At 54.9% G+C, this 55498-nt stretch carries 56 protein-coding genes and 1 tRNA gene (2 of these 57 only partly in view); 30 read left to right on the top strand and 27 right to left on the bottom strand.

All coding sequences use genetic code 11. The features are described from left to right. Positions 1 to 815, bottom strand: partial view of a ketol-acid reductoisomerase gene (gene ilvC / locus ACR0EO_RS05505; protein WP_480688239.1) — the 5' portion only. Its footprint begins 310 nt before the window's first position; only the first 815 of its 1125 coding nucleotides appear in the window; it begins with the start codon at positions 813 to 815; the stop codon falls past the left edge of the window. Positions 816 to 844: 29 nt separating this feature from the next. On the opposite strand from ilvC, the gene ACR0EO_RS05500 reads away from it, so the two are divergent. Further along, positions 845 to 1300 carry an Lrp/AsnC family transcriptional regulator gene (locus tag ACR0EO_RS05500; RefSeq protein WP_480687777.1) on the top strand — a complete coding sequence of 152 codons (456 nt, stop codon included), beginning with the start codon at positions 845 to 847 and terminating at the stop codon, positions 1298 to 1300. Continuing rightward, positions 1297 to 1755, top strand: a complete 459-nt coding sequence (locus tag ACR0EO_RS05495) for an Lrp/AsnC family transcriptional regulator (RefSeq protein WP_480687775.1) — start codon at positions 1297 to 1299, stop codon at positions 1753 to 1755. Before ACR0EO_RS05500 ends, ACR0EO_RS05495 begins: the two co-directional genes overlap by 4 nt. Positions 1756 to 1762: 7 nt before the next feature. On the opposite strand, the gene ACR0EO_RS05490 is transcribed toward ACR0EO_RS05495, so the two are convergent. After that, positions 1763 to 2464, bottom strand: a complete 702-nt coding sequence (locus ACR0EO_RS05490; protein ID WP_480687773.1) for a GntR family transcriptional regulator — start codon at positions 2462 to 2464, stop codon at positions 1763 to 1765. 233 nt (positions 2465 to 2697) lie between these two features. Between ACR0EO_RS05490 and ACR0EO_RS05485 the strand changes: the two genes are divergently transcribed. Continuing rightward, positions 2698 to 3825 (top strand): aminotransferase class V-fold PLP-dependent enzyme, encoded by a 1128-nt coding sequence (locus tag ACR0EO_RS05485; RefSeq protein WP_480688237.1) that lies wholly within the window; start codon positions 2698 to 2700, stop codon positions 3823 to 3825. A 12-nt stretch (positions 3826 to 3837) separates the two neighbouring features. Here the strand turns inward: ACR0EO_RS05485 and ACR0EO_RS05480 are convergent, their stop codons facing one another. From ACR0EO_RS05480 to ACR0EO_RS05470, 3 genes are all read right to left on the bottom strand, one after another. Further along, entirely contained in the window at positions 3838 to 5034 is a 1197-nt protein-coding gene (locus tag ACR0EO_RS05480; RefSeq protein ID WP_480687771.1) for a UbiH/UbiF family hydroxylase, read from the bottom strand. Between the two features lie 76 nt (positions 5035 to 5110). Then, the gene (locus tag ACR0EO_RS05475) at positions 5111 to 5359 is read right to left on the bottom strand and encodes a hypothetical protein (RefSeq protein ID WP_480687769.1); all 249 of its coding nucleotides are present in this window, start codon (positions 5357 to 5359) and stop codon (positions 5111 to 5113) included. 87 nt (positions 5360 to 5446) lie between these two features. Then, positions 5447 to 6091 carry a pyrimidine 5'-nucleotidase gene (locus ACR0EO_RS05470; RefSeq protein ID WP_480687767.1) on the bottom strand — a complete coding sequence of 215 codons (645 nt, stop codon included), beginning with the start codon at positions 6089 to 6091 and terminating at the stop codon, positions 5447 to 5449. 100 nt (positions 6092 to 6191) lie between these two features. Here ACR0EO_RS05470 and ACR0EO_RS05465 point away from each other — a divergent pair, with 100 nt between their 5' ends. Then, entirely contained in the window at positions 6192 to 6839 is a 648-nt protein-coding gene (locus tag ACR0EO_RS05465; RefSeq protein ID WP_480687765.1) for a GntR family transcriptional regulator, read from the top strand. A 3-nt stretch (positions 6840 to 6842) separates the two neighbouring features. Here ACR0EO_RS05465 and ACR0EO_RS05460 read toward each other — a convergent pair whose 3' ends face one another. Both ACR0EO_RS05460 and carA read right to left on the bottom strand, forming a co-directional pair. Then, entirely contained in the window at positions 6843 to 8717 is a 1875-nt protein-coding gene (locus tag ACR0EO_RS05460) for a glycosyltransferase (RefSeq protein WP_480687763.1), read from the bottom strand. Positions 8718 to 8799: 82 nt separating this feature from the next. After that, positions 8800 to 9966 carry a glutamine-hydrolyzing carbamoyl-phosphate synthase small subunit gene (gene carA / locus ACR0EO_RS05455; protein ID WP_480687762.1) on the bottom strand — a complete coding sequence of 389 codons (1167 nt, stop codon included), beginning with the start codon at positions 9964 to 9966 and terminating at the stop codon, positions 8800 to 8802. A 183-nt stretch (positions 9967 to 10149) separates the two neighbouring features. Here carA and ACR0EO_RS05450 point away from each other — a divergent pair, with 183 nt between their 5' ends. Next, positions 10150 to 10632, top strand: coding sequence for a GatB/YqeY domain-containing protein (locus ACR0EO_RS05450; RefSeq protein WP_480687760.1), 483 nt, complete (start codon positions 10150 to 10152; stop codon positions 10630 to 10632). A 25-nt stretch (positions 10633 to 10657) separates the two neighbouring features. Here ACR0EO_RS05450 and ACR0EO_RS05445 read toward each other — a convergent pair whose 3' ends face one another. From ACR0EO_RS05445 to ctaD, 4 genes are all read right to left on the bottom strand, one after another. Then, positions 10658 to 11149, bottom strand: coding sequence for a DUF2244 domain-containing protein (locus ACR0EO_RS05445; protein WP_480687758.1), 492 nt, complete (start codon positions 11147 to 11149; stop codon positions 10658 to 10660). 41 nt (positions 11150 to 11190) lie between these two features. Next, positions 11191 to 11790, bottom strand: coding sequence for a DsbA family protein (locus ACR0EO_RS05440; protein ID WP_480687756.1), 600 nt, complete (start codon positions 11788 to 11790; stop codon positions 11191 to 11193). 100 nt (positions 11791 to 11890) lie between these two features. Beyond that, entirely contained in the window at positions 11891 to 12919 is a 1029-nt protein-coding gene (locus tag ACR0EO_RS05435; protein ID WP_480687754.1) for a bestrophin family protein, read from the bottom strand. Positions 12920 to 13084: 165 nt separating this feature from the next. After that, positions 13085 to 14743 carry a cytochrome c oxidase subunit I gene (gene ctaD / locus ACR0EO_RS05430; RefSeq protein ID WP_480687752.1) on the bottom strand — a complete coding sequence of 553 codons (1659 nt, stop codon included), beginning with the start codon at positions 14741 to 14743 and terminating at the stop codon, positions 13085 to 13087. A 290-nt stretch (positions 14744 to 15033) separates the two neighbouring features. On the opposite strand from ctaD, the gene ACR0EO_RS05425 reads away from it, so the two are divergent. After that, complete coding sequence (locus tag ACR0EO_RS05425) at positions 15034 to 15453, top strand: HIT family protein (RefSeq protein ID WP_480687750.1); 420 nt, start codon at positions 15034 to 15036, stop codon at positions 15451 to 15453. Here the strand turns inward: ACR0EO_RS05425 and ACR0EO_RS05420 are convergent, their stop codons facing one another. Next, positions 15454 to 15879 (bottom strand): MerR family transcriptional regulator, encoded by a 426-nt coding sequence (locus tag ACR0EO_RS05420; protein ID WP_480687748.1) that lies wholly within the window; start codon positions 15877 to 15879, stop codon positions 15454 to 15456. 80 nt (positions 15880 to 15959) lie between these two features. Between ACR0EO_RS05420 and ACR0EO_RS05415 the strand changes: the two genes are divergently transcribed. After that, on the top strand, positions 15960 to 16904 hold the full coding sequence (locus ACR0EO_RS05415) for a cation diffusion facilitator family transporter (protein ID WP_480687746.1): 945 nt from the start codon (positions 15960 to 15962) through the stop codon (positions 16902 to 16904). Between the two features lie 302 nt (positions 16905 to 17206). Here the strand turns inward: ACR0EO_RS05415 and lipB are convergent, their stop codons facing one another. After that, positions 17207 to 17863: a lipoyl(octanoyl) transferase LipB gene (gene lipB / locus ACR0EO_RS05410; RefSeq protein ID WP_480687744.1), complete on the bottom strand. Its 657-nt coding sequence runs from the start codon at positions 17861 to 17863 to the stop codon at positions 17207 to 17209. 39 nt (positions 17864 to 17902) lie between these two features. Beyond that, positions 17903 to 18562, bottom strand: coding sequence for a DsbA family oxidoreductase (locus ACR0EO_RS05405; RefSeq protein WP_480687742.1), 660 nt, complete (start codon positions 18560 to 18562; stop codon positions 17903 to 17905). 45 nt (positions 18563 to 18607) lie between these two features. On the opposite strand from ACR0EO_RS05405, the gene ACR0EO_RS05400 reads away from it, so the two are divergent. From ACR0EO_RS05400 to ACR0EO_RS05370, 7 genes are all read left to right on the top strand, one after another. Next, complete coding sequence (locus tag ACR0EO_RS05400) at positions 18608 to 18739, top strand: hypothetical protein (RefSeq protein WP_480687740.1); 132 nt, start codon at positions 18608 to 18610, stop codon at positions 18737 to 18739. Further along, positions 18704 to 18790 (top strand) — tRNA-Leu (locus ACR0EO_RS05395). The genes ACR0EO_RS05400 and ACR0EO_RS05395 overlap by 36 nt, the downstream gene beginning before the upstream one ends. Before the next feature lie 148 nt (positions 18791 to 18938). Beyond that, a complete protein-coding gene (locus ACR0EO_RS05390; RefSeq protein ID WP_480687739.1) occupies positions 18939 to 19922 on the top strand; it encodes a glycosyltransferase family 2 protein in 984 nt (327 codons plus the stop codon). A gap of 5 nt (positions 19923 to 19927) precedes the next feature. After that, complete coding sequence (locus ACR0EO_RS05385) at positions 19928 to 20869, top strand: hypothetical protein (protein ID WP_480687737.1); 942 nt, start codon at positions 19928 to 19930, stop codon at positions 20867 to 20869. Next, complete coding sequence (locus ACR0EO_RS05380; RefSeq protein ID WP_480687735.1) at positions 20866 to 22860, top strand: tetratricopeptide repeat protein; 1995 nt, start codon at positions 20866 to 20868, stop codon at positions 22858 to 22860. Before ACR0EO_RS05385 ends, ACR0EO_RS05380 begins: the two co-directional genes overlap by 4 nt. 133 nt (positions 22861 to 22993) lie before the next feature. Next, a complete protein-coding gene (locus ACR0EO_RS05375; RefSeq protein WP_480687733.1) occupies positions 22994 to 23992 on the top strand; it encodes a glycosyltransferase family 2 protein in 999 nt (332 codons plus the stop codon). A 31-nt stretch (positions 23993 to 24023) separates the two neighbouring features. After that, positions 24024 to 25007, top strand: coding sequence for a hypothetical protein (locus ACR0EO_RS05370; protein WP_480687731.1), 984 nt, complete (start codon positions 24024 to 24026; stop codon positions 25005 to 25007). A gap of 3 nt (positions 25008 to 25010) precedes the next feature. Here ACR0EO_RS05370 and ACR0EO_RS05365 read toward each other — a convergent pair whose 3' ends face one another. After that, positions 25011 to 25316, bottom strand: coding sequence for a DUF6476 family protein (locus tag ACR0EO_RS05365; protein WP_480687729.1), 306 nt, complete (start codon positions 25314 to 25316; stop codon positions 25011 to 25013). On the opposite strand from ACR0EO_RS05365, the gene ACR0EO_RS05360 reads away from it, so the two are divergent. Both ACR0EO_RS05360 and rpoH read left to right on the top strand, forming a co-directional pair. Beyond that, positions 25315 to 26349 (top strand): RluA family pseudouridine synthase, encoded by a 1035-nt coding sequence (locus ACR0EO_RS05360; protein ID WP_480687727.1) that lies wholly within the window; start codon positions 25315 to 25317, stop codon positions 26347 to 26349. The two genes, ACR0EO_RS05365 and ACR0EO_RS05360, sit on opposite strands and share 2 nt — an antisense overlap. A 146-nt stretch (positions 26350 to 26495) precedes the next feature. Beyond that, positions 26496 to 27392, top strand: coding sequence for an RNA polymerase sigma factor RpoH (gene rpoH, locus ACR0EO_RS05355; RefSeq protein ID WP_480687725.1), 897 nt, complete (start codon positions 26496 to 26498; stop codon positions 27390 to 27392). Positions 27393 to 27443: 51 nt separating this feature from the next. On the opposite strand, the gene ACR0EO_RS05350 is transcribed toward rpoH, so the two are convergent. Further along, on the bottom strand, positions 27444 to 28523 hold the full coding sequence (locus ACR0EO_RS05350) for a fasciclin domain-containing protein (protein ID WP_480687723.1): 1080 nt from the start codon (positions 28521 to 28523) through the stop codon (positions 27444 to 27446). A gap of 206 nt (positions 28524 to 28729) precedes the next feature. Next, complete coding sequence (locus tag ACR0EO_RS05345) at positions 28730 to 29908, bottom strand: dipeptidase (protein WP_480687721.1); 1179 nt, start codon at positions 29906 to 29908, stop codon at positions 28730 to 28732. 152 nt (positions 29909 to 30060) lie between these two features. Between ACR0EO_RS05345 and ACR0EO_RS05340 the strand changes: the two genes are divergently transcribed. Genes ACR0EO_RS05340 through ACR0EO_RS05330 form a run of 3 tightly spaced genes read left to right on the top strand, consistent with a single transcriptional unit; the run spans position 30061 to position 32252 of the window. Beyond that, positions 30061 to 31035 (top strand): Gfo/Idh/MocA family protein, encoded by a 975-nt coding sequence (locus tag ACR0EO_RS05340; protein WP_480687719.1) that lies wholly within the window; start codon positions 30061 to 30063, stop codon positions 31033 to 31035. A gap of 59 nt (positions 31036 to 31094) precedes the next feature. Further along, positions 31095 to 31364, top strand: a complete 270-nt coding sequence (locus ACR0EO_RS05335) for a DksA/TraR family C4-type zinc finger protein (RefSeq protein WP_480687717.1) — start codon at positions 31095 to 31097, stop codon at positions 31362 to 31364. A 12-nt stretch (positions 31365 to 31376) separates the two neighbouring features. Then, a complete protein-coding gene (locus ACR0EO_RS05330) occupies positions 31377 to 32252 on the top strand; it encodes a DMT family transporter (protein WP_480687715.1) in 876 nt (291 codons plus the stop codon). Here ACR0EO_RS05330 and ACR0EO_RS05325 read toward each other — a convergent pair whose 3' ends face one another. From ACR0EO_RS05325 to ACR0EO_RS05315, 3 genes are all read right to left on the bottom strand, one after another. After that, positions 32253 to 34073 (bottom strand): M3 family oligoendopeptidase, encoded by a 1821-nt coding sequence (locus ACR0EO_RS05325; protein WP_480687713.1) that lies wholly within the window; start codon positions 34071 to 34073, stop codon positions 32253 to 32255. It abuts the gene before it with no gap. A 74-nt stretch (positions 34074 to 34147) separates the two neighbouring features. Then, the gene (locus tag ACR0EO_RS05320) at positions 34148 to 35125 is read right to left on the bottom strand and encodes an alpha/beta fold hydrolase (protein WP_480687711.1); all 978 of its coding nucleotides are present in this window, start codon (positions 35123 to 35125) and stop codon (positions 34148 to 34150) included. After that, positions 35125 to 35415: an SCP2 sterol-binding domain-containing protein gene (locus tag ACR0EO_RS05315; RefSeq protein ID WP_480687709.1), complete on the bottom strand. Its 291-nt coding sequence runs from the start codon at positions 35413 to 35415 to the stop codon at positions 35125 to 35127. Before ACR0EO_RS05315 ends, ACR0EO_RS05320 begins: the two co-directional genes overlap by 1 nt. 31 nt (positions 35416 to 35446) lie before the next feature. Between ACR0EO_RS05315 and ACR0EO_RS05310 the strand changes: the two genes are divergently transcribed. The 6 genes from ACR0EO_RS05310 (at position 35447) to ACR0EO_RS05285 (ending at position 41337) form a co-directional block, all read left to right on the top strand. Continuing rightward, positions 35447 to 36055, top strand: a complete 609-nt coding sequence (locus ACR0EO_RS05310) for a tetratricopeptide repeat protein (RefSeq protein WP_480687707.1) — start codon at positions 35447 to 35449, stop codon at positions 36053 to 36055. 22 nt (positions 36056 to 36077) lie between these two features. Beyond that, the gene (locus ACR0EO_RS05305) at positions 36078 to 38885 is read left to right on the top strand and encodes a helicase-related protein (RefSeq protein ID WP_480687705.1); all 2808 of its coding nucleotides are present in this window, start codon (positions 36078 to 36080) and stop codon (positions 38883 to 38885) included. A gap of 6 nt (positions 38886 to 38891) precedes the next feature. Beyond that, on the top strand, positions 38892 to 39257 hold the full coding sequence (locus tag ACR0EO_RS05300; protein ID WP_480687703.1) for an RNA-binding S4 domain-containing protein: 366 nt from the start codon (positions 38892 to 38894) through the stop codon (positions 39255 to 39257). A 66-nt stretch (positions 39258 to 39323) separates the two neighbouring features. Continuing rightward, positions 39324 to 39662 carry a ferredoxin FdxA gene (gene fdxA, locus ACR0EO_RS05295; RefSeq protein ID WP_480687701.1) on the top strand — a complete coding sequence of 113 codons (339 nt, stop codon included), beginning with the start codon at positions 39324 to 39326 and terminating at the stop codon, positions 39660 to 39662. 283 nt (positions 39663 to 39945) lie between these two features. Beyond that, the gene (locus tag ACR0EO_RS05290; RefSeq protein WP_170487060.1) at positions 39946 to 40455 is read left to right on the top strand and encodes a CarD family transcriptional regulator; all 510 of its coding nucleotides are present in this window, start codon (positions 39946 to 39948) and stop codon (positions 40453 to 40455) included. 111 nt (positions 40456 to 40566) lie between these two features. Next, a complete protein-coding gene (locus tag ACR0EO_RS05285; protein ID WP_480687699.1) occupies positions 40567 to 41337 on the top strand; it encodes a potassium channel family protein in 771 nt (256 codons plus the stop codon). Here ACR0EO_RS05285 and cobS read toward each other — a convergent pair. Continuing rightward, complete coding sequence (cobS, locus tag ACR0EO_RS05280; protein ID WP_480687697.1) at positions 41334 to 42098, bottom strand: adenosylcobinamide-GDP ribazoletransferase; 765 nt, start codon at positions 42096 to 42098, stop codon at positions 41334 to 41336. The genes ACR0EO_RS05285 and cobS overlap by 4 nt on opposite strands. Positions 42099 to 42177: 79 nt before the next feature. Here cobS and cobT point away from each other — a divergent pair, with 79 nt between their 5' ends. Further along, the gene (cobT, locus tag ACR0EO_RS05275; RefSeq protein WP_480687695.1) at positions 42178 to 43191 is read left to right on the top strand and encodes a nicotinate-nucleotide--dimethylbenzimidazole phosphoribosyltransferase; all 1014 of its coding nucleotides are present in this window, start codon (positions 42178 to 42180) and stop codon (positions 43189 to 43191) included. Positions 43192 to 43221: 30 nt separating this feature from the next. Here cobT and ACR0EO_RS05270 read toward each other — a convergent pair whose 3' ends face one another. Then, positions 43222 to 45102: a monovalent cation:proton antiporter-2 (CPA2) family protein gene (locus tag ACR0EO_RS05270; protein WP_480687693.1), complete on the bottom strand. Its 1881-nt coding sequence runs from the start codon at positions 45100 to 45102 to the stop codon at positions 43222 to 43224. A 19-nt stretch (positions 45103 to 45121) separates the two neighbouring features. Beyond that, positions 45122 to 45577 (bottom strand): Lrp/AsnC family transcriptional regulator, encoded by a 456-nt coding sequence (locus tag ACR0EO_RS05265; RefSeq protein WP_480687691.1) that lies wholly within the window; start codon positions 45575 to 45577, stop codon positions 45122 to 45124. A 145-nt stretch (positions 45578 to 45722) separates the two neighbouring features. Here ACR0EO_RS05265 and hppD point away from each other — a divergent pair, with 145 nt between their 5' ends. Continuing rightward, a complete protein-coding gene (gene hppD / locus ACR0EO_RS05260) occupies positions 45723 to 46820 on the top strand; it encodes a 4-hydroxyphenylpyruvate dioxygenase (protein ID WP_480687689.1) in 1098 nt (365 codons plus the stop codon). 52 nt (positions 46821 to 46872) lie between these two features. Here hppD and ACR0EO_RS05255 read toward each other — a convergent pair whose 3' ends face one another. Next, positions 46873 to 48756: a hypothetical protein gene (locus ACR0EO_RS05255; protein WP_480687687.1), complete on the bottom strand. Its 1884-nt coding sequence runs from the start codon at positions 48754 to 48756 to the stop codon at positions 46873 to 46875. A 164-nt stretch (positions 48757 to 48920) separates the two neighbouring features. Here ACR0EO_RS05255 and ACR0EO_RS05250 point away from each other — a divergent pair, with 164 nt between their 5' ends. Further along, a complete protein-coding gene (locus ACR0EO_RS05250) occupies positions 48921 to 49616 on the top strand; it encodes an SIMPL domain-containing protein (protein ID WP_480687685.1) in 696 nt (231 codons plus the stop codon). Here the strand turns inward: ACR0EO_RS05250 and ACR0EO_RS05245 are convergent. The 3 genes from ACR0EO_RS05245 to ACR0EO_RS05235 all read right to left on the bottom strand — a co-directional run bounded on the left by ACR0EO_RS05245 (position 49572) and on the right by ACR0EO_RS05235 (position 52688). Further along, the gene (locus ACR0EO_RS05245) at positions 49572 to 50324 is read right to left on the bottom strand and encodes a GNAT family N-acetyltransferase (protein ID WP_480687683.1); all 753 of its coding nucleotides are present in this window, start codon (positions 50322 to 50324) and stop codon (positions 49572 to 49574) included. The two genes, ACR0EO_RS05250 and ACR0EO_RS05245, sit on opposite strands and share 45 nt — an antisense overlap. Positions 50325 to 50327: 3 nt before the next feature. After that, positions 50328 to 51620 (bottom strand): O-acetylhomoserine aminocarboxypropyltransferase/cysteine synthase family protein, encoded by a 1293-nt coding sequence (locus tag ACR0EO_RS05240; RefSeq protein ID WP_480687681.1) that lies wholly within the window; start codon positions 51618 to 51620, stop codon positions 50328 to 50330. A gap of 72 nt (positions 51621 to 51692) precedes the next feature. After that, entirely contained in the window at positions 51693 to 52688 is a 996-nt protein-coding gene (locus tag ACR0EO_RS05235; RefSeq protein WP_480687679.1) for a hypothetical protein, read from the bottom strand. A gap of 332 nt (positions 52689 to 53020) precedes the next feature. Here ACR0EO_RS05235 and ACR0EO_RS05230 point away from each other — a divergent pair, with 332 nt between their 5' ends. Both ACR0EO_RS05230 and preA read left to right on the top strand, forming a co-directional pair. Then, positions 53021 to 54355, top strand: coding sequence for an NAD(P)-dependent oxidoreductase (locus ACR0EO_RS05230; protein WP_480687677.1), 1335 nt, complete (start codon positions 53021 to 53023; stop codon positions 54353 to 54355). Positions 54356 to 54400: 45 nt separating this feature from the next. Continuing rightward, on the top strand, positions 54401 to 55498 hold the 5' portion of the coding sequence (gene preA, locus ACR0EO_RS05225; protein ID WP_480687675.1) for an NAD-dependent dihydropyrimidine dehydrogenase subunit PreA. 207 nt of this gene lie beyond the right edge of the window; only the first 1098 of its 1305 coding nucleotides appear in the window; it begins with the start codon at positions 54401 to 54403; the stop codon falls past the right edge of the window.

The raw sequence follows: 55498 nt of genomic DNA, 5'->3' as shown, positions 1-55498 counted from the left end.
AGGTCTACGATCAGCTTCACTTCGTGCAGACACTCGAAATATGCCATCTCAGGCGCGTAGCCAGCTTCGACCAGAGTTTCGAAACCGCAACGGATCAGTTCAACCAAGCCGCCGCAAAGAACAGCTTGTTCGCCGAACAGGTCGGTTTCGCATTCTTCACGGAAGTTGGTTTCGATAATGCCCGAACGACCGCCACCGATGGCTGAGCAGTAGGACAGACCGATTTCCAGCGCTTTGCCGGTTGCGTCGTTGTGTACGGCTACCAGGCAAGGTACGCCGCCGCCTTTGACGTATTCGCCACGAACGGTGTGGCCGGGGCCTTTGGGTGCCATCATGATGACGTCGACGCCTTCTTTCGGCTCGATCAGGCCAAAGTGGACGTTCAGGCCGTGGGCGAACGCAATGGCCGAGCCCGGCTTGATGTTGTCATGCACGTATTTCTTGTAGGTCTCAGCCTGCAGTTCGTCGGGCATGGTGAACATGATGACGTCGCACCATGCAGCTGCCTCGGCGATGCCCATGACCTGTAGACCTTCGCCTTCGGCTTTCTTTGCCGACGGGGAACCTTCGCGCAGAGCGATGACAAGGTTCTTGGCGCCAGAGTCACGCAGGTTTAGTGCGTGGGCGTGACCTTGCGAGCCATAGCCCAGGATCGCTACTTTCTTGTCTTTGATCAGGTTGATGTCGCAGTCGCGATCGTAATAGACGCGCATGTCGCTGGTCCTTTCTGTTTCGATTGCGAGGTTTCTACTGAGAGAACTTTGGGAAGGCGATGGCTTTCGCCTTGAATTTTTGTGTACTTGGCGAGTATTTATTCGTCAAAACGCTAATTGGTGAAAAAATCATGCTTGATGATGTGGACCGACGAATCCTGCGCCATTTTCAAGCCGAACCCAGCCTTTCTACGGCTGAGTTGGCTGAACGCTGTCGTATCAGTGCAAGCGTCTGCTGGCGTCGTATCGAGAAAATGGAAGAAGCTGGCATAATCCTTGGGCAGGAAGCCGTCATCGACTGGGCGGCCCTTGGTTATGCGGTTGAGGTTTCTCTACGGGTGACCTTGGACAAGACCCAACCTCGTGCGTTTGACGAGTTTACTGCTGAGGCCCGACAAGTCCCCGAAGTAATCGAGTTGCAGACTTTTCTGGGGCGGGTTGACGTTCGCCTTTCTGTGCTGGCCAGAGATATGGGGCACTACCAGCAACTATACCGCGATCGTATTCTGACCTTGCCGCATATCGCGGACATCGAAGCTCTGATGCATATCGCTCGAGTCAAAAGCGATGAGGTGCTTCCGGTATGACTGAGTTGGACGAAATTGACCGGAAGATCCTACATGCCTTGGCGCTGGACGCTGCTCAAAGCGCTGGTGCGCTGGGTCGCAAGTTGGGCCTATCGCAGCCTGCCACGTGGCGAAGAATCCGCCGCTTAGAGACGGCAGGGGTCATCAAGGGGCGGCGCTTGCGCTTGAACGCTGAAGCACTCGGGTTCGGCGTGACCGTGTTTCTAGGCGTCAAACTTGCCCGTAAGGGGCAGATCAGCCTGGAAGACTTTGAACGCGCTGTCAGTGCCATACCCGAAGTACAGACAGTCGAGCACGTTCTGGGCCTTTACGATTATCGACTCCGCGTCGTCGCACGCGACCTGTCGGACTTTGAGCGTGTCTTGCGCCGCCGCATCATGACCTTGCCCGGTGCAGGCGATGTCGAGGCCAACGTGCTGTTGAGCGAAGAGCGGTTGCCCGGCCCGATTGGTTAGAGGCAAATCAGTACGTCGTGCGAATGCAATATCCTGGGTGATGCGTCATTCGCGCAAATGTCATTGGTTTGCCGTCTTTCCATGTCGTCCGTTCAAGCTGAATCATCGAGGTGCCAGCTGTGGTGCCCATGAACTCTGCCAGTCTGCCGTCGGCAGAGATCGCACAGAACGCCACTTCGGCCTCGGTGAACGGGGCAGCGTTTAGCAGCCACTCGTGTGGGCCGTGCTCGTTCAGATTGGCGTGCTCGACTTCGGGCACTGTGTCGATGTTGATCCAACGCTCTTCCAGCTGGAACGGGCGGTTGTCGGCATAATGCATGCAAATGATATGTAGGACGCGCGCGTCTTGTGAAACGCTCAACTGCGAGGCCAGCCATCCGGGGCTGGGGACAACGCTGCGCTCGACAAGAGCGTACCTGTAGGTAGAGTTCTGATTTTCGACCGTCTGTCGTGTCAATGAGAACTCAAGCTTCGCGTGTTTGCTGGGTTCTTTCTTAACCCGCGTTCCACTTTTGCGCTTTCGTTCGACAAATCCTTGCTCTGCAAGTTCCCGCAGAGCGCGATTTACGGTTGCGCGTGCACAATTGAACTCTTCGGCGAGTTGCGTTTCCGTCGGTAGCAATGAGCCTTGAGGCCAGATTCGAGTTTCAATCCGTCTTTTAACTTCGTCGCGTACAACTTGGAAACTGATACGCTTTTGGGCAGTCACGAGGAAAAATACCTTTCTTCTGTAAAGTGAATGTATCTGTTCAGAAACACGTCATGGTGTAAAGGGGTGGTGACTCTCTTTGGCGTCAAGTAGTAGGCAATTTGATGTATCCGAGGGTTAATTTTAGCTTGGAAAATTGCATTCCGTGGCGTCAATTGGCGCCAAGGAAAATGGTCGTTACCGATTCCGAGGAAGAAAACAGAAATCCAGAACACACTTGGAAAGGATACATCATGCCGGCGTTATTGGAGACGGTAGACCCGAATGGGCTCGAGGAGTTTTCAGTTGTATTTACGGATCGGTCCCTGAACCACATGTCCACGCAGTTCCAGCAGGTCATGCGGGACATCTCGGACATGTTGCGCGACGTTTATCAAGCCGAGGGCGTCGCGGTCATCCCCGGTGGCGGGACTTACGGTATGGAGGCCGTCGCAAGGCAGTTTGCCCGGAACGCTAACGTACTGGTTGTTCGGAACGGGTGGTTTTCCTATCGCTGGAGCCAAATTATTGAATCCGCCGATCTGACCGCCTCGGTCACTGTTATGAAGGCACGGCAGACTGGTAACACAAGCCCATCTCCATTTGCTCCTGCTCCGATCGAAGAGGTGGTTGCCACGATCCGAGAGCAGAGGCCGGATGTTGTATTCGCCCCGCATGTCGAGACATCGGCAGGCCTGATCCTGCCAGATGATTATGTGACTGCAATGGCAGAGGCCGCACATGAGGTCGGAGCCCTGATGGTTCTGGATTGCATCGCGTCTGGTTGTGCGTGGATCGATATGAAAGCCACAGGTGTGGATGTTCTGATCTCGGCCCCCCAAAAAGGTTGGAGTGCGTCCCCTTGCGCCGGTCTGGTTATGCTATCCGAGCGCGGAGAAGCGCGGTTGGCAGAAACGACTTCAGATAGCTTTGCCGTCGATCTTAAGAAGTGGTGCCAGATCATGCAGGCTTATGAGGGCGGCGGACACGCCTATCACGCGACCATGCCGACTGACGCGCTAAAGGCATTTCGCGACACGATGGTCGAAACCCGCGAATATGGGTTTGACAAACTGCGTGACGCACAGTGGGCATTGGGTGACGGTGTACGTGCCATGCTAAAGGACAAAGGAATTGTCTCTGTCGCTGCCGATGGTTTTGGCGCGCCCGGAGTCGTGGTCAGCTATACCTCGGACCCTGAAGTTCAGAACGGTAAGAAGTTCGCTGCGTTGGGAATGCAGATCGCAGCCGGTGTGCCCCTACAATGTGATGAGCCGGAAGGTTTCAGCACTTTCCGCTTGGGTCTGTTTGGGTTGGACAAGCTTTATGATGTGGACGGCACAATTGCACGACTGAAACGCGTGCTTGATCAGGTTCTGTAAGCCTGCAGGGCCTCAGCGCACGCCGAGGCCCATCTGCATCAGTGTTTTCCGTACGGGCGGCAACGAATAAAGCGCATTGAGCCCCATCGCCCGCGCATCGCGCAAAGGCCGTACTTCGATCATCGAGGCGCGGTTCAACAGATCGATCCCTTTGACGCGCATCTCTATCTCAGTATGGCGGGCCTTGTGATAGGCATCCAACATCTGCGCGTCGCCCAGAGCTTCGGGCCTGGCCTGGGCAAGATCCAGCAGGCTGCGAAGATCACCCAGTGACATGTTCAAACCCTGAGCTCCTATCGGAGGCACAACATGCGCTGCTTCGGCCATCAGCGCGACCCGCTCACCTGACAGGCGTTCTGCCGATTGACTGATGATCGGCCAGATGGTCCGTCGTGAGGCCAGCTTTAGCGGCCCAAACAAACCGCAGGATCGTTCAGTCATCAATGCTTCAAAGGCTTCAGGTTCAGTATTCAGAAGTTCAACAGCGCGGGGTCCGCGCTCCATCCATACGATCGCGGAAGATGGCTGTCCTTGCCAGTCGGGTAAGGGAACCAGAGTGAACGGTCCGCCCGAACGGTGGATCTCAGTTGAAACGTTCTCGTGAGGGATTGGGTGCGTGACAGCGAAAGCCAGCGCTTTCTGTCCGTAGCGCGTGGTGTGGACGTTAATGCCCGACGCCTCTCGCATGGGCGAACTGCGCCCGTCGGCGGCGACCACAAGCTTACACCTCACACGGCTACCGTCGCTCAGCCCGACACGAGCCTCGGCTGTTCGGGTGAACAGGCTGACGGTGCCTGTGCCTGGACGAAAGTCCACGTTTGGTAATTCGGAAAGACGGGCCACCATCTCGCGCCGAAGCAGCCAGTTGGGTAGATTCCAGCCAAAGGGTTGATCCGAAATGTCAGCGGCGTTGAAATCCCGCACAACGCGGGGTTCAGGTACATCGCCACCGGCATCCACAATGCGCATGATTTGCAATGGGGCAGCAAACTCATCCAAGCGTCGCCACAACCCACACTGCTCCAAGAGCCCATGAGCCGGCTGCAAGAATGCCGTGGTCCGCAGGTCAGATCCGTCGACATCTCGCTCGGTTATAGGGGGGGTAGGGTCGACGCAGATTACGTCGAACCCGGCAGTTCCAAAGGCCGCCGCAGCGGTTAGGCCGGCGATTCCTCCGCCGGAAATGAGGATGTCACAGCTATCAGTCATGGCCTTGGTCTCCGAGTCTTGGTCAGAACCTAGTTCGGTTGCAAGGCGGGTGCCAAGTGACATCCTGTCCCGTGTATCAGCCGCGTGAGATCAGGATGAGGAGGATGAACATCATCGGCACCATCATGACGGCCGGGATGTAAAGGCCTGGCAGGCCAAACAGCAGGGCCGAGCACCCCCACATGCTGAAAATTGCCGCGGCTGTGTAGTACCAATCCTCAGCCTCGCCGTTGGCTGCATCCTTGGCCAGCCAGCCGAAAACAGGGATTGCAAACAACAAGCGCTGCCAAATGGGCAGACGCCGAGGCATCTCGATCGCGGTCATGGGGGTCTCCAGTTCTGTTCGTCGCTGAGGCGCATATAGGAGCGATGCTGCACCTGCAAAATGTGCAGATCGTCGCAGTGTGACAGCCTATCGCAGACGGGCCAGAAACGCGGTCAAATCGTCAGTGTGATGGTGAATATGGTCCGCTTCGTGCGGCTCAGGGGCGACGTGCACTGTGCGCATTCCCATCTCGTGCGGTGCAGCCAAATTGCGAGGGTCATCCTCGAACATCGCGGCTTTGGTGGTATCAATTCTGTCCTGCGCGAAGATCGCCTCGAACGCAGCTTTTTCGGGCTTTGGTTTGTAGCCCGCGTGTTCAACGCCATAGATCGCATCGAACAGACCGCTGAGACCACGCGCCTCAAGTACGCGCTCGGCATAGGGTGCGCTGCCGTTGGTGTAGACAATGCGACGCCCGGGCAAGGATCGTATGTGGTCAGCGAGTTCTGCATCAGGATCCATATGACTCATGTCCACCTGATGAACTGCGTGCAGATAAGGATCCGGGTCCAAATCATGCTCGGCCATTAGGCCGGCCAGTGTGGTGCCGTATTCGCGCCAATAGTGCGAACGCAGCCGGTCCGCTTCGGCCCGGTCGACGCCGATAGCCTGTACCACATAATCCGTCATCAGCACCTCGATCTGATCGAACAGGCGCATACGCGGCGGGTATAGGGTGTTATCGAGGTCGAACACCCATTGTGTGACGTGATTAAAAGAAGGTTTGACCATGACTTTGGTTTAGGGCGCAGCGACCTGGTTTTCAATGCTACACTTGATTGCGGTGGCCAGTGACGGATAGACATGTCCGAACGAGGAGACAAAACACCCAATGCCCCAATCCAAACAGTCCAACAAAGACGCCTATAGTCTTATTCTTGAAGCGATTGACGTGGGAGTATACAAGCCCGGCGATCGTCTGGTCGAAAGCGAGCTTGCCGAGCGCTTCGGTGTGTCCCGCACCCCGATCCGCGAAGCGTTGCAGCGTCTGGAAACCCAATCGCTGCTAGAGAGGGATGGGCGCTCGCTTATCGTAGCTTCTCTGGATCACAACCAGATGGCTGAGCTGTACGTTGTTCGACGTGAATTGGAAGGTCTGGCAGCTAAGCTCGCTGCGAAGCACGCAACTGAAGAAGAGATCAAAGTTCTTCAAGATATGGTTGCCGCAGATGACGCGCTGGTGGGGGACCCGGCTGCCTTGTCACGTGCCAACAGGCGTTTCCATGAGCAGATCCACCTGGCCTCGCACAATCGGTATCTTGTGCAGCAACTGGACCTAGTGCATCGGACTATGGCCTTGATGGCTACCACGTCGTTGGCGGTACATGGTCGGGGCGAGATTGCACAAAGTGAGCACAAAGGGATTGTCGAAGCGATAGCTGCTCGCGACGAAGAAGCCGCTCAGCGCGCCCTAAAAGAACATATTTCGGTGGCGTTCATGACACGGCTGAAGCAAGACGCCGTTCGGCGCGAAAACTGATAGTTAAGTCGGTGAGGCCTCCTCACAGGCCTGACCGTGCTGGGTTTTGTCCCAGAAGAACGGGTTGATTACCAGTTCCCATAGGGCCTTGTAGCAAGCGAGAACGCCCAGTGGAAAATACAGGGGCATTGTTAGAACCCACGGCAATAGGAACCGCCGCTCGCGTGCTGAGACAGCTAGAAATCCTGCGCAGGCGTTGGTGAGTTCCGCGGCGAGGAACAGGACAATCAGCCCGCTCATCGTTCCGCTTGGAATTAAAGTGTCCAATACACTAGGCAGGTTCAGGGTTGATAACCAAAACAGCCATAAAACCGGGGCCAGTAGGAATTGTCCGATCGTACCAAGGAAGAAGGCCTGAACCCCCCAAAATCGTAGCAACCCAAGGTCTTTGCAGAGGCGTCTGGGCGCCCTCATATTCACCAAATAAGTGACCATGAAACCCTTTAGCCAGCGGGATCGCTGCCGAACCCAAGGCCATGCACGGAAATTCGCTTCTTCGAAAGTCGTGGTATCGACCATTTCGGTGCGATAGCCCGCTCGGCTGAGCCTGACACCGAGATCGGCGTCTTCTGTGACGTTGTGCGCGTCCCATCCCCCCAGTTCCAGCAGCTTGTCCCGGCGAAAAAAGAAGGTCGTGCCGCCCAGTGGCACAACTAACCTCAGGCGCGCGATTCCCTGTAGGATGACGCGGAACCAGCTGTTGTATTCGATGGTAAAACAGCGTGAACGCCAGTTGGTTCTTGGGTTGTAGTAGTCCAGAACCCCTTGCAGGCATACGACCTCTTTCTCGGCTTGTGCAAAGTGGCGGACAACCCGCTCAATCTGATCGGGCTGTGGCGCGTCCTCGGCATCCCAAACTCCCAATATTTCGCCTCGGCAAAAGTCGAGGGCATAGTTCATGGCACGGGGTTTGGTTGTCAGCCCGTTTAATTCGGGGACTTCCACAGTTCTGATCCAGCTAGGCAAATCCACATTGGCTACAGTGTCTCGCGTAACATCGTCAGCCTCTTCAAGAACCAGAATGACGTCTAGTAGTGCTTTGGGGTAGGTAAGACGTTTTAGCCGTCTAATTAAGGCATCTGCGATTTCCCTTTCTTTGTAGAGCGGCACCATGATGGACACGCAAGGCAGGGAGATTGGTGCGTTTAATGCTTGTGAATTTTGACCGGATTTTTTGTTGGGCCAAAGATGGGCAACCATTCCGACCAGACGCAGTGTCATAAACAAGACCAAGGTGATCACTGCAAAGCTGACGAGAACAGTTAATCCCGCTTTGGGCAACGCAGCGAATGCTGCGACCAGAGCGGTAAGGGCGACGGTTGGACCCACGCGAGAACGAAACGTCCAAGAGCGACAGCTCTGGCCTATGTCGACACGGGTTTCTGCTGCCTCCGCAAGGGTGCGTGAGTAAACGCGGGCGATGGCGCGATCAATTTGATCTGCAGAGGAGAGGACAGGGACGATCGTATAGCCGACATCCTCAAGCGCAGAGTGTACTTCGCGAAACAGGTCCGGCCTTGCAGTCGCAATCATAAGAATCGGGCCTGTGCGCATCCACGGGATAACGTTGTGTTCTAGCCAGAACTCTACGGGTTTGATGGTACAGATTTCGGGGAGGGGTGGAGTGCTGTCTAGATCGGCAATCTGAAGCCCGGATTGTTCGGACAAAGCCGCCAGCACATCCTTACGGTCGATCCAGCTCTCTGCGACCAGGATTTCACCTAATGGTGCCTTTTGCCAAGACTGTAGAAACAGCGCCTCATCCAACTGAGCGCGGGTAATAAGGCCTTGATCTATCAGGCAGGCCCCCAATGGCTTTTGCCTCTGCACATGGATCGGCGCGGTACGCGCGAATTGCTGCAGGTTAAGCTCGACCATAAAAAACAACCCTGACGCGATTAGACGTATCAGGGTTGCTCAATTAAGGTTAACAGCGGGTTAATGCTGTTCGAACAAGTGGTTATGCTTGTTCTTTTTTGCCAGCCATTGCCTCTGCAAAGCGTTCAAACAGGTAGAAGCTGTCCTGAGGACCCGGAGAGGCTTCGGGGTGGTATTGAACCGAATAGACCGGACGGTTGGTCATGCGAATACCACAGTTCGAACCGTCAAAGAGCGATCTGTGAGTTTCTACAACGCCATCGGGAAGAGACTGCGCGTCTACGGCAAAGCCGTGGTTCATCGATGTGATCTCAACCTTGCCGGTTTCCAGATCCTTGACCGGGTGGTTGGCTCCGTGGTGACCGTGATTCATCTTAACCGTGTTACCGCCCAGAGCCAAAGCCAGCATCTGATGGCCTAGACAAATGCCAAAGACAGGAAGGTCGGTTGTGTCCAGTACCTCTTTGATCATCGGCACGGCGTATTCGCCGGTGGCGGCTGGGTCGCCAGGTCCATTCGACAGGAAAACGCCATCTGGGTTATGAGCCAGAACTTCGGCAGCAGTCGCGGTGGCCGGCAGGACGGTGACATCGCAACCAGCCGACGCGAGGCAGCGCAGAATGTTGCGTTTCGCTCCGAAATCGAGGGCGACAACCTTATGGGCGGGGGCTTCTTGGCGGGTGTAGCCCTCCGGCCAGGCCCAACGCATTTCATCCCAGCGATAGCTTTGTGCACAGGTAACTTCTTTGGCCAGGTCCATGCCTTCCAAGCCAGCGAAACCGCGCGCTGCTGCAACCAGAGCTTCGATGTCGAAGTTGCCCTCAGGGTCATGTGCCAGCGCCACGTGCGGGGCACCTTGCTGGCGAATGGCGCGTGTCAGGCGGCGGGTATCAACGCCACCGATGGCGATGCGGCCACGGCGGGCCAACCACGCTTTTAGCTCTTCGGCTGAGCGCCAGTTGGACGGCTCGGTCGGGTCCCATTTAACGACCATACCTGCCGCTACAGGATCACCGGTTTCGTCATCTTCGGGGTTCACGCCGACATTCCCGATATGGGGGAAGGTGAAGGTGACAATCTGACCAGCATACGAGGGGTCAGTCATGATCTCCTGGTATCCGGTCATGGCGGTGTTAAAGCACAGCTCGGCCACAGTCTGGCCGGTGGCGCCGAAGCCCATTCCGTAGAACAGTGTTCCGTCGGCCAATGCCAGACATGCGGTGGGCTTGGACGGGGCGTTCTGGGCCATCGGGCGACTCTCCTGCTGGGTAAATCGGCGCATAACTAAGGGGGTTGTGGCGCTGGGTCAAGTCTGTTCAAATTTTGGGCTATTGTTGAAAATCAATGAGTTAACGATATTCGCCCCCTGTTGTGTCGCGCTTTTTGTTTCGATATGGTCGGGGTTCCTTTTCCATGGGGATGGACAGATCATATGGATATGCGATCAAGGGTGAACTCTGCCCTGAAGCAAGCAATGAAAGACAAGGATGCCGAGCGTTTGTCGACGCTGCGGCTTATCAACGCCGCAATCAAGGACCGCGACATTGCTTCGCGTGCCTCTGATAACGAAGAGGCCAAGGGCTGCGGTGATGCCGAGGTTCTTGAAATCCTTGGTAAAATGACCAAGCAGCGCAAGGAAAGCGCGCGTGCCTACGAAGAAGGCGGGCGTCTGGACTTGGCTGAGCGCGAACTGCGCGAAGTTGAGGTTATCGAAGAATTCCTGCCCAAGCAGTTGGATGAAGACGAAGTAGCCAAAGCCATTCAAACGGCAATCACCGCCACCGGCGCTGGTTCGATCCGAGATATGGGCAAGGTTATGGGAGAGCTGAAGACTCGCTACACCGGTCAGATGGATTTCGGTAAGGTTGGCCCGATGGTCAAAGATCATCTCTGTGCCGCCACAAACGGCTGCTGAGGCGGCCCTCAACATTCAAAACAATTTACTGCGCGACTGGTTCGCGCAGTTTTTGTTTGAGATCCTCGTATAACGCTACACGCTCGTCTTCTGAGAGGAAGGCGCCGATCTCGACTTCGCGCCCCTCACCAGTAAGCGTAACGTAGTTTGGAACAGGGCCACCGTGTTTATGGATCTCAGGGCGGGCCCAATAGCGATTACAGCTCCATTCCTGACGACCATAACGCGGATGCTCATGAACCAAATGAGCCTCGGTTCCTGAGAGAGTCAGAACTTCAGAGATACTGCGCGCGCGGTAGTTGGCCTGGATTGCCAGCCACAGCCCGCCAACGGTAATCAGCAAAAAGGGTAATAGCCCCCAAAGTAGTGCGGAGCCGAGCACCGCCATCAAAGGGATCAGCCCAAATAGAAACACCGAAAATACAACTCGCATCGCCCAACGCGGCGGCAGTGAGTTATGCGGCCAAAGCCGTAACTCTTGTTCACTAGGTGAGTTCTGATTCCATTGGTATGGCATTTTCCGAAATTAGCGCATCGTTTTGATGTGTCGAAGGCTGATTACACAACGTGCCCCACACGAGCCCAAGACAAAGCGTCGTCCAGACGATCGTCCCCCCAGAATACTTCTCCATGGACAACAAAACTGGGGGCGCCAAACACTCCGAGGCTTACGGCGCGTTCGGTTTCAACTTCCAGAGCTGCCGCTGTATCTGGGCTGCGCGCACGCGCTAAAACCAGGCGTGGATCTTGCTGGCATCTGAACAGCGCTTCGGTGATTGCGTTTTCGCTACCAGCTTCAATGTTGTCTTCGAACCAAATGCGATACAGCGCCGAAGTGAAGTTCTTGCCCCAACCGTCCCCCATGCCCAAAAGGGCGACTTGATTTGCCAAAACCAAATCACTGATCGGGTAGGGCGCAGGCAACTTTGCGTGAATGTTGTACTTGGCAGCCCGTCGTTCGATGTCGCGCCACATATAGGCAGACTTAATTGGCTTATCCGCAAAGGGAATGTTCTTTTGCGACGACATCACGCTGCGCACGTTGAACGGCCTCCACTTTACCGATGCGCCGTTTTCCTCGCACCATTCGTCCAGTCGCATGACAGTCAAAAAGCTGTAAGTGCTGCCGATGGAATACCAAAAATCAAATTCAGGCATCTGACACTCCGATCTCAGAGTTACAGTCATACCATATACTAAATTACTCAGATTTTCGATCTTTGCCTGAAATAGAACGTTTCGGTCGCTTGGTATTGCCTCAGAGCAAAGCGTTTTTGATTGGCTTTAAGGGTTCGGGTGGGGTGCCGAGATCGCTGAGTTGTCGCATATCGGTTTCTATTGTTCGACAGAGGGTTGAGATCGGAACATCGGTTGCGTCGCCTTCAAATGGATCTTCCATGGAAGCGCTGACACGTTCGGTGACAAAGAAAATCCAGCAAACCAATGCTCCCACTGGCGCATATGTCAGCCAGTCGACAAAAACGGTTTTGATCAACGACGCATCGGTTCCCACCATGATTGATCGTTCGTCATTAAAGGCCAGCGGCAGCATGAAGATAAATATCCAGCTGAAGAGGCGACCGATTTCTGCGACTTGTCGTGGGAAAGGCGTGTTCTTGATCCGCTCGCACTGACCTTGCGCTTGTGTAAAACGGGCCAGCCGGTCCATGAGCGACACGTGCCAATAAGGAGAGATCAGCCCCTGTTGCGCCATTTCCGACAGGCGTTGGGCCTGAAGATTAATGAGGAAAGCGGCCGGGTTGGTCTTTCCATTCAAGCGTGGCAAATCTTCGTCCAACTGATGGGTTTCCCAGCTTTCCGGTTTCTGGTGCAAATCTTGACTGCTTGGAACAGGTGAATGTCCAAACATCCAGGGACTGCGCGACCTGCCATGTTTTGCAGGTTGTCTGAGTTGGAAGGCTAAAAGATTTATCCACGCTATGTGCCGTTCGATGAGTTCTGAACGAATGGTTGGGTCAATTGGCGACCCGTCGGGTTGGACAAGTGTTCCAATCGTATTGCTCCAATCCCTGCTTGCGTTCGCAATATCACCCCAAACCATTCGGGCCTCGATCCAGCGCCCATAGGTCGACGTGTTCTTGAAACCAAGGAAGAATGCGACCGCTAAACCTAGCATCGCCACAGGAGGGCTGGGGTTCGATATCAGGTCGACTGGGGTAAGTTCATCCACGACTTGGACAGCCAAAATCCAGGCGAGGACAATGCAGATGAAACCCGCTGATCCCTTGAGTAGCTTCCTAATCGAAATGCCGTCGTGAAGTATCATGTTCTTCGGCTCGAATGTCTGGACATAATGAAACTGTAAAACTGAATACTATGTCTTTGGTCTTTGGCCTGTCCATGCCCACATAATCTGCGACTTTTTCCTTATGAACAACAAAGCCCCGCACAGGGGCGGGGCTTTGCCTTTTTCAGATTGTAACTGGGGGGGTTAGTGCGCGTGGCCCTTGTCCCAGTCTTCCTGCTTTGGCAGCTGCTCGAACGTGTGCTCGGGCGGCGGGGTGGGCAGGGTCCATTCCAACGTGTCCGCGTATTCGTTCCACGGGTTCGGACGTGTCTCTTTCGCGCCGCGCAGCAGGGCGTAGATCACGATGCCGAAGAACAGCAGGAACGAGGCGAACGAGATGAACGCACCGATCGACGATACAAAGTTCCACTGGGCGAATGCCTCGGGGTAGTCGATGTAGCGGCGCGGCATGCCCTGACGGCCCAGGAAGTGCTGCGGGAAGAAGGTCAGGTTGGCGCCAATGAAGAACAGCCAGAAGTGAACCTTACCCCAGAACTCGGAGTACTGACGGCCTGTCATTTTGCTGAAGTAGAAGTACACACCAGCAAAGATTGCAAAAACTGCACCCAGCGACATCACGTAGTGGAAGTGAGCAACCACGTAGTAGGTGTCGTGATAGGCACGGTCTACACCGGCCTGCGACAGAACCACACCGGTTACACCACCAACGGTGAACAGGAACAGGAAGCCGAAGGCGAACAGCATCGGAGTCTTGAACTCGATAGAACCGCCCCACATGGTTGCGATCCACGAGAATACCTTAACACCAGTCGGAACCGCGATGACCATCGTAGCCAGCATGAAGTAAGCCTGCTGACGCAGCGACATACCAACGGTGTACATGTGGTGCGCCCACACGACAAAGCCCAGGACACCAATCGCAATGATCGCCCAGACCATCGGCAGGTAGCCGAAGATTGGCTTGCGCGCGAAGGTCGCGATCACGTGGCTGATGATGCCGAAACCGGGCAGGATCACGATGTACACTTCCGGGTGGCCAAAGAACCACAGGATGTGCTGATACAGGATCGGGTCACCGCCACCGGCCGGATCAAAGAAGGTGAAGCCAAAGTTGCGGTCCATCAGCAGCATGGTGATTGCGCCCGCCAGAACTGGCAGTGACAGAAGAATCAGCCACGAGGTGACGAAAATCGACCAGCTGAACAGCGGCACCTTGAACAGGGTCATGCCCGGGGCGCGCATGTTCAGGAAGGTTGTGATCATGTTGATCGCGCCGAGAATCGAGGAGGCGCCCGATACGTGAACGGCAAAGATCGCAAGGTCCATAGACATGCCGCCCTCGGTCGTCGACAGCGGCGGGTACAGAACCCAACCCACGCCCGAACCGAGCTGGTCGTTACCACCGGGGCTCAGCAGCGAGGCCACGCCCAGCGAGGTGCCAGCGACGTATAGCCAGAAGGACAGGTTGTTCATCCGCGGGAACGCCATATCGGGCGCGCCGATCTGCAACGGCATGAAATAGTTGCCAAATCCGCCGAATAGGGCAGGGATGACAACGAAGAACATCATCAGAACACCGTGATAGGTGATCATAACGTTCCAAAGGTGTCCGTTGGGGGTACATGGGTCGGCCATGAAGCCTTCCAGGCACATATACTGAACACCGGGGTGCATCAGCTCGAGCCGCATGTAGACGGTCATCAGAACCGAGATCAGACCGGCCAGTGCCGATACGATCAGGTATAGAATCCCGATATCCTTGTGGTTGGTCGACATAAACCAGCGCTGAAAAAAGCTGCGCTGGTCTTCATGGTCGTGACCATGAATGGCTGCGTCTGCCATTTAGGTGCCTCCTGTTGCAACTGCGCCGCGCTGTCGGACCTCTCCAACGCGCGGGATTGCCTGTGTTTTTAGATTGCGAGTGGGCGACCTTCAATGGTCGAGTTTGATCTGGATCAAGATTAATTGTCGCGGGTAGGAGGGTAACCCGCGAATTTTGACCTCCAGACCCCGTCGATCTGGGTATTCCCTGCAAGGATTCAAGGGGTAGGAGGTACAAGCATTTTCCTAGCTTGACCGTTTCTTCGCTGCGCAGCAGAACTAAGTTCAACACCGAAACTCGGAGACCTGAGATGACTTCCTACGACCCCGACAACATCTTTGCCAAGATTCTACGAGAAGAGATTCCCTCGACTCGCGTGTACGAGGATGAGGATACATTGGCTTTTATGGATATCATGCCGCGCTCGGACGGGCATCTGCTGGTAATTCCTAAAACACCTTGCCGCAACCTGCTGGATGCTTCGCCTGAACAACTGGCCGCGGTGACCTCAACAGTGCAAAAGCTCGCTAATGCAGTCGTCAAAGCGTTTGATGCAGACGGAGTAACCGTTCAGCAGTTCAATGAAGCAGCGGGCGGGCAAGAGGTGTTTCACCTGCATTTCCATATATTACCGCGTCATGAAGACGTTGCCCTGCGTGCACCTGGCAAAATGGGGGACTTTGATCTGATCGCCCAACATGCAGAAAAGATCAAAGAAGTTTTGGCTTAACTACTTCTTTGCTTCATGCGGCCCCAGACATGCGCTGTGGTCGCCAAAAGCGTGAAGCACGGCGCAAACGTGGTCGTGCTCACCGTCGCAGGTAGCAGTGATACGGTCCAGTTCAGCCTCTAGTCTGCGCAACGCGGTGATACGTTCTCGCACATCGAACAGCTGTTTCTCGGCGATCTCGTGCGCGCGGTTCAGATCAGAGCCGTGCGCGCCCTCCAATGACAAAAGTGCTTCTACGTCGCCCAGTGGCAGACCTAGATCCCGACCGTGGCGAATAAACTGCAGGCGTTTCAACGCTGCTTCATCATACCTGCGTTGATTCCCAGAGGTGCGGGTAGGTTCGGGCAGCAAGCCCTTGCCTTCATAAAACCGAATTGTAGGAACTTTGACGCCCGTTCTTCGGGAGAGTTCACCGATCGAATACATTTTAGAATTATCCCTCTTGAACCTCTAGTGACTAGAGGAATTACATAGGGTGTGCAGCCAAAACAAGGATCAGGGGCGCTATGGCACATCAACACACCCACGCTGGACACAGTCACCACCACGTTGACCCAGACGCAGGGGATTTGCGTGTCGCGGGAGCGATCGCGGTCAACCTTCTGTTGACCGTGGCGCAGTTGATAGGCGGTGTTCTTTCGGGATCGCTGGCCCTGATTGCGGACGCCCTGCACAACTTCTCGGACGCTATTGCGCTAATCATCGCTTTTTTTGCGCGCAAAATCGCGAGGCGCCCGGCCGACCCACGAATGAGTTTCGGCTACGGACGCGCTGAAGTGGTCGCTGCTCTGGTTAACTACACCACGCTGATCGTTCTTTCTGTCTATCTGTTCTACGAAGGTGTCATGCGGATTTTCCAGCCAGAGCCGGTTAACGGTTGGGTAGTTGTCTGGATTGCTGCGTTGGCTCTGATTGTTGATCTCATCACCGCTGCACTGACTTATACAATGTCCAAAGACAGTATGAATATTCGTGCCGCGTTCATTCACAATCTGGCTGATGCTCTCGGTTCCGTCGCGGTAATCATTGCTGGTGCAGCCGTGATCTTGCTGAATTGGACCTGGGTTGACCCCGTGGTGACAATTCTGATTTCGGTGTACATCCTTTGGCACGTTAAGTCCGAGATAGGGGAGACAACCCGTGTACTCATGCTCGGTGCACCGCCTGATTTGAATCCCGAAGACGTTGCCGTTGCCATCGAGCGAACGACTGGTGTTGCGGGCGTTCACCACATTCATTTGTGGAGCATGCAAGAACGCGAGCCTGCCCTGACAGCGCATTTGGAGATCGACACTCCTGTATGGGTGGATGCCGAAAGTGTTCGGCAAGAGGTAAGAGAGATGCTGACTTCTCAGTTCGGCATTGGCCACGTCACCTTGGAGCTGGAGCGTGTCAGCGCATCCCGACAATCGCCTCCCAGATTTGGTCACGTTTGTTCGCATGGTGGCTGAATGAGAATTGCCGTTCCGATTTGGGGTCGGAACGGCAGACTCGTAACCAAACACTTTTCCGATTCCCTAGGCAGCCTGGGGATCACCGGTTAACACACCACTCACTCAAGAACGGTTCGTTAAGACTATCCTAAAAAGCGTGTTTTGTATTCATTTGAGTTAGTTTTTTGTTATTAATCACCGAGAATAGTGTACCTAACCGGCGATTAGCCTCCAGTATGGAAACAAAGCCATTCTCAGCTTGCGATTGTAAACGTTGCACTGACTTAAAGACGATTCGAACTTGCTGCACCAAGCGATACTCAGGCGTCGGTTTGTTCGAAAACCTCATCGAAAGTCTTGCGCAAAGCGGCGTCGATATCGGCCATCGTCACCGGCAATCCAAGATCAACCAACGAGGTCACCCCATATTCAGTGATGCCGCAGGGAACGATTCCTGAGAAGTGTTCAAGGTCGGGTTCAACATTTACCGAAATGCCGTGGAAGCTCACCCACTTGCGCAGACGCAATCCAATGGCCGCAATTTTGTCTTCTGCAGGTTTGCCCGAAGCCGTCAGCGGCTTGTCATCGCGACGAACCCAAACACCCACGCGCCCATCGCGAATTTCACCGTGAACGTTGAATTCTGACAGTGCAGCGACCACCCAACCTTCGAGCTGTTTAACAAAACCCCGAACGTCTCTGCCGCGTTTGTTTAGGTCCAGCATGACATAAGCGACGCGTTGGCCTGGCCCATGATACGTGTACTCACCGCCGCGTTTGGCTTCGTATACTGGGAAACGGTCTGGGTCAGTCAAATCCTCGATCCGTGCCGACGTTCCCGCTGTGTAAAGAGGGGGATGCTCCAGCAGCCATACACATTCGTCTGCTTCGCCCGCAGCAATTGCAGCCACGCGCGCCTCCATAAAGGCGACGGCATCGTTATAGTCGGTCAGCCCGTCTGTGATCTTCCATTCCATTTGGGTTCCATATCGCGCAGGTGCTGTAAGGGGAAGGGGTCAGGCGGCCTCGGTTAGGCAGCGCTGCAGGACCTGCGCATAAGTTTCTGTACCCTGTGCCCCGGTCAGCAGGTATTTCCCTCCAAACACCATTGACGGAACCCCCGAAATACCGCGGCTGGTCCAAAACTGCTGTCTTTCTCGCACTGACCCGGCATGCGCTCCAGATTCGAGAGCCGAGCGTGCGGCGTCTTGGTCCAGACCGGCTTTTGCGACGACGTCCATAAGGGTATCGATCTGGGACACATCCTTCTGATCAGTAAAGTAAGCCTCGAACAAGGCCAGCTTTAATGGATGCTGACGTCCTTGTGATTCCGCCCAGTCGAGCAACTGATGTGCCTTGAACGTATTAACCATTCGGCTGTCATCGTCGAAGTTGAATGTGAAACCTAGTTCCCGCCCAAGCTGCGTGAGCCGTTCCCGTGCTTGCTGGCTCTGTTCCGGTGTCGATCCGTACTTTTCCATTATGTGTTCGCGCAGGTTTTGGCCTTCCGGCGCCATGGTTGGGTTTAGCTCGAACGGATGCCAGCGGAGACGCGCGAGCACATTTTGTTGCTGCAGTGCCTGATCAAGCTGTCGGAACCCGACAATGCACCACGGACAAACAACATCTGAGACAATGTCGATTTGAACGATTGGGCGGGGATCTGGCGCAGTCATGATCGCGTTCCTTGTGGGGATGGGGTATAGTTTGGTGGTATAGATATGAACGTCCGGAAGGAATTCAAACCGGTGTGTTTTTTGCCTCTTCACATCCTGATCTTCAGCGTCTATACGCGCCTCTACCAAGCCAATGGCAGTGCGGTCGTGGCGGAATTGGTAGACGCGCAGCGTTGAGGTCGCTGTGGGGTAACTCCCGTGGAAGTTCGAGTCTTCTCGACCGCACCATTCTTTCTAGAAAATTGAAAGCTAAACGGGCCCGCCGGGTGTAGGCGTGCACCAGTTTGTCTGCGTTTGTAGATATATACATTTCCAGTCTCGCCCGGACCTTCGGGGTTGTGTATGACGAAAGTCAGCGCAAGTTGGGAAGGTACTAATGTCTCAGGCCATTACCGTGTTCACCACGATGAAGAACGAAGGCCCGTATATGCTGGAGTGGGTCGCGTTCCATAAAACGCTTGGGGTCGACCATTTTGTTATCTTCACCAACGATTGCGATGACGGCACAGATGATATCGCACGCAGGCTTCAAGAGCTTGGGGTAGCAACCCATGTTCCAAACGAGGTGAAAGAGGGTGGTAACCCCCAACACCAAATGTTGCGCCGCGCACGACGGCAGTCGAAGGTCAAAGAGGCTGATTGGTTGATGTGTCTGGACGTGGATGAATTCTGGAACATTCGTCATGCAGACAACAGCTTTGGCGCTCTGATCGCCGAGGTCGAGCAACGTGCAGGGCAGCCGGTCGATGCCATCTCATTCGCGTGGAAGCTGTTTGGCAGTTCCGGCAATGTGAGTTTTGAAGACAAGCCCGTGACCGAGGCTTTCTCGGTGGGCGATCAAGAGTTTCCATATCACTCTGGGCGTGCCTCTGGGTTAAAAACTCTGTTCCGCAACAACGGCAAATTCACACGATTTGGCCCGCATCGCCCGAAGGGTATTGAAGAGGGTAAAGAAGCCGAAATCGCGTGGTCGGATGCTGGAGGGAAGCTGTTTCCTACTGAAAACATTGGCTGGAGAGCTTGGAAGGGCTTCGATCATTCGCTTGGTCGCCTGCATCACTACTCGGTCCGGTCGCTGGATGGCTTTCTGGTTAAGCGCGACCGTGGGCGCACAAATCATATCAGGGTGGATCAGGGGCAGGCATATTGGCGGGACATGAATGTCAATAAAGAGACCGACCAATCGATCCTGCCAATTGCGCGACGGGCGGCACCTTTGTTGGATGAACTGAAAGCGGACGAAGTTTTGGGTCCTCTTCATTCGCAGTCTTGTGATTGGCACAGGGCGAAAATCTCGGAAATTAAGATGCGGCCAGACTGGGTGGACTTTCGGGTGTGGCTGGCGGACAATCTCGTTTGAGGACCATGGCAAACGACCTTTCAAAAGAGCAGCAGAAACCCGAACACCCTGATCGCAAAACGGGGTACGAGCGTATTCTGACCGACCCCGCACCACCTTGGTTCGTGGAACTTTATCCCGGTGGCGACGGAGCAGGATTTCTTCAAAAGCTTGATCGTCACTCGGTGCTGTTTCACCAAAGATCAGCGTCTAAATTGGTAGTGAGCTTTGATAACATTGCCAATGCAAACGACCTGTCCTTTGCACGTGAACCGTGGGGTTGGAGGTTTTTTCGCGACGAAGGTTGGTCCCATATGGGAATCTTTGCGCGTACGAAGGCTTGGTATCGAGACCCCGAGATCATCTCGTACTTCCAGAACCGTGCCGCCGAAGGCTTTTTCGAAAAATACGATCAGGTTGTATTCGCCGGTGCCTCTATGGGTGGGTTTGGTGCGCTGACGTTTTCCGAACTCGTTCCTGGAGCGCATGTAATTGCGTTCAATCCTCAAACTTCGCTGGATGAGAGGCTTGTACCGTGGGAAACCCGGTACCGTTTCGGTCAAGTCCAAGACTGGGACCTGCCTTTGGGGGATGCGGCTGAGACAGTCAAAAAGGCGCAAAAAGCTTATGTTTTCTACGATCCTTTTTTCGATCTGGACCGTCGTCAGGTCCAGAGACTGCAGGGCGACAATGTGATTTTGCTCAAGACTTGGTTTTCAAACCATTTCGCGGCTCCGATGTTGCGCAAGCTCGATATTCTTAAACCGGTTATGCAGAAATCGATGGAAGGGTCTTTGGAACCCACCGAGTTCTATCGGATGATGCGTGCCAGGCGTCGCTTGCCGATGGTCATGCGCGCCATCGAGGCCTTGGCTCAAGAGAGCCACCCGACGCTGGTGCGTCAGGCAAGGCAAAGGTTCCGGAAACTGCGCCGCGCTGCATTGGCCGGGGCCGAGGAGGAGGCATGACGCCGGCAAAAGGCGTGTTTATCGGTCAGCGTAAGGATCGAATGGGGGCACGTCTGTTGATGATGCTGACCTGTATTCGCCTGGCCGAAGATTTTGAAACTTCTTACAAGGTGAACTGGTTTCCTCAGGGTGCGGACGCACCAGAGTTGGACAATCCGGAAGAGTTGTTTTCAGAGACCTGGATGCGGTCCACCTTTCTCAGTTCGGATGAATTTGACCGTCTGAGCAATGACGCATTGCCCATCTGGGCGTTTCAAGGGGACAAATCTCCGGACCGATTGTTGGCTCATCTCAACGCCGGGCGATCGATCTTGGTCGAGGAAGGGTTCGAGGTGCTCGCTTTCCCCTGGGAGGATATTGAAAGGATCCGCCCAAGATACCGGGATTTCATTCATCAGATCGGCTTTACGGACGAAATTCGCGCCATCATGAACCGGGCTGATGAAAAGCTGACGGGGCAGGGTGTGTCGGCCTATCACATCAGGCGAGGCGATATTTTGAACGGGCTACCGTGGAAGCACACGACTTGGCCCGCAAAGATTGAACCCGAAGAGCTGTACGAGGCCCATTTGGCGAAGTCCAAAGGGCAGACGGCCATCATGTTTTCCGACCAGCCTGAACTGATCGCCCGGTTTCAGGAAAGACACCCGCACTTGTTGCAGATGTCGGATATTGCCGATGTCTCTGGCATGACACGCGCTCAGCGTGATTTTCTGGAACTGTTTACGATGTCTCGGGCTGATCAGGTAATTGCGCCTGTTATCTCGGCTTTTTCAATGGCAGCCGCCCGTATTTCCGGTCAGCAGCGCAAAGTGTTCCGCGATGTTCTGGATGAAGAGGAAATGCAGGACGCCAATGAGCGCGTTGTTCAGCGACTGAGGTCTGGGAGTAGTGAGTTTCTAAGTGTTTCTGAAGCCTCTCACATTTACGCAAAGGCGCTGTTCCACTTGTTCCGGTTCGGATCGGAAGACCGTTCGCAAGAGGCGTTGGACCTTGCTGAACCACTCCTAAAAGATGGAGCGGACAACGCCTTTTTGCCATTGCTTCAAGCTCTTAATCTCTTCTACCTGGGTAGGTGGCGGGATGCGCTTGCAATGACCGAAGAGGCCTTGAAGAACGACAATCTGTGGCCGGAAGATTACGCAGTTTTGTGTGCATTGCGATGCGCCATTCTAGGCAGACTAAAGAAAAGATGGCGTGCAGCCCGTTCATTCAGCCAGGCATATTGGGCAAAACCTATGCGTCCCGACGTTGTTGTGCTCGGGTCTCGTGCTTTTTACAGGGACCAACTTGCATTGCGTGTGCTACCGCCAACTGATTGGTCATTGCAAAGAGAGCTCAGAAGGCCTTGGTTCAACTTCAATTCTCACGTAGCCCAACGGAAAGCGCTTATCAGGTTGCCCTGCAACTTTGACTTCTTGCTCTTTGATTGGTCGGACCTAGCGCTGGATCAAAAAGCAAAGCGGCTGTTTAGCAATCAGGCGAGGTTAGCGTCACTGGCAGAAAGCTTGGAAAGGGCTGGTGGGATTGATGCCAATGACCCTCGTAAGAAGAGTTTTGAGGCTGTATTGCGCGTGTATACAGGTGAAACGTCACGCCACAAAGCCATTGATGTCATGAAGGGTGTAGTCTCAGAGTACACTGAAAAACCTCTTTATCACAAACGCTTAGCGGAGCTATTCGAAGGCGAAGGTGACGTGCAGTCGGCGCGTCTTTCGATGGCCAATGCATTGGCCTGCGATCCGGAAAATCCGTTCCTGATTTTTGCGATGGGGCGGTTCCTTGAAAGGTCCGGTGCGTCAGAGCAAGGCGAGAACCAAATTCTGCAAGCGGCAGATTTGGATGAGGCGACCGCCTCGATTCAGGGTATGGCTGGTCAAATTCATCTTCGGCGCGGGAACAAAGGCAAAGCTCGGCCGTATCTCAAAAAAGCGCATGACCTATTTCCGCCGTTCAAACGTTTTGCAAATCAATTGGCGCGAACAAGATGAGAATGGCACACGCCCTTAGATCGCTTATGAATTGCTCTTGGTTGCTGAGGCCAGTAGGCCTAGGGTGTGAACCGAGCGCAAACCGCAGGATTTCGGGCGCAAATTCAATAAGCGGTAAAACACGAGGCTAAATGTGTCTGATCAAGACCCCCAATACATCAGCGTGACCCCAATGAAGAACGAAGGCCCATTTATTCTGGAATGGGTGGCGCATAACCGCGCGATCGGGGTCGACAAGATCGTCGTGATGACCAACGATTGCACAGATGGTACCGACGCCTTGCTTAAGCGATTGGATGAGCGCGGCATCGTGACCCATGTTGATAACAACTCTCGCCGTCAGACCAGCCCGCAAAAAAGGGCTTACAAGAAATTCCTTAAGATGGAAATTGCTCGACCCCAGGACTGGGTGCTGGTGATTGACGCGGATGAGCATGTCAATGTCAAAACCGGTGACCACACACTGCGCGCCCTGACCGACGCCATCCCGGATGCGAAAACGATTTCGATGACATGGCGTCTCTTTGGGAACGCGGGGGTTGTCGGTTACCAGGACCGCTTCCTGACCGATCAATTTCGGATGGCTGCCCCCGAATGGAAACCTCGACCATCTCAGGCTTGGGGGTTCAAGACAATGTTTCAGCGGGGACTATGGGACGCGTTGGGGGTTCATAGGCCAAAACGACCCGCCGTCGAAACAATGGAAGAGTGCCACTGGTACAATGGGTCAGGTGAATTAATGCCTGAAAGCTACTACACCAGTAGTTGGCGTTCTACACGGGTATCACTCGGTTATGATCTGGTTCAAATCAACCACTACGCGCTGAAATCCTGCGAAAGCTATTTGGTTAAAAAACTGCGCGGTCGCGCCCATCATTTGGGTGAAAGCCTTGGAATGGAATACTGGAGCATGATGAACCAGAACGCCGAGGAAGAAAGCTCAATCGACGCCATACTGGAGCGTAAGCGCGAGTATTATTACGAAATGCTGTCAGATGCGGAAACTGCTCGGCTGCATCATATGTCCTGTGATCAACACCGCCAGCAGGTTGCCAAACTGCGTGAACAACCTGAAATGCAGGACCTGATGCAGCAGATGACTGCCGGGGCTGTTGTCAAACACGAAGCATGAGCTTCACAAGGTCTGAAACAGGAGGCGTCTGATGCTTTGGCTGCATATGGGAATGCCCAAAACGGGCACAACCGCGCTTCAGGCTTTTGTTCGCAACAACACTTCCAGCCTCTCCGAGGCGGGGTTGCATTATATGGAGGCTGGACGACGTAGGCTCGAACGGAAATCGCGTTTGGCAATTAGCCACAACATAATCGCATTCCATATCAATCAAACCCAAGGCTCTGTGGACCCGTTTCGGGAGTTGATGGCAACCGAGTATCAAGCGCACGCGGACAAGGCCTGCTTGGTGTCCTCTGAGATGCTATACTCTTGCGATCAGAATAGGTTGGCTGAGATTTTCGCCGATATCCCATCGCGGGACATGCGTATCACGTTCTACTGTCGCCGTTATTCGGACTTTTTCGAAGCATCGTACAAGCAACGCGCAAAGAACGGCCGTTGGAACCGCGGGGCAACGAGTTTTGTCCGAGAACGATTGGCGGAGATTCGTTCCGATCCCGAAGCCTTTAGCTACACGGCGAAGCTATTAAAGGTTCGGCTGGCGTTCCCGGGCGTGAGTGTAATTCCCGTGTTGTATGATCGATCAGAAATGGTCCAAGGCCATGTGGTGAATGACTTCATGTCGCGGATCGGCGTGGCTATGCCAGAAGGTGCGACTACGGGGCAGTCTTCGAACCCTTCTCAGTCCCGTGCCGCAAGCGAGGCGTTTGGTATTGTGTCCAGCGCTTTAGGTCGAAAAGAGAGTAGGCGACTTCGCCGCCGCGTTTCTGACGATCCAGTCATGGTTCGACGATATGATGTTCTTGAGCCAGATGAACGCGCGTGGCTGGACGAGACCTTAGCCAGAGCGGACGCCCCATTTCAGCAAGAGTTCTTTCCAGACCGTCCGCAACTTTTTAGCCCGGTTGAACTAAGCGCCGAAGATCAGCAGTTTCGTCGTGACACAGCCGAAGAATATGATGCCTTGCGCCAAGCGTCCGAAATTGTTTTTAGGATGGCGTTGGAAAGCTGAGCCTTATGGCTCGATTACAATTTCCTGACGTTGCCGGCCGGTCGTTTTGTCAAAGATGAGGATGCGATTGTCATCTGTTACGACTGCGTACCAGTTATTGCCGATGGTCACAGCCTGCGCTCTGGCGCCGTCTGGTAGCTCAACTTGATCGGGCAGGGTGGGTGTTCTGTCCGATAGCCGGATGACAATCAGCGCGAATGTCACTAGAACCCCGCCAATCATCACCGCGGTCAACAGCATGACCATTCTCCGCAGCAGGCGAAGCTGTGGCGTTTCCAGCGGTTCTTGGGGTTCGGAAGGGACAGTCATGGGCACCCGTCAGATTGAGTTTCAGATTGCGGCCGACCCGCCGCCACGCCTTGATAAGGCGCTTTCGCGTGATGTTCCACCCGAGGAAAGCCTGTCGCGGACCCGGCTTGCAAAACTGATCGATGAGGGGGCCGTGTTGATTGACGGCGCCGAAGTCCGTGACCCTAAAGCCAAGGTAGCCGTGGGCGCGTCAGTGCAAATTACCATGGCCGAAGCCGAAGACAGTCACATCGGGCCTGAAGATATCCCTTTGGAGGTGGTCTTTGAAGACGATGACCTTATCGTCATAAACAAGCCGGCAGGTATGGTCGTTCATCCTGCGCCCGGATCGCCCAGTGGAACGCTTGTAAATGCATTGTTGCATCATTGCGGTGATGAGTTGTCGGGTGTCGGCGGGGTTAAACGCCCTGGAATTGTTCATCGGATCGACAAAGAAACAAGCGGACTACTAGTAGTGGCAAAATCTGACGCGGCACATCATGGTTTGGCTGCTCAGTTCGAAGCGCACACTGTCGAGCGTTACTATCGCGCAATCTGTTATGGAGTCCCCGATGCCAATGACCCACGCTTGCGAGGTGTCAAAGGGGTCAGCTTTGAGCCGGGAAACATCATGCGTCTGACGACGCAATTGGCCCGGCACAAAACGGATCGGCAAAGGCAGGCGGTTTACTTTCATGGTGGACGCCATGCCGTAACACGCGCCCGCGTCGTCGAAACGTTCGGATCTCCGGCAGGGTTGGCGCTGGTCGAATGCTGGTTGGAAACCGGTCGAACACATCAAATCCGCGTGCATTTGGCACATGCGGGTCACGGGTTGGTGGGTGACCCGGTTTACGGTGGAAAGCGTAAACTGGCCGCCAAAGCGTTCAGTTCAGTTGTCGCTGAAGCTGTGCGTGCCTTTCCACGTCAGGCGCTTCACGCAGCCGTTCTGGGTTTTGAGCATCCCGTAACCGGCGAAAATCTGAGGTTTGAAGCGAGTTTGCCGAAAGACATGGAAAATTTGATTGAACGGCTTCGTGCACCGCTGTCATAATGCGCAAAGTTACGTGAATAACAATTTCTTAGCTTTCCTTTATCAAACGTTAATCTCAAACTGTTAACGGTACCTCTTGAACGGATCGGGACCAAAACCCATATCCTATGTTAACAACATAAACATTTGTCGGAGGGACATGAAACATGGCAAATTACGCAAACCTCCCCGCGCCGACGCCGGAAGGCGGCCTGAACCGCTATATGCAGGAAATTCGTAAGTTTCCGCTTCTGGAACCGGAAGAAGAGTACATGCTGGCGAAACGCTGGGTGGAAGAGCAAGATACTGAAGCAGCTCATAAAATGGTCACATCGCACCTGAGGTTGGCGGCCAAAATAGCTATGGGTTACCGTGGCTATGGTCTGCCGCAGGCCGAGGTGATTTCCGAGGCTAACGTGGGTCTCATGCAGGCCGTAAAACGGTTTGACCCAGAGAAGGGTTTCCGTCTGGCAACCTATGCGATGTGGTGGATTCGAGCCTCTATTCAGGAGTACATCCTGAGGTCGTGGTCACTGGTTAAACTGGGAACGACTTCTGCGCAGAAAAAGCTGTTCTTCAACCTTCGTAAAGCGAAGGCGCGCATTGGTGCTCTGGAAGAGGGCGACATGCGTCCAGAGAACGTTAAGCAGATCGCGAATGATCTGGGCGTGACAGAGGAAGAAGTCATCAGCATGAACCGCCGGATGTCCGGTGGTGACGCCTCGCTGAACGCGACCGTTGGGTCCGAAGGTGAAGGCACCATGCAATGGCAGGATTGGCTTGAGGATGAAGACGCTGACCAGGCTGGTGATTATGAGGCGCGCGACGAATTGGATGCGCGGCGCGAGTTGCTGGCAGCTGCTCTGGACGTTCTTAACGACCGGGAAAAGGACATTCTCACTCAACGCCGTCTGATGGATCAACCTGTAACGTTGGAAGAACTGAGCACGCAGTACAATGTAAGCCGTGAGCGTATTCGTCAGATTGAGGTACGCGCCTTTGAAAAGCTGCAGAAAAAGATGCGTGAACTGGCACGCGAAAAGGGAATGCTCGGCACTGTCTAAGTGTTCTATGATACCAAATGGAAAGCCCGCCAAAACTGGCGGGCTTTTTCTTTATGCGAAGACAAAATCGCTTTCGGATAGTTGACCTGCCCTTACACCCAGAAGGTCGATGCTGTCGCCGTCGCCCAAATCAATGGATGTTTTGAAGAACCTGCCAGAGATATGATCTTCGATGTCCGCAAAGCTTGTGATGCCCTCATATCCGCTGAGGTCAATTTTGTCCTTACCGACCTTGAAGTCCATGATGAGATCTTCGCCATCACCTTCCTCAAAAATAAAGGTGTCGTGACCTCGACCGCCGAACAGAATGTCGTCGTCCGCACCGCCATCTACGATGTCGTTGCCTTTACCACCAAAGATTTTGTCATGTCCCTCATCCCCGCGAAGGATGTCCTGGCCGCGACCTCCGAAAATCTTGTCATTTCCAGCACCACCCAGGGCAACGTCGTCCCCTCGACCTGCGCCAATGACGTCATTGCCGCCAGCGCCGAGTACGAAATCATTTCCGCGGCCTGTGAAGTGAAACTCGTCCGAGTCATCTCCGATAATGAAATCGGTGTTCTTTTGACCAAGAATTCCGGTCACTGAAACAGGCAAAAGCACGCCGTCCAGAACGTGAATAATCCCGTTAGAGGCCCCGATATCAAAGGCGACTAGTCCCGGATCAGCAACGCCCGGATCAGCGTCCTCAAGGCTCGGTGGATGGCTTAGCAGGTTCAGGTTTACTGAGGAGCCCAGCAAGGTTTCAATGTGTGCCCCGTCGCCAAGACCAACTACCGCGTCTTTGGTAAACTCGCCGTCCACCACGTGGTATTTGAGTATGTTGGTAAGAAGCGGAATAGGGTCACCTCCGCCCAACAGGGTCAGAGCTTTCACGATGTGACCCAGCGAGCCTGCTTCATCTGAACCCTCGTAACCTAGAGCCTGAGCTAGGGCGATAAAGGCTGAATCTTTCGGGGCAAAGACTGTGAGTTCTGCGTTCGGGTCGTCCAGCGCCTCGGCAAGACCAGCTGCGATCACGGCCTCACGCAAGATGTCGAAGTCATCGCCGTTATGGTCGAAAGTTCCCGGATCACCACTCACTTTGAGCACGGTTCCGGTAATCGTTAGTGGATCAGTCATCTCTGGCATATCTGTTCATCTCCCACCCTGTTTTTCGCCACTGAACGGGAGAAGGCCCACAGGACAAGCTCTTCTCCCTTGTGATGACTTTTCTACGGAGAGGGTGGGAAGTCGGATCAAGAAATTCGAATTCTTAGATCAGGAAAAGAGTTTTCTCGATCCGATAGAATGAGGCTTAGTCTTAGGATTACAATGTCTTACGGGTTGGTGTTGGACTACTGCAATTGTTGCCTGAAAACTCTTACCATGTTGTCACCCATGACCTTGCGGATCTGCTCTTCTGTCAAGCCTTGGTCCAATAATGCCGAGGTCAGCGCGGCTAGTTCTGACGTGTCAAACGCAGTTTCGACAGAGCCGTCATAATCCGAGCCCAACGAAACGTGGTCCTCACCCACGGTTTCAATAGCGGCTTTGATCATTTTCGCAATTCCTGATGGAGCAATGTCCCCACATGTCACGTCTGCCCAATACCCCATTCCGATTACGCCGCCGGTAGCCGCAACCTCTTGCATCAGGTCATCTGGGTAGTTTCTCTTAACGGGGCAAAAACCATGAAGACCGCCGTGGCTGACGATAAGTGGAACGTCGGTCATGTTGATCACATCTCGGGCAACCTGTGGGCTGGAATGGGCGAGGTCAATCACGACAGGACGCTGCGCGAGCTCAGTCACGACCTGACGTCCAAACTCGGTCAGTCCCGAGTTATCTTGCCCGTGAAGTGATCCTCCAAGCTCATTGTCGAAGAAATGTTGCAGGCCAAAGACGCGATGACCGGCGTCAAAGAGCGGATCTAGGTGGGCCAGATTACCTTCTAGAGCGTGAGCGCCTTCAATTCCCAGTATGCCGCCCACAACAGGTTGACCCGCAGCCCGAGCCTCCAAAACGGCGTCCAAGTCTGCGCGCGTCTTGACGACTTTTAGATGACCGTCAGAAGCTGCCTCGAACTGGTGCAGTTTTTCAGCTTGATAAATCGCGCGTTCTTTCAGGCTGTCCCAGGTGCGCAGCGGCCAGAGTTGTCCGATTGCGAGAAGAGTTATGTTGTCGAACGCTTCGGCGGAGTTTGCCTCGTAGTTTTGCCCCGCCGGAGATTTAGTTACAGCTGTGAAAACCTGAAGAGCCACGTTGCCTTCTATCAGGCGAGGAATATCGACCTGTCCACGTGTTCCTCGCTCTGTTAGATCGCGGCTCCAAAGCAGAGGGTCGGCGTGCAGGTCTCCAACGATCAATGTTTCGTGCAGTGCAGCCGCATTTTCTGAGACCTCGTATGGTGCGTGGTCGATGACGTTATTGCGTTCAGATTCGATGTAAGGTGGCAAAAAGACAAAGAAACCAATCACTCCTGCGACAAGCGCCAAGAGCAGTAGGCACCCTGACCATTTCAAAACCTTCCGCATGTGATCGTCCTCCCTGACATTGGGTGCAGATTAAGGAGGTCGTGTTCGCAGAAAAGCCTGACTTTACGTCGTTTCATTGCTAGAGAAGTCATCAATCAGCTTGTTAGCGGTAACTTGCAGATTCGCGACAGTAACCGGAGTTGGAGGGGGCTATGCAAAAACCAGTTCAATGGGGTGTTTTAGGGGCGGCAAAATTTGCGCGTCAGTACATGGCACCAGCGATTCACGCGGCAGATGGCGCTCGACTTACTGGGCTGGCCACGTCGAACGCCGCAAAAGCTGAACCTTTTCAAGCGTTCTGCCCAGAATTGACTGTGTTCGACAGCTATGAAACCTTGTTGGCTGATCCCGAAATTGAGGCCGTTTATATTCCGTTGCCCAACCATTTGCATGTGGAATGGAGCCTTAAGGCGTTGGATGCAGGTAAACACGTGTTGTGTGAAAAGCCGATGACCATGACCGCTGCCGAGTTTGAACCGCTTATCCAAAAGCGAGATCAGACAGGGCTACTGGCGGCCGAAGCCTATATGATCGTCCATCATCCGCAGTGGCACTTTGTGCGGAAATTGATCGCTGACGGCGCGATCGGCAAGTTGGTGCATGTGACTGGTGCCTTTAGTTTCGACAATCGTTCGGACACCGGAAACATCCGCAACCGTGCCGAGACTGGCGGTGGTGGATTGCGCGATATCGGCGTGTACGTGATCGGCAGTGCTCGCTTCGCGACAGGACAAGAGCCGGTTCAGGTTGAATCCGCAATTCGGTGGGAGGACGGTATCGACACCTTTACCGAAATTCGCGCGCAATTCCCTGACTTTACGTATTCCAGCTATGTTTCGATCAGGATGCACCCCTATCAGGAAATGGTGTTTCACGGAGAAGGCGGTGTAATCCGCCTAACGGCACCTTTCAACGCAAGGGTTTTTGGTGAAGCGCGAGTAGAGCTGCACCGCCCGGGGCTTGAAGTTCAGGTCACCCGTTTCCCCGGCGATGATCATTACAAATTGCAGGTGGAGGCGTTTTGTAGGTCTATTCGTGGGGACGCGGACTATCCCTGTTCGTTGGAATTCTCGCGCGGAACTCAAGAAATGATTGACCGTGTGTTCGAGGGGGCAGTTTCGCTCTGAACTTGCCATGCTACGCGCAGCTCGGTTAGTCTGTCCTTCACCTGATCAGGAGGGGACCCATGGCAGGCGGATGGGCGCGCGATGGCGCGGTAAGTGAACAGATCGAAGCTTCCATTTCGGATGAACTGGCCCGTATGCAGGCGCAGAAACGCCCCGTGGGTGAGAGTCTGACCCATTGTGCCGAGTGTGAAGAACCTATTCCCGAAAAACGTAGAGCCGCTATTCCCGGCGTTAAGCTGTGTCTTGAGTGTCAGCAAGAAAGGGACGGGGCCTTCAAGGCGCGATCAGGAATTAATAGGCGCGGTTCCAAAGATAGCCAATTGAAGTAAGTGGGGCAGGGAATGCCCAAAACCAACCTTATGCAAAACGGTCTGGTTCTGGGGTTTCTTGCGGCGTTCCTGTGGGGCACCCACAGTGTCATTGTTCGCTACCTTACCAGTGATTTTGGCGGGCTGCAGATTGCCGTGACCCGATTGTTTATCGCGGCGCTTGCGATCTATGCAATGCTGCGAGTGATGCGGGTTCCAGTGTCGATCCAGTTGGGTGACTGGAACTTTCGATTGGCCGTTCTGTCCACGGTCGTCAACTACATCCTGTTCCATATAGGGTTGGAACACACCGGTGCAGCCAATGCGATGGTGTTGGAGAATACAGCCCCATTTTTTGTTCTGATCTTCCTGTATTTCTTTGCTGATACGCCGGTAACTCGCGTGGAAGTGCTGGCTACTGGCCTAGCGATCCTGGGTGTTTTTCTTACTGTTTACAGGGACTTTCAGGGTGGCGGAGAGCCCCTATTCGGCGACTTGTTAGAGATTGGCGCCGGCCTAAGCTGGGCCGTATTCCTTATATCCAGCAGTAGGGCGATGAGGAGTTCGAAGACAACCGGAGAACGTCTGAATTTCCTTTTCGGAATATTCTTATGCGCAGGTATCTTGTTGCTGCCCTTGGCGGCCTTTTCGCTGAAGTTGCCAACGGGAAACGATGTTCTGTTCCTCGTGTTGTTGGGTGTGCTACCGACCGCGCTTGCCTATTACTTGTGGTACGAGGCCGCGGCCCGGGTTTCGACACTGACGGCGACTTTGATGTTTGCCGCTTCGGTCGTGTTCACGTTCATCAACTCAGCCCTGTTTTTGGGGGCCACAATCACGCCGATTGCAGCCCTCGGAGCTGTACTGATTGTGGCAGCCGTGTTCCTGACGACCAAAAACCAGAAGTGATCAGTCTTCCATCGCTTCAAGTTCGTCGATGAAGCCCGAGATCATAGACAGGCCTTTATCCCAGAACTTGGGGTCGCTGGCGTCCAGCCCGAACGGGGCCAATAGTTCCTTGTGATGCTTGGAACCACCAGCGCGCAGCATCTCGAAATACTTATCTTCAAAGCCTTCTGACCCGCTTTCGTACACGGAATAGAGCGCATTCACCAACCCATCGCCAAATGCATAAGCGTAGACATAGAAGGGCGAGTGGACGAAGTGCGGGATATAGGCCCAGAAGGTCTCGTACCCTTCCATGAATTCGAACGCTGACCCAAGGCTTTCGGCCTGAACGCTCATCCATAGGGCATTGATGTCATCCGGCGTCAGCTCGCCTTCGCGGCGGGCGGCGTGCAGCTTGCATTCGAAGTCGTAGAATGCGATCTGGCGGACCACCGTGTTGATCATGTCCTCGACTTTGCCAGCCAATAGAACTTTGCGCTGTTCCTTCGTTTCCGCCTGATCCAGCATCTTGCGGAACGTCAACATTTCGCCGAACACCGAAGCCGTCTCGGCCAATGTCAGAGGGGTAGACGACAGCATCTCTCCTTGATCAGCAGCCAGTACCTGATGAACGCCGTGACCCAGTTCATGTGCCAGAGTCATCACATCGCGAGGTTTGCCCAGGTAGTTGAGCATTACATACGGATGTACGTCGGTTACGGTGGGATGCGCAAACGCACCGGGTGCTTTGCCCGGTTTAACTGCCGCATCGATCCAACCTTTCGAAAAGAACGGCGCCGCGATTTCACCCATACGGGGATCAAACGCGTTATAGGCATCCATCACTGTTTTCTCAGCTTCATCCCATCCAACAATGCGGCTGTCTTCCATCGGCAGTGGCGCATTTCGGTCCCAGACCTGCATTACGTCCAGACCCAGCCATTTGCGTTTCAACTCGTAATAGCGGTGGCTGAGCTTGGGGTAGGCGGCAACAACCGCTTCGCGCAACGCTTCAACCACTTCGGGTTCGACATCGTTCGAAAGGTGGCGTCCGGTCTGAGCGGTTGGCATGTTGCGCCAGCGGTCGACAATTTCCTTTTCTTTGGCCTGAGTGTTGTGAACACGGGCAAAGGTTTTGATATTGTCTTGAAACACATTGGCCAGCTCTCGAGACGCGGCCTCGCGCTTTGAGCGGTCTTGTTCTGTTAGCAGATTCAGCGTGCCTTCGATGTTCAACTCTTCACCGTCGACTGTAAAGGTCAGGCCAGCGATGGTTTCATCGAACAGACGTTCCCACGCATCTCCAACAACGCCCAGATCGTGCAGGAACTTTTCCAGCTCATCCGACAACTGGTATGGTTTCATCGCACGAATACGGCGGAAAACGGGTTCGTATCGGGCCAGGTCAGCGTTCGCGTCAAAGAGTGCCTTCAGCACGTCATCGTCGATACGGTTGATCTCGAGTGTGAAAAAGACCAGAGGCGTCGTGAATACGGTGATCTTTTCCTGCATGTCCGACAGAAACTTTGCGCGGTCAGCGTCGGTGGTCAGTTGGTAATAACGCAGCCCGGCGAAAGACATGATGCGGCCAGCAATTGCGTTGATCTTTTCGTTGCGCAGCACGCAATTCAGAAGACCATCGGCATCCAACTCGGCCAGCTTGCCTTCATAGTCCGCAGCAAACGCGGCACACTCGCCTTCGAGCCAGTTTAAGTCCCGATCAAGCTCGGGGGCTTCTTCCGAGGTATAAAGATCAGTCAGATCCCATTCCGGAAGGTTGCCGAGATTTTCGGCCCCACCAATTGCGTTTGCGTCACGGACTGGAAAGGGAAGGTCGCGCATGGATCACCTCGGAATATCTGCTTTCGCAAACATCTAGGCGCGAGTGGCGCGGATCACAAGCGACCAATGGCCCTTTAGTTTGAGAGGACAGGTTCCGGTTGTGTGTCTGACTGTGCCGCCTGAAAATGCGCAGCCAGTTGATCGAAGACAGGGCCGCGCACATCCGGCGCTTCCATTACGACTTCGTGTTCGCCATCTGGAATCTCGACCAACGTACCGTTCGGCCAATTCGCCATACGCTCACGGATAGCTTTGCGATCAACGATCTGCTCGTGGCTGCCCAGGAAAGTCAGGCACGGCGTTTCGGGTGCGGTTTGCTCCATCAGCCATGCGCATTCATCCAGAGCTTCTCGTAACCAAATGGTAGAGGGTGCGCCCAGTGCCAACTCGGGATGAGCGGCCAGCTGGTCCTTCATCATCTGGTACATCTCTGGATCGCGGGTCAACGCGTTTCCTTCGAAGGGCTGCGTCGCCACGTAGCTTTCCAGCGACGTCGTCGGAGGAGTTTTTTCACCTAGCCCAAACCTTGGGCCCCAATAAGCCGTTAGGCGACTAAGAGGCTTCATGATTGGCGTGAAAAAGATGCCCCACATCGGGCCAGTGAACGCGCAAGCTGCAAAGCAGTCGAGCTCTAACACAGCTCGCAGACCTATTGCGCCGCCCATCGAATGCCCGATCACATACCACGGCTTGGGTAAATCCAGAGCGGTTGCGAGTTCCAGCGTTACCTGAACGTCATTCTGATAATCGGTGAATTTGTCCACATGACCGACACGCGGGTCGTCCAATGGTCGATCAGCCAGCCCTTGACCACGCCAGTCGACTGCCAAGAACGCGAAGCCCCGGCCGACGAATTCGGTGGCAGAATCGCCATATTTTTCAATGTACTCCGTGCGACCCGGAAACATCATTACCGTTCCGCACGCGGCGCCTTCTGGGCGCCAGTGGCCTAAACGGATGCGTACGCCATCAGAGGTGTCTAACCAGTGGGCCTGACCACCGGCAGGACCGCCGGCCACGTCTTCGAACAAGGGGGCCGGCGACAATTCCATCAGGCCAGCGCCGACGCCAGTTGCATAGCGACACCCATGTCGCCATCCACAGTCAGCTTACCAGACATGAACGCGCCCGTTGGGTTCAGCTCACCGCTGAGGATCTGTTCAAAGGTATCGACATCTGCGCTCATGGTTACATCCGCTTCGTCATCGCTGACGCGCGCGCCGCTTGCGTCCAGAACGATCGAGCCGAGATCGGCGATGGCAAATTTCGCCGAAGCGCTAAAGTCGCCGCCAGACAGTTTTTCGTTCAGCGCTGCTGCGGCTTTTTCCAGAGTGTCGCTCATGGTTTTCCTCACTTTGATTTGAGCGCAGGGAATGGACATCCCCCGGCGCTACGCTACACTGAACATTGTTATGGGCATTGCAAGAAACAATCTCAAAGGTATCGTTGCGGCAACAGCGCTGCTAGTCACGTTTTCCATTCCTTGTTTCGCCCAGCAAGCTGATTCCAAGGACGAACAGGAACTTTTGCAGCAGCTGTCGCAAGCCACTCCTGAGCAAGCGGTCGGGATCGATCGCCAACTCAAAGCTTTGTGGTCACTTTCCGGGTCTGCATCTGCGGATCTCTTGTTGGAGAGGGGGCGCGAGGCGTTGGACGATGGCGACACCAAGGCAGCGATTGAGCATCTCACAGCGCTGACTGATCACGCACCTCTTTTCGCTGAAGGGTGGCACGTTCGGGCGTCGGCATTTTTTGGTATGGAACGTTTTGGCATGGCTGTTGCGGATCTAGAGCATGCCCTGACACTAAATCCCAACAACTACGAAGCAATCTACGGCCTGGGCCTGATTTTCGAAATCATTGGTAAGCCTGATCAGGCACTTGAGGCCTATGAACGCGCGCTGTCTATACATCCTCACCATGAAGAAGTAACCAGTGCGGTGAATCGACTGAAGCCTCAGGTCGAGGGTTCGGCCCTCTAAAGAGCCGGGGCAGGGGGCAAAGGTGAGCGGGTCATCCCGAATCGTGGCCGTACTTGGCCCAACCAACACAGGTAAAACTCATTACGCGATTGAGCGGATGCTGGGACACCGGACTGGTGTAATCGGCCTGCCATTGCGTCTGCTGGCGCGAGAGATTTACGACAAGATCGTAGCGATCCGTGGCCCATCAGTTGTAGCACTGGTTACAGGTGAAGAGCGCATTGTCCCTCCGCGAACTCAGTATTGGGTTTGTACCGTTGAGGCGATGCCCGAAGGTATGGGCGCTGATTTTGTCGCGATCGACGAAATCCAGCTATGTGCTGATCCTGAGAGAGGTCATGTCTTCACCGACCGCCTGCTGCGCGCGCGCGGCACGCATGAGACTCTCTTTCTTGGAGCAGACACGATGCGCGGCCCAATCGCCGCGTTGGTGCCCGAGGCGCAGTTTGTTCGACGGGATCGCATGTCGCAGCTGGTGTACTCCGGTTCGAAGAAGATCAGCCGGATGCCTCCACGGAGCGCCATCGTGGGGTTCTCTGTCGATAACGTCTATGCAATCGCTGAACTTTTACGCCGTCAAAAGGGCGGTGCGGCTGTTGTCATGGGGGCGCTTAGTCCGCGCACGCGGAATGCACAGGTGGACCTCTATCAGAATGGCGAGGTCGACTATCTGGTAGCCACTGATGCGATCGGAATGGGGCTAAACCTGGATGTGAACCACGTGGCTTTTTCCTCGCTGACCAAGTTCGACGGACGACGGATGCGCCCATTGGCCCCAAATGAGCTTGCCCAGATTGCTGGTCGAGCCGGTCGCGGCATGTCGGACGGAACCTTTGGTGTCACTGGTGAGGCACCGCCTTTGGATGAAGGCGTCGCTCAGGCGATCATGGATAGCCGCTTTACGCCGATGAAGAAGCTGAATTGGCGAAATGCTGCTTTGAGATTTGGCTCGATTGAGGCTCTCATCGATTCGTTGGAGGTTGGTCCAGACAGCGAGCATCTGATTAAGGCACGGCCCGCTGACGACCTGAATGCGCTCAAGTCGCTCTCGCAAGTGACCGAAGTGATGGCCCGCGCCAGCGACGCACAGTCGGTCCGTTTGCTGTGGGATGTATGTCGAATCCCAGATTTTAGAGGCATAAGCCACGCCGAGCACGCAGGGTTGTTAGAGGTGATCTATGGCCATCTGCACGAACGCGGATCGATACCCGATGACTTCATGGCGCGGCAAATTCGCCGTATCGATCGCACCGACGGAGATATTGATGCACTCTCCAAAAGGTTGGCATATATTCGCACCTGGACATATGTTGCGCAACGAAACGGTTGGGTGCGTGACGAATCGCATTGGCGTGATGAAACGCGCACTGTAGAAGACAGGCTGTCAGACGCTCTTCACGACCGTCTGACTCAAAGATTTGTGGACCGGCGTACATCGGTTTTGTTGCGCCGGCTCAAACAGAAGGAGGCCCTTTTGGCCGAAGTAAATGACAAGGGTGAAGTGACCGTCGAAGGCGAATTCGTCGGTCGTTTGGAAGGTTTCCGGTTTAGCCCGGACAAAAGCGCGCAAGGAACCGAGGCGAAAGCCTTGAAATCGGCTTCCCTGCAAGCACTCGCGCCGCAATTCCATCTGCGTGCCGATCGCTTCTACAACGCGCCCGATACCGAAATTGATTTCACTGATCAGGGTGGCCTGATGTGGGGCGAATACGCCGTCGGCAAACTTGTTGCCGGTGCAGAGCCTCTCAAGCCATTGGTCGAGGTTTTTGTTGATGAGGCCGCTGGTCCAGATGTTGAACAGAAAGTTCAGCGTCGTCTGCAGCATTTCATTGACCGTAAAGTGGCCGCGCTGTTCGAGCCGCTGCTGAACCTTTCGCGTGACGAAGAGCTGACAGGGCTGGCGAAAGGTTTCGCCTTCCGCATGGTCGAATCTCTCGGCGTTCTGCCGCGTGCTGGCGTAGCGCAAGAGGTTAAGGATCTGGATCAGGACGCTCGTGGCGCTCTGCGTAAGCACGGCATCCGGTTCGGACAGTTCACCATCTTCATGCCACTGTTGCTGAAACCCGCACCAACGCGCCTGCGTCTGGTGCTGTGGGCGCTGTCCAACGGTCTTCAGGAATTCCCCGAAGCACCGCCACCGGGTCTGGTGACTGTGCCTGTCGCCAAGGATGCGCCTGAAGGGTACGACACGATGTGTGGCTACCGTGATGCGGGCGAACGTTCGATCCGGATCGATATGCTGGAACGTCTGGCCGACATGTTGCGCGCCGAAGACAGCCGTGGCGGGTTCGAAGCCAAGCCTGATATGCTGTCGATCACTGGCATGACACTGGAACAGTTCGCCGATTTGATGAAGGGACTGGGCTACAACGCGGAACGCGGCGAGCGTCAAAAGGTGAAACCTGCTCCAGCAGAGCAAACCACCGCCGAAACGGCCGAGCAACCAGCAGCCGACGAGACATCGGCGTCTGAGACGACAACCGAAGAGGTTGCCACTCCCGCCGAGGCGCCAGCCGAGGCCGCCGAAAGCACCGAGGCATCAGCCGAGGCTCCGGCAGCAGAAGAGCCTGAGGTCGAAGTCTTTTTCACCTTTACTTGGGGTCGTCAGCGTCAGGCCAACCGAGGTCCGCGCCGTGATCAACGCCAAGGGCAGGGCAAAGGCAAGCCGCGTGGCAAACCTCAGGACGGCCGCGGTAAGCCGCAGGGTAAGAAGGGGGGCAAACCTCAGGGTTCCAAAACCTTCTCTTCGCGTCCTCCAAAGAAAGAAAAGGCTATCGATCCCGATAACCCGTTTGCAGCTGCGCTGATGGGTTTGAAGGACGGTAACTAATCGCCAATGGCCGAGGCCAAGCTGCGGATCGACAAATGGTTGTGGCAGGCGCGGTTCTTCAAGACCCGCAGCCTGGCCGCCAAACAGGTCAGCGGTGGCCACGTCCGTTTGAATGGAAACCGGGTCCTAAAACCGGCACAAGCCGTGGGTGCCGGTGATGTTTTGACCTTTCCTCAGGGTCGTATCGTACGGGTTGTTCGAGTGGAAAAGCTCGGCGAACGTCGCGGCCCGGCGCCCGAGGCGCAAACGCTGTACTTCGATTTGACCGAAAAGCAGGACGCAAAGCCGCGAAATCCTGGGTTTGAAGGAAAAGGTCGTCCGACTAAGAAAGATCGGCGCGCTCTTGATCTTTCTCGCACCTCTGACAGCTGATCCGCCCTTGAAGAGGGCGTAATACTGGATTAGCTAGACGCCCAAAGCGCAAACGGGAATCCGACCATGACCTACGTCGTCACTGAAAACTGTATCGCCTGCAAATATACCGACTGTGTCGAGGTATGCCCGGTGGACTGTTTCTATGAAGGTGAGAACACACTGGTCATTCACCCAGACGAATGCATCGACTGCGGCGTGTGTGAGCCAGAGTGCCCCGCAGACGCCATCCGTCCGGATACTGAGCCAGGAATGGATCAGTGGGTCGAGTTTAACCGTAAGTATTCGGAACAGTGGCCGGTTATCGTAACCAAAAAGGATCCGATGCCCGGTTATGAAGAGCGCGACGGCGAAGAGGGTAAGATGGAGAAATACTTCTCCGAAGCACCCGGCGAAGGCGGTTAACCGATTCGCTCGCTAAACTTATTGGTTCAGGTGCAAAAGCAGGCTGTACCAATCTGATAAATAGGGGCTTTTCAGTCTATGCTGTGGCGTGACCTTTCAGGTGTCGCATTTTTGTGATATACTCAAAAGCTGAATGTTGAATGAGATGGGGATGTACTCCGTAAGTATGATCGCTTTGGAGTTCTGAATTTTCGACACACCAACCGCCTGACGGGGCCATTTAGGGCCTCGCCGTCGGTGTTTTGTCGTCTTCATTTCGCTCTGTAATCAAGGATGAACCTGTATGTCAAAGTCGAAAAAGCTTGAGTTCCGCCCGAATGACTATGTTGTCTACCCAGCGCATGGTGTGGGCCAGATCATTTCGATCGAAGAGCAAGAAGTTGCGGGATTCTCACTCGAGCTGTTCGTTATCTCCTTTGAGAAAGACAAGATGACCCTGCGAGTGCCCACCAACAAGATCACTGAATCTGGTTTGCGGTCGCTCAGTTCACCTGATGTCATCAGCCAAGCGATGAAAACCCTGAAGGGTAAGGCCAAGGTGAAACGCGCCATGTGGTCCCGTCGCGCTCAGGAATATGAGCAAAAGATCAACTCGGGTGATCTCATCTCGATCGCCGAAGTTGTTCGTGACCTGCACCGCACTGACGATCAGCGCGAGCAGAGCTATTCCGAGCGTCAGCTGTACGAAGCAGCGCTTGAGCGACTGACGCGCGAAGTAGCCGCCGTTTCAGGCGCCGGGGAGGTTTCGGCCGCAAAACAGGTGGATGAGGTTCTAACCTCCCGCGCTGCCTGATAGCTGCTGATACGTATTTAAGGGCCGCTCCTGCCGGGGCGGCCTTTTTCGTGTCTGGTCTTGGTGAAATTCGCGTTTGCAGCTAATTTCCCTGTAGCTAGAGGCGGATACATGACCCGGATAAAGCAAACCGTTAAGTTCCTATACGTTGCGCATGAGCCGGTTTCGGTCTGGTTTCGGTATTGCCTGATCCTGTTCGACGCGGTTTCGATCGTGTTTTTTATTTCCACGGCCAATGTTCCGCACGGTCCGGGATTAACGATAGCCAGCCTGTGTGTCGGTTTCGTCATACTTTTGGACTTCCTGGCTAGGCTTTGGATATCCAAAGACCGTTGGAAACTGCTGTGTAAGATTTACACTCTTGCCGACATTGTGGTGATCGCGTCGTTGCTTTTAGAGCCATTTTTGCCTGGGAATTTGGCTTTTGTTCGTATTTTGCGGGCCCTCAGACTGATCCACTCATACCATTTGCTTCGGGATTTGAGGCGGGACAGTCAATTCTTTAGAACACATGAAGATGCCGTCATTGCTGCGATCAATTTAATGGTGTTTGTATTTGCGACCTCTACTGCGGTTTTGGTCTTTTTCATCCCCGACAACAGCCAAACCGCGTATATCGACGCGCTTTACTTTACCATGGCGACCCTAACGACCACCGGCTTTGGGGACATCACGCTTTCGACCCCCGCTGGTAAGCTGTTTTCGGTGTTTATCATGGTAGTTGGGGTCGCGTTGTTTGTGCGTTTGGCGCAAGCAATCTTTATGCCGCAGAAGGTTCGACACAAATGTCCGAGTTGCGGCCTCTATCGCCACGACCCAGACGCCGTGCACTGTAAGCACTGTGGCGAGGTGTTAAGGATTGAAACTGGGGGCACGTCCTAGAGCGCTGCTACGGCTGCCATCAGGAAAGCAAGCTCAGCCAGTTGCTGCGTGGCACCCAGGATATCGCCGGTTTGTCCGTTGATCTTAGCCTTTGCCACCCAGGCAAGCGCAGCGACGACAACTGCTGCGATGACGATGGGAAGGGCGGCACCAAAGCCCATCAACAACACAGCGCAGACAGCGGCCAACCCACACCCTGTTAGGGCCGTCAAAGCCCTTGGACCGCCGACAGAATGGCTCAGACCGCTTTTGCGAGCGTTGGGCAAGGTGCTCATCAGAACCGGCATGAACGCGCGTGATACTATGCACGCCGCAAGGATTGAAGCGTATGAACCTGCCGCCAAAAAGGCTGCGATCAGAGCGACCCGCATCAATTGGGTCAGGATCAGAGTTAGAACGCCGTACGCTCCGATATGACTGTCCTTCATGATCTCAAGTCGACGCTCAGGGGTGAAGCCGCCCCAAAGGCCGTCGGCTGTGTCAGCAAGGCCGTCCTCATGCATAGCTCCGGTGCTTACGACCATTGTCGCGATCATTAGAACCGCGCTGGCAATAGCAGGTAATCCGAGTGCCATCGCACTCCAGCCGACGGCACATGCCAAAACTCCAACAACGAGGCCAACCAAGGGAAAAGCCCAAGCTGCATCTGCTTGCCGCGTAAAGATAGTCTCAGGTAGTCGCGGGACGGGTAGGCGGGTCAGCAATACCAGTGCCAGCGGAAAATCCCGTGCGGAAAAGAGTTTGGTGTCGTTTTTTTGCACTCCCGCGCCTTTCGGGGTCTTGTTGGATTGGACGCTTCGGTTAAACACACAGGACCACTCTGATGCAACGAGGCTTTCGATGCTGCCTGAACTTAATGACCTGAATACCTTTCGCGACGCTCTTAAACAGGCTCCGGGGGTTGACGATACCGCACTGCAAGGGGCCACTGACCGCAACGGGCAGCTGACCAAGCCTCCGGGTGCGCTTGGACGGCTCGAAGATCTGGCGATTTGGTATGCTGGTTGGCGTGGGGATGCCCGGCCGCAAATCAACGCACCGCAGGTCATCGTCTTCGCGGGCAACCATGGTGTTACGGCACAGGGTGTTTCTGCCTTTCCGCCGGAAGTGACCGTACAAATGGTCATGAATTTCGAACATGGCGGCGCAGCGATCAACCAACTGGCCAAGGCGGCAGGCGCAACTATGGACGTCCATGCGCTGGAACTGGATCGCCCGACAGCGGACTTTACCAGTGGGCCGGCAATGTCAGAAGACGAACTTCTAAGTGCTTTGCGCGTCGGTTGGACGGCAGTTGATCCGCAGGCAGACCTGCTGGTGGTCGGCGAAATGGGTATCGGCAATACCACTCCTGCCGCAGCGATTGCATGCGCGTTGTTCGGAGGTGAGGCCTCGGATTGGACTGGCCGCGGGACCGGCGTAGACGATGCGGGGCTGGTCAACAAAACTCGTGTCGTTGCCGAAGGGGTAGCTCTGCACAGCGAAGCCGGGGACGGCTTGGACATTCTTCGCTGCCTCGGCGGACGCGAAATTGCCGCAATGGCAGGAGCCATCGCAGCAGCTCGGGGTTTGCGTATTCCGGTTATTCTGGACGGCTTTATTTGTTCAGCCGCTGCCGCATGCCTTTCGAACCTTTCAGCGTCGGCTCTGGACCACACCGTCGCAGGACATCAAAGCGCTGAGGGCGCGCATGGTGCGGTGCTGGAAAAACTGGGCAAGCAACCCTTGCTGAAACTGGGGCTGCGCTTGGGTGAAGGCTCGGGCGGGGCGCTTGCAATCAACATCCTCAAAAGCGCGGTCGCATGCCATTCCGGCATGGCCACTTTCGCCGAGGCCGGTGTTTCTGACGGTTAAAGACCACGGCCTGATCGGAGGTTGATCCGATCAGGCCGACTTCTGGGCGTGTTTTTCGGCCAACTCTAGAAGCTCGGTTTCCAGATCCTTCTCAAGCTGTTGCGCACGCTCGATATACTTTTTGTTTTCGGCGGTTGGCATGCCCGGTATCCAGAGTTCCGCCAATTCACGTACAGAGCTACGGTCGTGCCGATAGAAGGTCTGCTCTGCCTGTGCTGCCTCGTACTCACTAAGGCCGATATTCTCCAAAACATAGCGTCCAGCCCGCAGTGAACTGTCGAACATCTCGCGGACAATGTCGTTGGCGCCTGCTTGGTACAGTTCGTACACATGGGTCCGATCGTGGGCTCTGGCGATAATGTGCAGGTCCGAGCGCTGACGCCGTGCGTAACTTACAAGTCGTGTGACCTGCTTCCTGTCATCCATCGCTGCGACCAGAACAGCAGCCTTTTCAAGCCCGGCCGCTCGTAGCAACTCAGGCCGGGTGGGGTCTCCTAGAAAACCTTTTACCCCAAAACGGCGCATCAGCTGGACGGTTTCAATATTGTGATCCAAAACGACGGTTTTGAATCCACTCGCGCGGACCAGTCGGTTCACAATTTGACCAAAACGCCCAATCCCGGCAATGATCACGGGGCCCTTTTCGTCGATCTCGTCGGGTTCAGGAGGTGGTGCGCCGTCGCCAATACGACGGGACAACACGTCGTAGATAATGAACAAAAGCGGGGTGATCAGCATCGTCAGCGCGATGATCATCAACAGCTTTTGCGATAGATCCTGAGGGATAACGTTCTGCTGGGTCGAAAACGCAAGCAGTACAAACCCGAACTCCCCCGCCTGAGCAAGGCCCAACGTAAACAGCCAGTGATCCCGGCCACGCAGCTTGAAGGCGCGCCCGACGAGATAGAGGATGATCCCTTTGGCGAGTATTACCAAAAGGGCCAGTCCAATCAGATCGAACGGATCGTTGAAGAAGTAGGCAACATCAATTCCTGCGCCGACGGTGATGAAAAATAAGCCCAGAAACAACCCTTTGAAGGGTTCAAGGTCGCTCTCCATTTCATGTCGGAACTCTGAACTGGCCAATACCACGCCTGCCAAGAATGCGCCCAGAGCAGGGGACAGGCCAACAAGTGTCATTAGGAATGAGATCCCGACGACAATCATCAAAGCCAATGCAGTGTACATTTCGCGCAAGCGCGTCGCGTGGATAAAGCGAAACAGAGGGCGCGTCAGGTAGATACCCGCAAGTATGACGAAGGCAATTGCTCCGACGGTCACTAGGGTGACAGCCCACCCCGGCAAGCCGTCGACAAGAGACAGGCTGTGATGACCTGTGTCGTGAAGATCCGCAACACCCCGATCTATAGACCCGTCGCTTTCCAAATGGGGAATTGCAGGCAAGGCCAGCAGGGGCAAAAGCGCGAGGATCGGAATAACTGCAATATCTTGTGTCAGCAGTACTGAAAACGTTGCACGGCCACCGTTCGTTTGCATTAAGCCTTTCTCAGACAGCGTTTGTAATACGATCGCAGTAGACGACAGAGACAACGTCAAACCAACGGCCAAAGCGACGGACCATGGGTGATTTGCATACATGGCGACGCAGGCAATTGCGGCAGTTGACAGGCCAACTTGCAGGCCACCCAAACCCAATAGCCTGTCTCGCATGTCCCACAGCGCGCGGGGCTCCAGTTCAAGGCCGATCAGGAACAGCATCATCACAACGCCGAATTCGGCAACGTGCTGCAGGCTTTCTGTTTCAGCCCCAACCAATCCAAAAACCGGTCCGATGACGATACCGGCCGCCAGGTATCCCAGTACTGATCCCAAACCCAGACGCGCCGACAGTGGCACGGCGATCACGGCAGCAGCCAGATAGATCGAAGCCTGGTAAAGGAAGTCGTCCATTTTTGTCCTCTCGGTCCGGTCAGGTGGGTAAAGGGGCGTCGCGCTTAAGTTGGTCCATAACGATCTGGCTTTGAACCCTTGCGACAGCAGGATGCGGCAGTATCACTTGGTGAAGCAAGCGGTTGAGCGCGGAAAGATCGTCGCAATAGACGCGCAAGAGGTAATCTGCCTCTCCAGTCATCGTCCACGCGCTAGTGATCTCAGGACGAGAGTGGACCATCCGGGCAAAACTCTCTGACTGTTCCGGGCCATGAGTTCCAAGATGAACTTGAACAAACCCTTGTACTTGCAGCCCGAGCTTAAGGGGATCAAGCCGAGCGGCGTACCCGGTAATGTATCCTTCGGCCTCGAGCCTTTGCCGCCGCCGCCCTGCCTGGCTGGGTGATAGGTTCAACATCTCGCCCAGTTGATGCGCGGTCAGGTGAGCATCTTTCTGCAGGGCGGACAGCAAGCGCGTGTCGGTGGAATCCAGCATATGCGGATTTTCTCCAGAATATATTAAAACGATGCGGGTTTTGCGCGTTTAAGCTTTGTTTACACGAAAACAATGCGCAGAAACAGCGTTGGTTAATGCATATTTTGGAATCAGCAAAGAAATTCCTTTTTTTTGGAGACGCGCCATGGGTCCTTTCCCTCACAACGCCCCGAAATCCGTCATTAGCAAAGAGAACCCAGTCGGCACGGACGGGTTCGAATTTGTTGAGTTCGCACATTCCGATCCTCAGGAGTTGCGTGATCTGTTTACCAAAATGGGGTTCGAGCATGTGGGCTACCACACAGCAAACCCAGCCGTTGAGCTTTGGCAGCAAGGTGATGTTACGTACATCCTCAATGCAAATCCTGAAAGCTTTGCAGCCCGCTTTGTCGAAGAGCATGGCCCCTGCGCGCCTTCTATGGGTTGGCGCGTAGCGGATGCGCAAAAAGCCTTTGACCACGCTGTCTCTAAAGGGGCAGAGCCGTATGAGGCCGCAGACAAAACCATGGATGTTCCGGCGATTAAGGGGATTGGTGGATCGTTGATCTATTTCATCGACCAATACCATGACACATCGCCCTACAATCTGGAATTCACTTGGACCAAGCAGTCCAAGCCGCGTGGAGACGGGTTCTATTACCTCGATCACCTGACGCATAACGTTTATCGCGGGAATATGGACAAGTGGTTTCAGTTTTACGAAACCCTATTCAATTTCCGCGAAATCCGGTTTTTTGACATTCAGGGCAAATTTACGGGTCTCTATAGCCGCGCTTTGACTTCGCCTTGTGGACGTATTCGAATTCCGATCAACGAAGATCGGGGTGAGACAGGGCAGATTGTGTCTTATCTCAACAAGTACAAGGGTGAGGGCATTCAGCATATCGCGGTGGGTAGCGAAGATATCTATTCCTCGACCGATGCAATCGCTGATAAAGGGCTTAAGTTTATGCCCGGTCCAAACGAAGCGTATTACGAAATGTCCAAGGATCGAGTGGCAGATCACGAAGAGCCGCTGGATCGAATGATGAAACATGGCATTCTCATCGACGGCGAAGGTGTGCTGGATGGTGGTGAGACCAGAATTCTACTGCAGATATTCTCGAAAACCGTGATTGGCCCGATCTTTTTCGAGTTTATTCAGCGTAAAGGCGATGATGGATTCGGCGAGGGGAACTTCCAGGCCTTGTTTGAATCCATCGAGCGCGAACAGATTGAAAGTGGTGAAATTACAGCCGCTTAATGATCTATCATTAAGTATTTTGGGGCGGGCGCTTAGGTGCCCGCCCTAAGTCTTAGCCGCGCGGCATTTTCAACGTCAGGTTCCGACCTTTTTTCTGATACCGAAGCTCGTTGTCGCTGATCGCAATGACTTTGCCGCCATCCAGCCTGTCGCCGACTTTCAGCTTTTTGTAGCGCCCACTTGGCAAACGAACCAAGGCGCGCCGGTTGGCCGGAGTGCCGTAGACGCCAATCAGGTTCAGCTTGCGCAGGTTAAGGGCATTGTCGATTGTCGCTTGTCTCGCCACCGAGGCAGATGAGGGGATTTTGGGGGCGACAGACTTGGGCTGGAATGACCCGGCTTCGTCCTGACTAATTGCGGCTGTCGAACCAAGGCTGGCAGTTTGAGTGCCAGCGGACCTCACAAGCCCGGCAGGACGGGATTTGGGTATAGGGACGCTCATAGGTGCAAGAGCAACCTGAGTTTCTTCGATCTCAGGACTTTCCTCCAAAGAGCTTGGTCGAACTTTTGGGCGCAGGCCTGACAGTTCCTCACGACTGCGACCGCCTAGTTGTTGGCGTTCGAACCTTTCATTGAGGTCATTGGGGCGTGACTTTGGGCGCAGCCCAGCCAGCCGGTCGTCGGTTTCTTCCAGAGTTGGTTCCTGTTCAAACCGAACTGGCGCTGAAGGTGGGGCTTTGGATGGGCGACCCTCAAACACAACGATACCGTCAGGGTTCTGCGTACCTTCTGGCGTCGGTGTCACCAACCCGCGCTCGTCGAGGTCAAATAGCGAGGCATCGGGGCTGGGGAGAGCAATCCGATCGAACGGCAGGTCGGTAGCAAAGCCTTGGACCGGTGGTTGGGCAATTGCATCTTGCGAGAGGTTTGAATTGTCGACCGACGTCAGATAGAGCGCTTCGGTGGGTTCCACGAACGGAACCTTTAATTCAACCGGTGAGGTGATTTCTAAACCTCGCTGCGCTGGCGGCTCTTCGGTTTCACGCGCCACGTCCTCGACAACCGTCGGCGCGACGTTCAGGGCTTCAAGGATTGCGGCGTCTGTGGCGGAGACGTCTGGCGGGCTCTCCTCGATAGTGGCTGACAGGGAAGGTTCGTCCAGTGCCACTTCTTCCTCAACGGCGTCAACTTCGGGTTCTGATGCTTGGTCGGTGACAGGCGGCTCCGACGGTTTGGTGACATCTTGTATCAGAGCTGTTTCAGTGCCAGTTTCGTCCGCCTGTTCAGAACCTGTCAGCGCCCAAATCCCTAATGCTCCGGCGACGACGATTGCTGCCGCAAAAATTGCATAGCTTTGGGTATTAGAAGCAGCACTGGGTTTGGGTTCTGAAGCAGCCACATGGTCCGATGCGGACCGAAAAACGTCCGGAGCGACGGCGTCCGCAATTGCGTGAACGGCCGGAGCATCCTGATCTTTTGGCGGTTCCTTGGTCGTAGTGGTGGTTACAGGTTGGGGGCTGTCCGGTTCAATCTCTGAAAACAATGGCTCTTTTGGATAATCCTGACCATCGGTGGCGGCGCTAAACTCAACCGGTATAAACCCGTGACTGGCTGCAAATTCCCGTGCCTCATCAAGCGTCTGTTTTGTTACAGCAGCGACATAGGCGGTGGAATCGTCGGTAGTTGAAGAAAACACCAGTTCATCCAGCGAATACGGCGTTTCGTCCACCAGCGCGCGTTGAGCCTTCTGTAGACATTCTTCGGTGGGCAGATCCGCGAATGGTTCCGAAAGGAAGCGTACCTGATCCTGGGGGATTATTACCTTGCAGCTAAGGTCATTTTCCAGCGCAAATCCCTGATCCCGGAGTGCACGAATTTGGTCGGTAAGGTCAGGCGAATCCAGAGACACTTCGCCAACGCAGAACCAATCACCATCCGAGTGGTGGTGCAGAGATATACCGGTGTCAGAAAAAGATAGCGCAAAGGCGGGTTTCATAATCCGGATGAACCATAATTATCATCGTGTATGCAAACGACATTTCGCCTGCAGAGTGACATTAAAGCAGGAAGCTGCCGAGGGAAAGAAAAAGCCGGACGTTCCCCTTGTTCTTTCAACCCTGAAACCCCCATCTTGTAACAAGCACTATTGGAGGGAAGACCTTGAAGAAAATAGCTTTTCTGACTGCGATGTTGGCTGCAACGGCTGTGGGAGCGGCTCATGCGGAAGAACGTCGCATCACTGTCGGCGCTGCGGGCGTCGTACATGCCGCGCCGGACATGGCAACGATTACAATGGGCGTGACTAACGAGAACGCGCAGGCTTCAGACGCAATGCAAGCCACATCCGAGGCGGTAACACAGATATTGAAGCGGCTTGAGGGCATGGGAATCGAAGACCGCGACGTTCAGACCCGCGATTTGTCTCTGTCCCCGGTATGGTCGGGTCGAAATAACTCTAATGGCGATAAGCCCGAGATTTCCGGATACGTCGCTTCGAACAACGTTGTGGTCCGTGTGCGTGATCTGTCTCAGCTTGGGTCCATCATGGACTCGGTTCTTCAGGACGGAGCGAACAACTTCGGCGGACTGAGTTTCGGTGTTCAGGACCCGGCACCCCTAGAGGCCCAAGCGCGAGCGAAAGCCGTAGCCGAAGCAACCGCCAAAGCCGAGCAATTGGCACAGGCGGCGAACGTTACTCTGGAATCGGTTCAACAGATTACCGAGCAGGTCGGCAGCGTTCGCCCGGTGGCTCAAATGCGCGCGGCGACCCTGTCTGAAGGCGGCGGCGTTCCTGTCGCGGGCGGTGAGGTCTCAGTCACCGTCGACGTGTCGATGGAATTCGGGATTTCCGACTGATTTTTGACTTCGGGCCATCAGCGGTGTGCGTTGTTGGCCTGAAGCATCGAAGTTATCCGGTGACAGCCACACCTCAAAGGCTTCGCGGATGCGGGGCCACTCACTGTCGATGATCGAATACCATGCCGTATCCCGATTACGCCCTTTGTAGTGGATTGCCTGTCTGAAAATCCCCTCAAAGGTGAAGCCCAGACGCTCTGCGGCGCTGCGCGAAGGCGCGTTCAGCGCATCGCACTTCCACTCATAGCGACGATAGCCGAGCTCATCGAAAACACGACGCATCATCAAATACATGGTTTCCGTTGATTGCGGTTTGCGCTGCAGCAAAGGAGAGAAGTGGATGTGGCCTACTTCAATCACGCCCATTGCAGGTTCAATCCGTAAGAAAGAAGCCATGCCGACGGGTATTTCGTCTTTATCCAGTACCGTATGGAACATTGGGTCGGCGCCCATGCAAGTGGCACGGGTCCATTCCATAAAGTCATGTTCTGTTTCGAACGGTCCGTTTGGCAGGTAGGTCCAATTACGACCGTCCGTGTCATTGGCAAACGCCCGGTACAAGCCGGGCGCGTGCCTGTTTACATCGAGAGGCACGACAGAGCAGAACTGACCCTCCATTGGCGTATAGGGCGGTGTAGGGCGAGGAAACTCGCCGTCTACCGGTTTGCCGATGGGTTGGCCCAGCTCATTTGTGTCGTGATCGCTCATCGATTAGGCCGAGGCCTTGGACAGCGCTTGGTCCAGATCGGCGATCAGATCGTTAGCGTCTTCGATGCCAATCGACACGCGAACCACGTTCGGCCCGGCACCTGCGGCTTCTTGCTGTTCCGGTGTCAGTTGTCGGTGCGTTGTCGAAGCCGAATGAATGATCAATGACCGTGCATCACCAAGGTTGGCTACGTGGCTGAAAATTTCCAACGCATTTACCAGTTTGACACACGCCTCATAGCCGCCTTTGACCGCAAAGGTGAACAAAGCGCCAGCGCCCTTCTTGTACTGCTCCTGCACCCGGTTGTAATAGGGCGAGGATGGCAGGCCAGCATAAGTCACGTAATCAACACGATCGTCAGCTTCGAGCCAAGCCGCGATCTTCTGAGCATTCTCAACGTGGCGCTGCATCCGAAGTGACAGAGTTTCAACGCCCATCAGAGTGTAGTGCGCGGCTTGCGGGTTCATTGTCATACCCAGATCGCGCAGACCGATGGCGATGCCGTGGAAAGTGAAAGCCAGTGGCCCGAACGTCTCGTGGAACTTCAGCCCGTGGTAGGCCGGTTCCGGAGCGCTGAGCGATGGGAATTTATCATTCGCAGACCAGTCGAATTTGCCCGAATCCACGATGCAGCCGCCAGTGACGGTTCCGTTGCCTGTCAGGTACTTGGTGGTTGAATGCACAACCAGCGTCGCACCTTGTTCGATCGGGCGGCACAGGTACGGAGTGGCCGAAGTGTTGTCGACGATCAACGGAATGCCCGCAGCGTCGGCTACATTTGCCAGTGCGCGGATGTCAGTAACGTAACCACCAGGGTTGGCGATTGACTCACAGAAAACAGCGCGGGTGTTTTCGTCGATCGCTTCCTTCACTGCGTCCAGATCGTCGGTGTCGACGAACTTGGCTGACCAGCCAAAGCGCTTGATGGTTTGGCTGAACTGCGTGACGGTGCCGCCGTACAAACGGGTCGATGCCACGATGTTGCAGCCCGGCCCCATCAACGGGAACAAGGCCATGATCTGCGCGGCGTGGCCCGAAGAACAGCAAACCGCACCAACACCGCCCTCGAGCGTAGCAATACGCTCTTGCAGAACGGCGACTGTCGGGTTCGTCAGGCGGGAATAGATAAAGCCAACTTCTTGCAGGTTGAACAGAGCGGCTGCGTGATCGGCATCGCGGAACACATAAGCGGTCGTCTGATAGATGGGCGTCTGACGCGCACCAGTGGCCGGATCGGGGCGCGCGCCCGCGTGAATTTGCAGCGTGTCAAAACCATGAGTTGGGCCGTCTGACATCGTTGTGATCTCCCGTTAGAAAAAGTGTTGCTGAATCTCTAGGCGATTGAGCGCGCACGCACAACAACCCAGTCAGCGCATCCACAAGCCTCTGCTTTTGATCCTGTTGCGAATAACCTGTTCTCGTTGGGGTAGGTTATCGCGGTCGAACATTTCGCGGATTTTGTGCCCTTTGCCCTGAATGACCAGCTTCTTAATCGGGTCATAGCCCTTCAGTACTTTCTTGACGCGATTTGGGGCCGCGACGGTTTCCAGAGTCTCGACCACATGATCGCTTTCGCGAGCGTACAGCAACGGGAAAAGTCTGTAGTGGCAGCTGACCGAACCATCCAGCAGCCCCGGAGGCAACGCGTCACGCCCTCCGCCAAAGGAATGAACAACTAGTGGAAGTGCCGCCTGGTCTAGCCAGGGGTCCAAGGTTTGTCCTGCTAACTCGGGGATTTCTTCATCCCGGATGGCTTGTGCATATTCCAAGAATCGCTCGCCAAACCGTTTCGGGCAGGAATAAAAGAAGTAGCCCGCATTAAAGTACAAGTACCTCCGCCAATAATCATGGGGTTGGGTGGTATCTAGCGAGCTCTCGAAATCAAGGCTGAACCTTTCATACAGCGCGCTCCAAATTCCGTCATAACCGGGTCCGTATAGGGTAGGGCGGGGCCATGTCCCTTCGACCTTCAGCGAAGCTCCGGGACGGTCAAAGTCGAAGGGAACGGCGTTTATATCCCCGGTAATCAGAGTGTCGCTGTCGAAGAAAACAAAAGGCTCGTTCTCTGGCATAGCCAGCAGAGCTTCGATTTTATTGCCGTAAGGATAGCGTTCCCCGAAGACATGGTTCTCAAAGGGCAGAATTTCCGCACCCAATTGGCGCAAGGCTTTCAGAACATCTTCGTCCTGAATGCTCGGATCCTGATGCCAGCGCTGGCCTGGCTGAGGAACAGCTACGTACAACTTGCCAGAAAAATTCGGAGAGCTGTGGCGCAGGGATGCAGCAAACAGTAACGCTTCGTATTGCAGTCGGTTGTTTTGTCCGACGATGACAATATTGAACTTCGGTGGACTGGCCTGCATCAAACGACTCTCGGGATTCTGGCCGTCACCCGGCGCTGCTCGGTTTCTGTTGAGGGGCACACTACGCAGCGCCACTAGCTAAAACCAGCCGCAACCAGCGTTTGTTGAGCAAATTTTAAACCCACGGATAGATTGGACTAGGGAATAAGCGCGAGGGGGTGGCTTGGGCGGATTTCGCAACTTGCAACAAAAACAGGCAAAATTCTCGTTGGATCGGCGATAAAAAGCGTGATTTTCCAGTTTTTGACCATTTGGCAAATTTTACCAATTGATAAAAAATCAGAATGTGGCAAGCTGAGACCACAACAAACATATCTACAGGGAGTAGAGCGATGGCACAGGGCCAGATGGCCCCCGGCATTGTCTCCGGGCGGCTTTCCAGCGATGAGCTGACCTCGAATTTCACGGATTTGCATCCGCCACTAGCCGCCCATGAGGCAGCAGTGGCAGCGGATCGGTGCTATTTTTGCTACGACGCGCCGTGTGTGACGGCCTGTCCAACGGATATCGATATTCCGTTATTCATGCGCCAGATTCAGGCCGGTCAACCGGAGGCCGCAGGCGAGACCATTCTGGCGCAGAACATACTGGGCGGCATGTGCGCCCGTGTTTGCCCGACCGAAACGCTGTGTGAAGAGGCCTGTGTTCGCGAAACGGCCGAGGGTGCGCCGGTCGAGATCGGGCGTTTGCAGCGTTACGCTACAGATAGCGTCATGGTCGCTGGCGCGCATCCGTTTGAACGCGCGTCACCGACTGGTAAGACCATTGCTGTAGTCGGAGCAGGGCCTGCAGGTCTGGCCTGCGCGCATCGGCTTGCGATGCTTGGGCACGATGTGGTCATCCACGAAAGTAAACCTAAACCAGGTGGGCTGAACGAATATGGCATCGCCGCCTACAAATCGACCAACGACTTCGCGCAGGCCGAGGTTGACTGGCTGCTTAAAATTGGTGGGATTAGTATCGAAACCGGGTCGGTTCTGGGCGACACCATCTCGTTGGATGGGTTGTCCGCAAACTACGACGCGGTGTTTCTGTCCATCGGCCTGGCCGGTGTGAACGCTCTGCGCGCGGGCGGTGTCGAAAAAGACGGAGTCCGCGCCGCGGTCGAGTTCATCTCGGATGTGCGGCAAGCAAGTGACTTGGCGAACCTGCCCGTCGGACGGAATGTGGTCGTCATTGGCGGCGGTATGACAGCCGTGGACGCCGCAGTGAAATCGAAACTGCTGGGGGCCGAACATGTGACGATCGCCTATCGCCGTGGCCGCGAGGCTATGGGTGCCAGCCGTTATGAACAAGATCTGGCAGCTTCGCATGGTGTGAAGATCATGACTAACGTCCAACCGGTGGCCGTGCACGGAAACGGGGCAGCGGCAGAGATTGAGTTGGAGTATACTGTCAGCCAGAATGGTCAGTTGGCCGGCACGGGCGAGAAGATCCGCGTACCCGCCGATCAGGTGCTCAAGGCAATTGGTCAGACGCTTGAAGGTGCCCCCGAGGGATTGACGCTGGATGGCAATAAGATCGCTGTGAGTGGGGCCGGGCGCACTTCGATGGAGGGTGTTTGGGCCGGTGGCGACTGCGCGGCCGGCGGCGAAGACTTGACCGTGACCGCCGTTGCCGAGGGTCGCGATGCTGCGATGGACATCCACGCAAGCCTGACCGCGTGAAACTCAAAGATATAGATGCTGAACTGCATCAGGGAGGCCGGATAAATGGCTGATTTGAAGACAAACTTTCTAGGTATTGAAAGCCCGAACCCGTATTGGTTGGCATCCGCGCCACCAACGGACAAGGAATACAACGTGCGCCGCGCATTCGAGGCCGGATGGGGCGGTGTCGTTTGGAAAACGCTGGGATCCGAGGGGCCTCCGGTCGTGAACGTGAACGGTCCCCGCTATGGCGCGATCTACGGTGCGGATCGTCGTTTGTTGGGGCTGAACAACATCGAACTGATCACGGACCGTCCGCTAGAGGTGAACCTTGAGGAAATGGCGCGGGTTAAGGCTGATTACCCGGATCGCGCGCTGATCGCCTCGATCATGGTGCCGTGTGAGGAAGAAGCGTGGAAAGCCATCTTGCCGCGCGTCGCCGAAACTGGTGCGGACGGGATCGAACTGAACTTCGGTTGTCCTCATGGTATGAGCGAGCGCGGAATGGGATCTGCCGTGGGGCAGGTGCCTGAATACATCGAAATGGTGACCCGTTGGTGTAAGAAGTACTATGACCGCCCGGTCATTGTGAAGCTAACGCCGAACATCACCGATATTCGCAAACCAGCCGAAGCCGCTAAGAATGGCGGCGCAGATGCCGTGTCGCTGATCAACACGATTAACTCGATCACTAGCGTCAATCTGGACACGTTTAGCCCGGAACCATCGATTGACGGCAAAGGCAGCCACGGAGGTTATTGCGGCCCGGCTGTTAAGCCGATTGCTTTGTCGATGGTGTCCGAGATTTCTAGGGCGCAGGCAACGCACGGACTGCCAATCTCTGGCATCGGTGGGGTGACCACATGGCGCGATGCGGCTGAGTTCATGGCCTTGGGTTGCGGTACTGTTCAGGTCTGCACCGCGGCTATGACTTATGGTTTCAAGATCATCGACGAACTGACCGCAGGCCTGTCTAAATGGATGGACGAAAAAGGCTACAAGGACGTCTCTGAGGTCGTTGGTCTTGCTGTGCCGAACGTAACCGATTGGCAGTACTTGAACCTGAATTACGTGGCCAAAGCCAAGATCGATCAGGACCAGTGCATCAAGTGTGGCCGTTGCTATGCCGCGTGCGAAGACACCAGTCACCAGGCAATTTCG

The sequence above is a fragment of the Ruegeria sp. BE9 genome, assembly GCF_056538765.1.
The sequence above is the reverse complement of the archived record's forward strand: the minus strand, read 5'-3'. Positions and strand labels throughout refer to the sequence as shown.

What these genes read in the sequence shown, in the direction of transcription:
- ACR0EO_RS05500 (WP_480687777.1), top strand. Translation starts at nt 845, where the DNA reads ATGCTTGATGATGTGGACCGACGAATCCTGCGCCATTTTCAAGCCGAA.
- ACR0EO_RS05495 (WP_480687775.1), top strand. Translation starts at nt 1,297, where the DNA reads ATGACTGAGTTGGACGAAATTGACCGGAAGATCCTACATGCCTTGGCG.
- ACR0EO_RS05485 (WP_480688237.1), top strand. Translation starts at nt 2,698, where the DNA reads ATGCCGGCGTTATTGGAGACGGTAGACCCGAATGGGCTCGAGGAGTTT.
- ACR0EO_RS05480 (WP_480687771.1), bottom strand. Translation starts at nt 5,034, where the DNA reads ATGACTGATAGCTGTGACATCCTCATTTCCGGCGGAGGAATCGCCGGC.
- ACR0EO_RS05475 (WP_480687769.1), bottom strand. Translation starts at nt 5,359, where the DNA reads ATGACCGCGATCGAGATGCCTCGGCGTCTGCCCATTTGGCAGCGCTTG.
- ACR0EO_RS05470 (WP_480687767.1), bottom strand. Translation starts at nt 6,091, where the DNA reads ATGGTCAAACCTTCTTTTAATCACGTCACACAATGGGTGTTCGACCTC.
- ACR0EO_RS05465 (WP_480687765.1), top strand. Translation starts at nt 6,192, where the DNA reads ATGCCCCAATCCAAACAGTCCAACAAAGACGCCTATAGTCTTATTCTT.
- ACR0EO_RS05460 (WP_480687763.1), bottom strand. Translation starts at nt 8,717, where the DNA reads ATGGTCGAGCTTAACCTGCAGCAATTCGCGCGTACCGCGCCGATCCAT.
- carA (WP_480687762.1), bottom strand. Translation starts at nt 9,966, where the DNA reads ATGGCCCAGAACGCCCCGTCCAAGCCCACCGCATGTCTGGCATTGGCC.
- ACR0EO_RS05450 (WP_480687760.1), top strand. Translation starts at nt 10,150, where the DNA reads ATGGATATGCGATCAAGGGTGAACTCTGCCCTGAAGCAAGCAATGAAA.
- ACR0EO_RS05445 (WP_480687758.1), bottom strand. Translation starts at nt 11,149, where the DNA reads ATGCCATACCAATGGAATCAGAACTCACCTAGTGAACAAGAGTTACGG.
- ACR0EO_RS05440 (WP_480687756.1), bottom strand. Translation starts at nt 11,790, where the DNA reads ATGCCTGAATTTGATTTTTGGTATTCCATCGGCAGCACTTACAGCTTT.
- ACR0EO_RS05435 (WP_480687754.1), bottom strand. Translation starts at nt 12,919, where the DNA reads ATGATACTTCACGACGGCATTTCGATTAGGAAGCTACTCAAGGGATCA.
- ctaD (WP_480687752.1), bottom strand. Translation starts at nt 14,743, where the DNA reads ATGGCAGACGCAGCCATTCATGGTCACGACCATGAAGACCAGCGCAGC.
- ACR0EO_RS05425 (WP_480687750.1), top strand. Translation starts at nt 15,034, where the DNA reads ATGACTTCCTACGACCCCGACAACATCTTTGCCAAGATTCTACGAGAA.
- ACR0EO_RS05420 (WP_480687748.1), bottom strand. Translation starts at nt 15,879, where the DNA reads ATGTATTCGATCGGTGAACTCTCCCGAAGAACGGGCGTCAAAGTTCCT.
- ACR0EO_RS05415 (WP_480687746.1), top strand. Translation starts at nt 15,960, where the DNA reads ATGGCACATCAACACACCCACGCTGGACACAGTCACCACCACGTTGAC.
- lipB (WP_480687744.1), bottom strand. Translation starts at nt 17,863, where the DNA reads ATGGAATGGAAGATCACAGACGGGCTGACCGACTATAACGATGCCGTC.
- ACR0EO_RS05405 (WP_480687742.1), bottom strand. Translation starts at nt 18,562, where the DNA reads ATGACTGCGCCAGATCCCCGCCCAATCGTTCAAATCGACATTGTCTCA.
- ACR0EO_RS05400 (WP_480687740.1), top strand. Translation starts at nt 18,608, where the DNA reads ATGAACGTCCGGAAGGAATTCAAACCGGTGTGTTTTTTGCCTCTTCAC.
- ACR0EO_RS05390 (WP_480687739.1), top strand. Translation starts at nt 18,939, where the DNA reads ATGTCTCAGGCCATTACCGTGTTCACCACGATGAAGAACGAAGGCCCG.
- ACR0EO_RS05385 (WP_480687737.1), top strand. Translation starts at nt 19,928, where the DNA reads ATGGCAAACGACCTTTCAAAAGAGCAGCAGAAACCCGAACACCCTGAT.
- ACR0EO_RS05380 (WP_480687735.1), top strand. Translation starts at nt 20,866, where the DNA reads ATGACGCCGGCAAAAGGCGTGTTTATCGGTCAGCGTAAGGATCGAATG.
- ACR0EO_RS05370 (WP_480687731.1), top strand. Translation starts at nt 24,024, where the DNA reads ATGCTTTGGCTGCATATGGGAATGCCCAAAACGGGCACAACCGCGCTT.
- ACR0EO_RS05360 (WP_480687727.1), top strand. Translation starts at nt 25,315, where the DNA reads ATGGGCACCCGTCAGATTGAGTTTCAGATTGCGGCCGACCCGCCGCCA.
- ACR0EO_RS05365 (WP_480687729.1), bottom strand. Translation starts at nt 25,316, where the DNA reads ATGACTGTCCCTTCCGAACCCCAAGAACCGCTGGAAACGCCACAGCTT.
- rpoH (WP_480687725.1), top strand. Translation starts at nt 26,496, where the DNA reads ATGGCAAATTACGCAAACCTCCCCGCGCCGACGCCGGAAGGCGGCCTG.
- ACR0EO_RS05350 (WP_480687723.1), bottom strand. Translation starts at nt 28,523, where the DNA reads ATGCCAGAGATGACTGATCCACTAACGATTACCGGAACCGTGCTCAAA.
- ACR0EO_RS05345 (WP_480687721.1), bottom strand. Translation starts at nt 29,908, where the DNA reads ATGCGGAAGGTTTTGAAATGGTCAGGGTGCCTACTGCTCTTGGCGCTT.
- ACR0EO_RS05340 (WP_480687719.1), top strand. Translation starts at nt 30,061, where the DNA reads ATGCAAAAACCAGTTCAATGGGGTGTTTTAGGGGCGGCAAAATTTGCG.
- ACR0EO_RS05335 (WP_480687717.1), top strand. Translation starts at nt 31,095, where the DNA reads ATGGCAGGCGGATGGGCGCGCGATGGCGCGGTAAGTGAACAGATCGAA.
- ACR0EO_RS05330 (WP_480687715.1), top strand. Translation starts at nt 31,377, where the DNA reads ATGCCCAAAACCAACCTTATGCAAAACGGTCTGGTTCTGGGGTTTCTT.
- ACR0EO_RS05325 (WP_480687713.1), bottom strand. Translation starts at nt 34,073, where the DNA reads ATGCGCGACCTTCCCTTTCCAGTCCGTGACGCAAACGCAATTGGTGGG.
- ACR0EO_RS05320 (WP_480687711.1), bottom strand. Translation starts at nt 35,125, where the DNA reads ATGGAATTGTCGCCGGCCCCCTTGTTCGAAGACGTGGCCGGCGGTCCT.
- ACR0EO_RS05315 (WP_480687709.1), bottom strand. Translation starts at nt 35,415, where the DNA reads ATGAGCGACACTCTGGAAAAAGCCGCAGCAGCGCTGAACGAAAAACTG.
- ACR0EO_RS05310 (WP_480687707.1), top strand. Translation starts at nt 35,447, where the DNA reads ATGGACATCCCCCGGCGCTACGCTACACTGAACATTGTTATGGGCATT.
- ACR0EO_RS05300 (WP_480687703.1), top strand. Translation starts at nt 38,892, where the DNA reads ATGGCCGAGGCCAAGCTGCGGATCGACAAATGGTTGTGGCAGGCGCGG.
- fdxA (WP_480687701.1), top strand. Translation starts at nt 39,324, where the DNA reads ATGACCTACGTCGTCACTGAAAACTGTATCGCCTGCAAATATACCGAC.
- ACR0EO_RS05290 (WP_170487060.1), top strand. Translation starts at nt 39,946, where the DNA reads ATGTCAAAGTCGAAAAAGCTTGAGTTCCGCCCGAATGACTATGTTGTC.
- ACR0EO_RS05285 (WP_480687699.1), top strand. Translation starts at nt 40,567, where the DNA reads ATGACCCGGATAAAGCAAACCGTTAAGTTCCTATACGTTGCGCATGAG.
- cobT (WP_480687695.1), top strand. Translation starts at nt 42,178, where the DNA reads ATGCTGCCTGAACTTAATGACCTGAATACCTTTCGCGACGCTCTTAAA.
- ACR0EO_RS05270 (WP_480687693.1), bottom strand. Translation starts at nt 45,102, where the DNA reads ATGGACGACTTCCTTTACCAGGCTTCGATCTATCTGGCTGCTGCCGTG.
- ACR0EO_RS05265 (WP_480687691.1), bottom strand. Translation starts at nt 45,577, where the DNA reads ATGCTGGATTCCACCGACACGCGCTTGCTGTCCGCCCTGCAGAAAGAT.
- hppD (WP_480687689.1), top strand. Translation starts at nt 45,723, where the DNA reads ATGGGTCCTTTCCCTCACAACGCCCCGAAATCCGTCATTAGCAAAGAG.
- ACR0EO_RS05255 (WP_480687687.1), bottom strand. Translation starts at nt 48,756, where the DNA reads ATGAAACCCGCCTTTGCGCTATCTTTTTCTGACACCGGTATATCTCTG.
- ACR0EO_RS05245 (WP_480687683.1), bottom strand. Translation starts at nt 50,324, where the DNA reads ATGAGCGATCACGACACAAATGAGCTGGGCCAACCCATCGGCAAACCG.
- ACR0EO_RS05240 (WP_480687681.1), bottom strand. Translation starts at nt 51,620, where the DNA reads ATGTCAGACGGCCCAACTCATGGTTTTGACACGCTGCAAATTCACGCG.
- ACR0EO_RS05235 (WP_480687679.1), bottom strand. Translation starts at nt 52,688, where the DNA reads ATGCAGGCCAGTCCACCGAAGTTCAATATTGTCATCGTCGGACAAAAC.
- ACR0EO_RS05230 (WP_480687677.1), top strand. Translation starts at nt 53,021, where the DNA reads ATGGCACAGGGCCAGATGGCCCCCGGCATTGTCTCCGGGCGGCTTTCC.